The following is a 57671-nucleotide window of genomic DNA, read 5'->3' as shown; positions in this document are numbered from 1 at the left end:
TTTTATTGGCCGAGATGATTTTTGGTGGCGGTTAACCGCCGATAATTTAGTGGCTTCTCAACGGGCTATTCACGAATACATTGGCCGTTTGTGGTTATGGATAAAGGCCGTAAGTTAAAGGTGTGGTTTGCCAAGTTCAGTCTAAAGATAGTGAGTTTTAACAGGAATATGAACAATGACAATTGAGTCAGAAATAGTATCTGTGCGTCCTTTATCGAAACGAAATGGGTTAACCTTAACTTGGCTGGGAGGCTTAAGTTTGGTGCTGGGTTTGGGACTGTTTCTGACGTGGCCGGCCTTGTTTGCTGTCGGTTTGATGTTTTTTAGTTTGGGCGCGATTTCATTAATTCTCGGTTTAGCCAAGGTGTATGAGCCGGAAACGACTCTAGTATTAGATGACAAGGGGCTGACCTATTTTCATCGCCGCGGCAAAGTGGCTATCGATTGGGATAATATTCAGCGGGTCGATATTCCGCGGGTAACTAATGGTTTAGATACTATAGAGTTATCTTATTTAGGCATTAAACTGAAACATTTAAATCCCATTCTCGATAATATTTCCCTGCGTCTAGCAACAGGATTATTAACTGAACAGCGACCTTTGCTGGTGACAGCCGCCTCTCAAGATGCAGACTTAGCGACTTTAGAAACTTATCTCGGCGCTGAGTTTGGCCCTTTAGTGATAGAAGGGGATCGCTATCGTGGCGTATTAGCTATGTTTGGGCATCGCTGCGTGATGTTAGATACGCGTTTAGGGTATCACTTGTATATTCCCCATGACAGTTTAGATAGGGAACCTAAGGACTTTATCAAGTTACTTAGACAACGTATCGCGCAATGTAGCCGCTCAGCTGGTTAAGTCTACAATCTCAATTGAAGATCATCAGCAATAAAAAAGGGGACCCTAGGGTCCCCAATGAGTTGCAGAGATTAAAGTTTGGGTTGTGCAGGGGCAACCCAAAGGTACTAGTGTGCTACCTCTGCGTGTACCTTATCTACACCGTAGGTTTTACCTTCAGCATGACAAGTTGCGCAAGATTCTACTGGTAAGTTAGGATCTGTCATTGCGTCAGCTTCAACCACAGCACCGTTACTTCTAAAGTGAGCGACAGCCGCTGCATCAGAGTGAGCGTGACAGCTACGGCATGATTCAGCTACAGGGCTAATGTAGTTGCTACCCACTTTGATTGAACGTTTCTCAGAGGCTAAACCACCGTCAGTCGCAAACAGTTTTGCATCATCTTTGTGACATGCAGAACATGCAGTTTCTGGTGATGGATAACCGACTAATTCACCATTGGCATCGCGGAAGATCCCTGCGATAACATCAAAGTTACCACTGTGGAAGCGGTGGGCGACGGTGAATAAGTCTTTGTTATTGAAAGTGACTTCAGGATTAATGACTTTGCTACCGTCTTCACCTTTAGAAACCACTGTTTTATGGCCTGATGCACCCGTTGTATCGTTGTGACAGTTCATACATTGATCAAAAGTGTAAGTTCCGTGTCTGGTGCCCTTGATATAATCTAAGGTGCCGTGACAGGCGTTACATTTTGCTTCTTCTACGGTAATTCGAGCAGGATCTGTCATTCGAGCTTTAACTACTGCAGAAGCATCTAAGCTATAGAATTTAACAGGAGCAGTGTTACCAATTGGATTTGTTGGGCCAAATTCAAGTCCTGTGGCATTACAGCTACTCACTTTACCTGCTTTGATACAGACGTTGGCTTCTGAACTGGCGTAGATAGTACCTACAGCTTGGGCATCGGGAATATCTTTTACAAAGGTTAATACACCATCTGCCAGCGTACCATTTTCAAGCTTAAGAGCGATTGCTGTTGGTTTGACATCTCTCCAAGCATAAACAGTACCATCAGTAGTTACGTTACCCAGTAATAAGCCGTTAGCCACAAACATACCAGTAGGGTTAGTTGTCGCGTTATACACTTTTAAATCGGTTCCATTAGGAATTGCAGCGCCATTCATGGTCACATTGGCTTTTAATGTCAATGTTTTCATTCCAGGTGCTGCTGAAGTCACTACTGCCGCACTGGTAAAGTCAACTTTGAATAGGCTTGCATACTCAGCGCGTTTACCGACACTGTGTACAGCTTCAGGTGTTAAGCTACCGCTGCCATGGCAAGATTTACATTGAGTATCATCAGCTTGGGCTAAACCAAATTCTGAATGGTTTTCGCCAGTGGTGAAGTTCACATTGATATGACAACCCACACAAGCTTGTGCATAAATATTGGTGTTATAACTTGGTGCACCATCATGACAAGATTTACATTCTTTCAAATCAGATGGGAAACCAACTTCACCGAAATATTCTTTTGCTTCGCCACTTAAGCTGTCACTGATGTGATGACCTGCGTGGATCCTGTGGATCATGGGGGCAAAATCAAATACCCAACCTTCAGCCAGTTGTGCGTCACTTGGAACGAGATCAGGGTTATGGCAAGTTACGCAGTTTTTAACATCTTGGTAGTTATGATGGGCTTCAATCTTCGCGATATGGCCGTCTACCTCACCGTGACAGTTTTTACATGCCGCACTAGATACTGTGTCTTTACCCGATACACCTAATTCATCTGTTGCAGGGATAAAATCAACGGGTACAGACAAAATCTTGTCAGATAGGACGACACCTGTACTATCGGCGATGTTGTAAGCACGTAAAAAGACTCTGTGTACTGCGTTTGGATTATCATTTGGATTAATGATTGGCGCTGCGCCACCATAAGTCCAAGTTGCTGTGTAAGTGCCTGGCGTCGCTGTATCTTCGGTTAAAGTACAAGCGTTTTTAGTTCCGTTCAGGCCGTTTAGAGTACAAGTTAACGAAGTGCCAGCGGCATTTGCCGTGGCATTATTTTGCCACTCAATCGGCGCGCCAGTACCTGAGGTGTTTTCATTTGCTGTTAAAGAATAAATTGCAATTTTATCCAGTCCTTTGAATGGGACTACTTTGCCTGCATTTTTACCCGTAACAGTAAATTTAACACTGAAGCCTTCACTGCTGGTCACTTTAATGTCTGCAGGACTTAAAGTGAATGCCAGATCTGTAATGGATTGGGCTGTCGTTGCGAAGGAACCCGCAGGGGCTCCGGGTGTACCTGGTGTTCCGGGAGTGCCTGGTGTTCCGGGTGTACCTGGTGTGCCAGGTGCCCCATCTTGACCATCGCTTCCGTCCCCGCAGGCGGTAAGACTTAAGGTACTGACGAGAGCCAGTGCCAGTAGAGATTTATTGTAGTTTTTCATCATCGCGTCCCTTTTTCTATCTATAAGACTGCGTGTGCAGTGCCTCTAATATAGGAGGATTCATCTACTTATAAAGTGGTATTTGCAAATTTGTATCTGATATGTGAACGATGATTTAACACCTGCGAATGGTAATTCTAAACTTTGCATTTTGATATTTTAAATAGTGAAATTAAGCTGCTAGCCTATGATGTGTATCACAATTTCAATCTTTAAACTTAGGTCGAAATGATGAATTCATTTTCGGTTAAGCAAAATGAACGATGTTAAGAGAGCCTGAATCTTAAGTCGTTATCTTAAGGTTTTGAGCACAAAAGCAATGGGATAAGAGAGCGAGGATAGGGGGACGATATGGCATTTTAAAGTGATTGAATTGTGCCTTGGATAAATAGAAGCCATAGCCCAGTAAACCCACTTAACATCCATGACGTAAGCTAGGTTGATGAACTTAGTGTGTAATCTATTTTTGTATTAGTGTGCTGGTTCGAGTGCGGCAAGTAAGGAGCGCACGACGAGATCACACTGGCTTTGGCTGTAACGCCGATGAACTGCAGGTTTCTCAATCAGATAATAATGTGGCGCCATCATAGTTTCGTGGAGTCTATTAAGCTCTGTGTCGCTAAGGCGCTCGAGATGTAATCCGGGCATATGTTTAACTGTGTGCATATCAATGCTGGAACAAAAAGCCACACTCTTCATGGTTAATAGATGGGCATACCATTCTTCCCTGTCTATCACTTTCTCTACGGTAGGCAGTAAGATACCTTGGCGCTGGCAAAATAATTCTAAGGGATCGATTTTACTGTTAAAGCCCTTGAGTTCTTGAAACAGAAACGGATGGCGACAAATTTGCTCTAAGGTAATATTCGTCTCAACGTCCCAAAGTGGGTGTTGCTTGGCTGCAACGATATAAATGCCATTGATTGAGCCAAGTTTGGTGTAACTTAATTCTTTATTTTCAGCACTTTCAAACGTAATCCCAAAATCAAGCGCACCTGCGTGGATCAACTCAGCGCTATTTTCCTGCCATTTATGTAAGCGTATTTGTCCTAGCTTTTGGGCAAGTTCAGGAGTACTTAACTGAGGCGCTAAAAAGCTTAGCAGGCCATTACAAGCAGCGATATGTAGCGGTAAGTCGGTATTGATGGCCGCATTTTGTATCTGGATTGCAGATTGTTCGAGGTGATAAACCGATTCAGTAAACTGGCAAATAGCAACGTAGAGACTTTCTGCTAAAGGCGTCGGTTTAAGCCCCTGTTGACGACGATAAAATAGTTCATCGTTAAAGGTTAGGCGTAATGCATTGAGGCAGCGGCTTATTTTGGGTGCAGAAACATCTAGCGCTTTGGCCGCGCTATTTGCGTGTCCAGTGTCGAAAATACTTTTAAATACAAGCAAGGTAAAAACATCGAGTTCACAGATCTGTTTTAGTAATAAGTTGCTCATTTTGTATTTTGCCCTGTATGAGTCTTAAATGCTTTTGCGGTGCTATTAGGGGAGTTCTGTGTCCTTGCGATTACCCGAACCACCGCGATCAAATATCATAATTACTAACTGGCAAGATTAACATTCAGCATGCGGATTAACTGTGATCCCTCTCGGTAAAATAACAATTATTTAACCATTGTAAAGAGGAGCGTTGGGGAGAGTTAGATGGGTAGGCGCTATGTTTAACATCGGGCGGAAAGGAATGATTGAGCTAAAAGAGTGAGTCAAAGTCTGCTCACCTAAGGCGGCGAGCAAACGATAGTGATGCATTTCGGATTAACGAGATTCTATGACGTCGTTTTGCACGGACGGTAAGTTGAGTGAATCTGCTGTTGGTGTATGGCCTATTGCATGGGAATAAATGGTTGGTGCATCTTCTTTAATCCGCATCCCGATAAATTGGCCACCCTCAAGGATTTGCATTGAGGTACTTGCCACTTCGCCGTCGACAACACCATTACGTTGGATCACTAAACGCTCACAAATGAGTCTGCCTTTGAAGTGCCCATCGACGATAAATTCATGGCACTTTACTTCACCTTGAATTATACCGCCTTGTTCTATGGTGATATTGGCCTCAGAAAGCAGCTGACCTTGGATATCACCGCCCACAAGCACGTCGCCTGTTAATTCGATATTTCCCGTGAGTTTAGTGCCTCGAGCAATAAAGCTAAAAGAGGTACTTTTTTTAGGCGGGAAAAACAGTTTTTTTACAAACATCATCATAAATTAACTTAATTCGAGAAGGGATTCACTGAGTTCAACAGAGGCGCGATACTAGCTTAAAATCCAGGAGAAGCACAGCTCTGCATGTGTTAATACAATTACAGTGTTTCTATCAAGTTGGTCGTTTTATCTCAATGGCTTTGCTAGGGCAAGGAGCTACGCAGGCACCGCATCCAGTACAAAGGTCAAGGTCTATTTTGGGGCTCGGAGCCTGACCAATACTGAGCACAAAGCTGATGGCTCTTGGTTCGCAGGCATCCTTACAACTTTGGCACCAGATCCCTTGAAAGGTTAAGCAGCTTTCTTGAATATGGGCTTGGTATTGCCAAGGTGCTTGAGTCAAATCGAAAATATTTTCAGGGCAAGCCTTAGCACACAGAGTACAAAATGTGCACTCATTGTCCTTAAAGGAGACTTCAGGAAATCCGCCATCACCTTTGATGATAATGTGAGTTTCACAAATCTCAAGACAGGCGGAACAACGAGTACACACATCGGTGAACTCGATATCATCACGTACCCAAGGCGGCCTTATCGCATTATCTTTACGCCGGCTAAAGAGGCTGCGACGGCTGTGATTAATACTTTGAGTCATGTTGCTCCTCGGGTGGTTAATGATGTAAAGCGATGGTATTTAGAGGGATAAAGAAAAATGGCTTGGGAGATTTCCACAAGCCATTCAAGTTATTAGCCGTTATAACCATTGGGATTGGTTGATTGCCAATGCCAGCTACTGTTGGCCATATCTTCTAGGGTATGAGTCGCTTGCCAGCCAAGATCTTCCCTTGCGTGGGTTGGATCGGCGTAGCAGGCGGCAATATCCCCTGGGCGACGTGGCGCAATTTGGTAGGCAATGGTGTTACCACAGGCTTTTTCAAAGGCCTTAACCATGTCTAATACACTATATCCTTGGCCTGTGCCTAAGTTATAGGTCACTAGACCAGGTTTAGTGGCCAATTTTGCAAGCGCTTTTAAATGGCCATTGGCTAAATCCACGACATGGATATAGTCACGCACGCCGGTACCGTCGTGAGTCGGATAATCATTACCAAACACGCTCAAGGCAGTGCGTTTACCCACGGCAACCTGCGCAATAAAGGGCATTAAGTTGTTAGGGATATCGTTAGGATCTTCGCCTATTAAGCCACTGGCATGGGCGCCAACCGGATTAAAATAGCGCAGACGGGCGATATTCCAGCTAGGATCGGCATTGTGTACATCTGCCAGTATATGTTCAACCATCAACTTAGACTGACCATAAGGGTTTGTTGCCCCTGTGGGAAAGTCTTCGGTGATCGGTAAACTTGCGGGATCGCCATACACTGTTGCCGATGAGCTGAATACGAGATTTTTTACCTTAAATTCTGCCATGACTTGGCAAAGGATAAGCGTACCCGTAACGTTATTCTCATAATACTTCAGGGGTTTTGCGACGGATTCTCCCACCGCTTTTAATCCTGCAAAGTGGATAACTGAATCAATAGCATGATCGTTAAACACTTTCTGCAATAACGCTTTATTGAGAATATCGCCTTGATAGAAAGTAACCGATTTACCAGTGATCCGCTCGACTCGGTTTAAGGCTTCTATGCTTGAATTAGACAAGTTGTCCAATACAATCACATCATTACCAGCATTGAGCAGTTCTACTACTGTGTGGGTGCCAATATAGCCAGCACCACCGGTCACTAAAATCGTCATTACTTAATTCCTTTTACAACGGTTTTTAAATAGTGCGCAAAATCTTCACCGATTTCGCTGTGGCGCAGGGCATATTCAACGTTAGCACGCATATAACCTTGCTTGTTACCACAGTCATGGCTCTTACCTTCCATGTAGTAAGCATTTACGGTTTCTTGCTTCATTAACATCGCAATCGCATCAGTTAATTGAATTTCATCGCCTGCGCCCGCAGGGGTTTTAGCCAGTAGCGGCCAAATGCTGGCTGGTAAAACATAACGGCCTACAACGGCTAAGTTAGATGGCGCTTCATCCACGGCTGGCTTCTCAACCAGCTCGACTAATGGCTCAGATTCACCCGGTTGTAAATCATGACCATTCACATCGGCAATACCGTATTGGTTGACGACGTTATGTGGCACGCCTTCCACCATGATTTGACCGACTTGGGTTTCATCAAACAGGGCAACCATAGCGGCTAAGTTATCGCTACGAAGGTCACAGCTGGCTTCATCTATGATCACATCCGGTAGCAATACGGCAAATGGTGCATCGCCGACGACAGATTTAGCACACAAAATCGCATGACCTAAGCCTTTAGCTTGAGATTGGCGCACGCTGATCACTGTTACATCTTTAGGACAAATAGATTGTACGGCTTCAAGTAACTGACGTTTAACGCGGCGTTCTAATTGGGCTTCTAATTCGAAACTGGTATCGAAATGGTTTTCGATAGAGTTTTTACTGGCGTGGGTCACGAGTACAATTTCTTTGATCCCAGCCGCGATAGCTTCACTTACTACGTATTGAATCAATGGCTTATCGACAACGGGTAACATTTCCTTTGGAATTGCTTTGGTCGCTGGAAGCATACGAGTGCCTAGGCCTGCGACAGGAATAACGGCTTTACGAATTTGATGTTGTTTCATTGCGAACCTTTTAGGTCAAGGAGATGCGGTTAATGGCCAATATTGTAAATGACCTGCACAGAAAAGCTATTTAGAAACGCTGAAAACTTAGGATATTTAAGTATTTTTGCAGCGAAGTCGACGTAAGTTTTAGCAAAGGTAGCACAGTGCATCTAATCCAGCATGGGTGATGTGCACTTGCATGGCGTTTTTAATACCCTTGTAATATTTGCTTTACGTTTACGTCACAGTAGTGGTGCAAGAATAAAGTGTGAGGGAGTTAACAAATTTAAAGGCTTAGATCACTATGGTTCCATGAGCGCTAGCCATTAAGTGAAGATTATGACGAAAGGAACAGAGTACATCGCTCACAGAGCTGATGACACAGGGTTTATCAACTACCCGCAAGAAGAACATGAGATTTGGAGCCAGCTTTATGCCCGTCAAGCGATAAACCTGCCTGGTCGTGCTTGTAAGGAGTATTTGCAAGGGCTAGATGCCTTGGCTATGCCAAAGAATCGTATTCCGCAACTTACTGAAATTGATACTGTATTGCAAGCGACCACCGGCTGGAAAACGGCAGCCGTACCTGCGCTGATTTCCTTCGGGCGTTTTTTTGAGCTGCTTGCTAACAAAGAGTTTCCAGTGGCGACCTTTATTCGCCGTAAGGAAGAGTTTGATTACCTGCAAGAACCTGATATTTTTCATGAAATATTTGGCCATTGCCCTTTGCTCACCAACCCTTCATTTGCTAATTTTTCACATATGTATGGCCAATTAGGTTTAAATGCCAGCAAAGAAGAAAGGGTATTTTTAGCGCGTTTATACTGGTTTACGGTTGAGTTTGGCTTGCTACAGCCTAAAGATGGCCCCTTGTGTATCTATGGTGGCGGTATTTTAAGCTCACCTGGTGAAACTTTATATGCAATGGAAAGTGACGTGCCAGAACGTCAACCCTTTGATTTATTGAATGTGCTACGAACCCCATATCGCATCGACATTATGCAGCCGATTTATTATGTGATTGAGCACATTGATATGCTTGATGAAATTGCCAAAATGGACATCATGAGTTATGTCACTAAGGCACGTCAGTTAGGTTTATTTGCTCCTAAATATCCTCCTAAAGCCAAGGCGAGCTAGTCTCGATTCGATGGATGGTTTGATGTTTTATTTGAGTCGCCATCTAATTTAGTCATGTGATTTAAGTAATTAATAAGTAATGAGTAAAGTGCAACTAAATATCCCTATTAATGTTGCCAACAGGAGTATGTATGACTGCGTTATCGAATATGAAATGTGAAGCGTGCCAAGCCGATGCACCAAAAGTGACCGATGAAGAGTTGGCAGAACTTATTCGTATGATCCCTGACTGGGGCGTGCAAGTGCGTGACGGCGTAATGCAGCTTGAGCGCGTCTACAAGTTTAAAAACTTTAAACTGGCGATGGTATTCACGAATAAGCTGGCGGATTTAGCGGAAGAAGAATTCCACCATCCAGGCATTTTCACTGAATGGGGCAAAGTGACTGTCACTTGGTGGTCGCACTCCATTAAGGGGCTACATAAGAATGACTTCATCATGGCCGCCAAGACAGACCAGTTACTAGGTTAATTATTTAATCAATTTAATCAGTATCTTAATGTGTTTTATGATGCTGATTTTTTCTTCCTGTTACAATTCAACTGTAAACTAGGCTTGCCACTTTCAGTTTAACCTTCTAACGTATACGGGCTCTGCTATTTCCCCTCATCGCTGACGTTTTCGTCAAAGGTAACGATTTGCCTAGCAAGCGTTATTTTTGTTGTAAAGCCTAAGGCGAAAAATAGCTCTGCACGGTTTATCCCCAAAATTCAAATCAAAAAAGGGAATATCAGTCATTATGCGCTTGGAAGTCAGCTGTCAGGATCGTGTTGGTTTAGCCAAAGATATCTTAGTCGTGTTAGAGCGTTATGGTATTAATTTAATTGCTATTGATGCCAGTAACCAAGGATTCCTGTACTTACAATTTGCCGAAATCAGTTTTGAAACCTTGAGTGCCTTGATGCCGCAGATCCGCAAAGTGGAAAGTGTCCACGATGTGCGTACGGTGTCATTTATGCCCTCAGAGCAAGAACATTACGCCCTTAAAACCCTGCTCAAAACCTTACCCGACTCCGTTTTTTCTATCGATGCCAAGGCACGTATCCGTATCGTTAATGAGTCCGCCTTGCTCAATATCGGCATGGGTGAGCACGAAGTGCTCGAAGAGTCGCTTAATCATTGGGTGCAAGGTTTTAACTTCAGCCGTTGGTTGAGTGAAGCACAAGTATTGCCACAAGCGGCGCGAGTTCAAATCGGTCCAAACGAATATTTAGCGGAAATGCTGCCGATTTACCTACCCGATGAGGATGAAAAAACCATCTTGGTTGGTGCTGTGGTGTCGCTGAAATCCCCTGCGCGCGTTGGAAAACAGTTTAACGCGCTGCAGAACCAAACCACTGGCTTTGAAAATGTATTAGCCAGTAGTGACAAGATGAAGGAAGTGCTTAAGCAAGCGCGGCGTATGGCCCAGCTCGATGCACCTTTGTTGATCACGGGTGAAACGGGTACTGGCAAAGAATTAATGGCCAGAGCTAGCCATGATGCGGGGATGCGCCGTGAAAAACCTTTTATCGCCATCAACTGCGCCGCTCTGCCCGACAGCGCTGCCGAAGAAGAATTATTCGGTTACGTCAGTCAGGGTAAAGTCGTCAAACGAGGCTTTTTTGAAGAAGCTAAGGGGGGCACAGTATTTCTCGATGAAGTGGCGGAAATGTCTAGGGCGGCTCAAGTTAAGCTGCTACGGCTATTGCAAGATGGCACTTTTAGACGCATAGGGGGCGATGAAGAAGTGCGTGCTGATGTGCGAATTATCTGCTCGACTCAGAAAAATTTAGCTGAACTATGCCAAACCGGCGAGTTTAGGGAAGATTTGTACTATCGCATCCATGTGCTGAGTTATCACATCCCGTCATTACGTGAGCGTAAAGTCGATATCATTCCACTGACGGAAATGTTCCTCGAACATTACAGTCAACAGTTGTCTAGCCCAGTGCGGCGGATTTCGGCCCAGTGCCGCGATCATTTGCTCACCTACGCTTGGCCAGGTAACGTACGCCAATTAAAAAACGCGGTATTTAGAGCCGTGTCTATGTGGGATGGCTCGGCCGAGTTGACGGTAGAACAGCTGAAATTGCCGTCATATGCTGAAGGTTTTGGTTACTTTGATAATGAGTTTGAGGGCAATCTGGACGATGCAATGAAGCAGTTTGAAGCGAGTTTGTTGCGTCGATTATATCCGGCCTACCCGAGCACTCGCCAGTTGGCGAAAAAGCTAGGTGTATCACACACAGCTATTGCTAATAAACTGCGTGAATACAAGATAGCCAAGCGCCGTTAGTCAGAGTCTCGTTGGGTTGACACAGTCAATGTAACAGTATCGTTCCACTTAGTTGCCGACTTTTCAGGCATATTGCTTACCGAGATATTGATAAGCGGTAACTAGGTTATAAACGTAATGATTAGTTTACAAAATGTGAAATAATTGACCTAAATGTGATTTTGGTCACGCTATAGGAATCTTGAGCTGCATCGGGTATTTCTACGCGCAACAAATACGTTAAAGCAAGTAACAGAGCATGCCTCGTTGGCGCGGACTGCGTAACGTGTATGCCCTTAATGAGTCAAAAAGTCCGATTTAAATCGCCGAATATAAGCTGGGTGACGTCGCGCGTTTTCCAGCACAATAAAATTGTACACCTAGCCGAAGAGCACTGGAGCCAATATGAAACTTGCAAGTTATAACAATGGTCGTCGTGATGGTCAGTTGATGTTAGTCAGCCGCGATCTCACTAAAACGGTTGCCGTTCCTGCCATTGCCCACACTATGCAGCAATTACTCGATGGTTGGGATTTACTGAGACCGCAATTGCAAGAATTGTACGATGCGTTAAATGAAGGCATGTTAGATAACGCGCAAGCGTTCGACGAAGCTAAGTGTTTGTCGCCATTACCGCGTGCTTACCAATGGGCCGATGGTAGCGCTTATGTGAATCACGTTGAGTTAGTCCGTAAAGCCCGTGGCGCAGAAATGCCAGAAACCTTTTGGACAGATCCGTTGTTTTATCAAGGTGGCTCAGACAGCTTTATTGCCCCTAAAGCGGATATCCCATTGGCGAGTGAAGACTGGGGTATCGATTTCGAATCTGAAATTGCGGTTATTACCGATGATGTGCCTATGGGCGTGAGCACTGACAATGCAGCTAAGCACATTAAATTGTTGATGCTAGTTAACGATGTGTCACTGCGTAACTTGATCCCTGGTGAGTTGGCGAAAGGCTTTGGTTTTTTCCAATCTAAACCATCGAGCAGTTTTTCGCCTGTGGCTGTGACACCGGATGAATTGGGTGTCCGTTGGGAAGATTCGAAAGTGCATTTACCGCTGATCACCTATTTAAATGGTGAATTATTTGGTCGTCCGAATGCAGGCGTTGATATGACCTTCAATTTCAGTCAGTTAGTTTCGCATGTTGCAAAAACCCGTCCATTGGGCGCAGGCGCGATTATTGGCTCTGGTACTATTTCTAACTATGACCGTAGCGCAGGTTCGAGCTGTTTAGCGGAAAAACGTATGTTAGAAGTGATTGCCGAAGGCAAAGCCACTACGCCATTTATGCGTTTTGGTGACACAGTGCGTATCGAAATGCTCGATGATAATGATGTAACCATTTTTGGTTCTATCGATCAAAAAGTGGTTGAATACAAAGCCTAAGGCTTTCCCTTAAAGGGCGACACCGACTCAAACTAACGGGGCTTAATTGCCCCGTTTTTATACTGACTTTTATAAGGACATGAAAATATGAAACTTTACGGTTATTGGCGTTCCAGTGCAGCCTATCGGGTTCGTATTGCCCTTAATCTCAAGGGGATTTCAGCCGAACAGTTTTCAGTGCATCTCGTACGTGATGGCGGCGAGCAACATAAAGCGGCCTACATTGCGCTTAATCCTTTAGAGTTAGTGCCAACCTTAGTGGTGGATGATGAGCTGGATGTGGATGCCTTGTCGCAATCTTTAGCGATTATCGAATATCTTGATGAGATACATCCACAGTCGCCATTATTGCCTGCATCGGCTCTTGAACGTGCCCACGTGCGCGCTATGGCACTTACGGTCGCCTGTGAAATTCACCCATTAAACAACTTGCGGGTATTGCAGTATTTAACGCAAACCTTAGGTGCTGATGACACCGCCAAAAATACTTGGTATCACCATTGGGTCGCAAGTGGTTTTACGGCCTTAGAAACCTTGTTAACACGGCATAGCGGTCGTTATTGCTTTGGGAATGCCGTGACATTAGCCGATCTGTGTTTAGTACCGCAGGTGTATAACGCCCAGCGTTTTAATGTGAATTTAACGGCTTATCCCAATATCATGCGCGTGTGGGCCGAGTGTAATCAGCTTGAAGCCTTTGCCAATGCTGCACCAGAGCGCCAAGCGGATGCGGTGTAACGAATTGCGCGGATACGGTTTTTACGAATAGAAAGAATGGATGATGAGGCTTGCTTTAAAAGTCTAATCTCAGCGATGGAGTTTAAATGCTTTTCAGTAAAAAATGTCCGTATTGCAAAGGTAAACTCGGCGCTAAGGATGTGCCGATTAAGGAAGGACGCTGCTGCCATTGTGATAAGCCGATACTGTACAAACTCAATGTAATAAAATGGATGCTACTGTTCATGCCCATCTTTACTGTTAGCGTTAATCTGCTAGACAAAGATGTCTATGGGTTTTGGATTTGTTTTGCGGTAATGGCACCGATTTATAGTCTCGTTTATTTACTCTGTCATGAGGTCGTAAAGTGCTCAGAAACCGATGGCGAAGTGGAGTAAGCCTAATGTCTTTCCCGTGTTTTTATCTGATATTGAAGCGGGCGATACTGTTATGAGTGGTGCTAGGGGTAATGTCATGAGTGTTGCTACGAATAATGTTATGAATGATGCAATGAGTGAAGCAGCGCTAGAGCATCAATTACTCGAATGGATAGCTCAAGACTGTGAGCGGGTGAGGGCGCTTGAACTCGTGCTTCAATGCGCCAAAGTACACTCAATGCCGCAGTGGTGTCTGGCGGCAGGATTTGTCCGTAATTTAGTCTGGGATCGCTTGCACGAATTTGAGTTGAGTCCACTGAACGATATCGATCTGATCTATTTTTGCCCTTTAGATATTAGCCCTGAGCGGGATCTGGCGATTGAAACCTATCTTCATCAGCTTGCCCCTGAGTTACCATGGTCGGTTAAGAATCAGGCGCGCATGCATAGTCGCAATCAAGACATGGCTTACACATCTTGTATTGATGCTATGGCCCATTGGCCAGAGTTAGAAACCGCGGTTGGGGTGGGTTTAAAATCTCATGTTGAGACAGATACTCAGGTAGATGCAGAGACTGCTCATCATTCCATGCATTACGGTATTGAGCTGGTGGTTCCCTTTGGGCTGAACTCCCTGTTTGCCCTCAAATTGAGCGCCAATCCAAAGCGATCATTACCAGTTTTTAAGCACAGAGTTGCGACTAAGGGCTGGCTAACTCGCTATCCTTTGCTTACGTGTTGCTACTCAAGCTAATCTTCTCACTTTCTTATTCGTTCAGTCTAAAACTGACTTAACCGTCTCACACTGTCATTCCATGCAATCTAGTTATCTAACATGATAGGTATCATCCTCAAGCCGTTTTTATTTGTCCATTTTTTGTTTTTATCCTCATTTAACTCGTCTCAATAATTTGAACTTAATGTTCAAATAACCTCTTAGTTAAGTGCTTTTCATTGTTACTAAAATGTTTATGGTGTTATTGATCACTACCTCTTGCGGTAGTCATTAGTGATGGCTAATACAACACTTAGCTCACAGAAAACAAAGGGGTATTATCAATAAATGTTTGAATTTCGTGATTCAGCTCCCATGTGTAGTACCTATAAGTGAGTATTGCTCACTCACTTTGATTTGGATCAATAAATCAGCCGCATATCTCTGGCAGTGTAGGCGTTAATTGTTAAGGATGTAATACAAAACAAAAACCTATGTTGTACATATGGAGTATGATGATGAATAAAAACACTGTTTCTACACTGGTCGCTGCCACCCTTTTAGCCGCTGGTTTTTCTGCCTCTGTATCGGCTCACCAAGCGGGTGACATTATCGTTCGTGCGGGTGCTGTGGTTGTTGCGCCAAATGAATCAAGTGATGATGTTGCGGGTAACGGCGAGTTCCAAATCAGTAATAACACTCAAGTGGGTTTAAACTTTGGCTACATGCTGACAGATAACTTTGGGGTTGAGTTATTAGCTGCCACACCTTTTAGCCACGATGTTTCTTTAAAAGGTGTAGGTAAGATTGCAGAAACTAAACATTTACCACCCACTTTAGTGGCACAGTACTACTTTGGTGATGCGCAATCTAAATTACGTCCATACGTGGGTGTTGGTGTTAACTATACTAATTTCTTCGACAATGAGTTCACCAACGATTTAAATGGTGCGTTAACTGACTTGAGCATGAGCACTTCGTGGGGCTTAGCGGCACAAGCAGGTGTTGATTATCAAGTAAACAAAAACTGGTTAGTGAACGCTTCAGTGTGGTACGCGCAAATTAGCAGTGACGTGAAGTTTAAATTAGCGGGCGACACTGTAGTTATCGACACTGATATCAACCCATGGGTTTATATGGTCAGCGTGGGTTACACTTTCTAATCCACTGATTAGATAAGCGTAAAAAGGAGCCTTAGGCTCCTTTTTCGTTTCTGCACTTTTTATCGCGCCATGTTCTGTTCCACTTAGGCTAAGCCGATTTAGCGCTTTGGCTTTTTAGCTTTCCAGTGGCGAGTGTTATAGATAAATTCGGGTAATAACACAGTAAGCCAAGCGACGAGGCGCCAGCGTTTGGTCACATAGACGCGGCGTTTGCCTTGTTTCATTGCCTTGATGATTTGCGCTGCGACTTGTGGCAATGGTGCAAGCCACATTGCACTTTGCTGCATAGCGGCTTTATCGAGCAAACCAAGTTGGATATCGGTAATCGTAATCGGTAACTTAAGGCGCTGAGCATGCATACTTAAGCCCTCAAGGTAATTCTGGCCAAAGGCTTTTGAGGCGTGATAGGCCACACTCGGCCCGCCGCGCAGGCCCGCAATCGAGTTGATTGCCGCCAGTTGTCCATAACCTTGCTCGCGAAATAGTCTAAATGCCGTATTGCAGATGGCAGCAAAACCTCGCACATTGACATCGATAATGTCTTGCTCCGGTAGCCAAGGCAACTCGGGGTCATAGCTATTGAGGCCTGTATTAACTAAGACTAAGTGCGCGCCGCCAAGAGTTTGCCAGACTGATTCAAGTTGGTTGATGATGGCTTGAGGTTGTTCAATTTGAAGTGCAAAAACTTGTACTTTTGTTGGCAAGGATAAGGCAAAATCGCGCAGTGATTCTGGATCTTGGGCGAATAAGACTAATTCAACCTGCTGATCTGCCAATTGCTTTGCAAGTTCACGACTTAATTGTGAGCTAGCTCCCACAATGATTGCAGTTGCTTGGGTCATAGATTTTTCGGCAACGAAATGGTGGCTTATGATAGAAAGTTATGTTCACCAAGACAAGATTTATAGCTTGGGCGTATGGACATCTAGAAGTCTTTATGTATGATTAGGAGAAACAAAATGAACAAATGGTTGCGTTTAAGCGCGTTGAGATTAACAGCCTTAGCATTAATGGCCATCATGGGGGTGTTATCCGGTTGTGCGACACCTAATGCTATCGTTGAGATAAAAGGCGAGACCTTATATCGCGAACGGATAGCCTTACCTGCCGATGCTAAGGTCATAGTGCAACTGCTTGATGTCTCAAAAATGGATGTGCCAGCCATAGTGATGGCGGAGCGCGTGCAACAAGGTGCTGCGACACCCGCGCCATTCAGTTTTGCGATTGGTAGCGATCAGTTCCAACCCGGTCACACTTATGCCATAGGGGCCCGGATTATGTTGGGTGATAAGTTATTGTTTATTAATACTCAAGCCTATCACATTGATCTCAATTCCACTGAGCCAATGACGATACTGCTAGAGAAAGTCGGTGGCTAGTTAGCCCGCTCAGAAGTGAGCTGACATACGCGCCGAATCCGTTAGTATTTACGAACAGAAGAGGCGCGGTATGCCGGTTAGAATTCCAGATCATCTGCCCGCAGCAGGGGTGTTAGAGTCAGAAAATATTTTCGTTATGTCCGAGACGCGGGCGGCGAATCAAGATATCAGGCCGATGAAGGTGCTGATTTTGAACTTGATGCCGAACAAAATCGAGACTGAAACCCAGTTATTGCGCTTACTGGGCAACACGCCTTTACAAGTCGATGTGGATTTACTGCGCATTCACGACAAAGAATCCAAGCATACTTCCATCGACCACATGAATACTTTTTACCGTGACTTTGAAGCCGTGCGCCATAAAAATTACGACGGTCTTATCATCACAGGCGCGCCGCTTGGGCAAATCGATTTCGAAGATGTGGTTTATTGGGATCATATCCGTGAAATCATCGACTGGTCCCAAGAGCATGTCACCTCAGTGTTGTTTTTATGCTGGGCAGCCCATGCGGGCTTGTATCATCTCTATGGTTTAAATCGAAAAATATTGCAACAGAAGCGTTCTGGCGTATTTTTACATAGGCGCACTTGTCAGCATTTCCCACTGTTACGTGGTTTTGATGATGAGTTCTTTGCACCCCATTCGCGTTTTGCCGAGATGGATGTGGAAGAAATTAGACAACACCCGCAGTTGCAAGTGTTAGCGCAGTCCGATGAGGCCGGGGCCTATTTAGTATTAAGTCGCAATAACCGTAACTTGTTTGTAATGGGGCACCCTGAATATCAAAAATCGACCTTAAACGATGAATACCATAGGGATTTAGCCCAAGGCTTAACGCCAAATGTGCCACAAAACTATTATCGAAATAATAATCCAGAAGCCGAAGCCATTGCCCGCTGGCACAGCCACGGTAGTTTGTTGGTCAGTAATTGGCTCAATTATTACGTTTACCAGTTAACGCCTTATGACTTAAGTGATATGACGGCGATGACACCGTGGGAATCGCGCTAAAGTTTTGTTTAGCCTTTTATGGTGATGTGGTCACATGGATGTGACCTAAGCTGATACCCAAAAGCCCTTAATTTATCTCTCCCTTAGATGCTGTTGTCCACGCTTGACTGTGCTTAATCCCTGCCTCGCTGTAAATCCTTACTGACAATTTTTACCCGATAAAATCGACACATTAGACCAAGGAATACTTGCTTTACGTTCGCGTAAACGTCAGAGTGGTTTTATTGTCGATTTTATTAAACGTCCCAAGGCTAGCACTAGGCCTTGTGGTCAATTTGGGTTGGAGCCTGCATGAGTACTGAACCGTTAAATCAAGATATTGTTATTGTTGCCGCTAAACGCACCCCTATGGGTGGTTTTCAAGGCAGTTTGTCATCTGTTGCATCACCGACTTTAGCCGCGACAGCCATTAAGGGCTTGTTGGCGGAGACTCAATTAGCGGGTGAGCATGTCGATGAAGTCTTGATGGGCTGCGTATTACCCGCTGGTTTAGGTCAAGCGCCTGCGCGTCAGGCCACTTTGGGTGCGGGATTACCCTTATCCGTTGGTGCGACCACAGTGAACAAAGTCTGTGGCTCAGGCATGAAGACGGTAATGTTAGCCCACGATTTGATTAAAGCGGGCAGTGCAAAAGTGGTGATCGCTGGCGGTATGGAAAGCATGAGCCAAGCGCCGTATCTATTAGATAAAGCCCGAAGCGGCATGCGTATGGGCCACGGCAAAGTGTTAGATCACATGTTTTTAGATGGTCTTGAGGATGCTTATACTGGCGGCGCCATGGGAACATTTGCCCAGAAAACCGCCGATGAATTTGGGATCACCCGCGAGCAGATGGACGCCTTTGCGCTAAGTTCGCTCGAAAAAGCCAATGCCGCGATTAACTCGGGTGCCTTTAAAGCTGAAATTACGCCAGTTACTGTCAGCGATCGTCGTGGTGATGTGACTATCGATACCGACGAGCAACCCGGTAATGCCCGCCCTGAAAAAATTCCTACGCTGCGCCCAGCTTTTACCAAAGATGGCACTATCACAGCGGCTAACTCTAGCTCTATTTCCGATGGCGCAGCGGCATTGATGCTGACCTCTCGCGGCGAAGCTGAGCGTTTAGGCTTAACGGTATTAGCCACCATTAAAGGCCACACGACCCACGCCCAAGAGCCTTCACTCTTTACCACTGCACCGGTTGGCGCTATGGCGAAATTGCTGGCTAATGTGGGTTGGTCAACGGATGACGTCGATTTATTTGAAATCAACGAAGCCTTCGCCATGGTGACTATGCTTGCCGTGTCTGAGCTCGGTTTAGATGTGGCTAAAGTTAACGTCAATGGCGGCGCCTGCGCTTTAGGTCATCCTATTGGTTGCTCGGGTTCTCGTTTGCTGGTGACCTTAATCCATGCATTAAAAGCCCGCGGCCTTAAACGCGGTGTTGCCTCGCTGTGTATCGGCGGTGGTGAAGCAACAGCGATGGCGATTGAGGTCTAATCGCAAAGGTTTTTGTCAAATCAGGTTTTAGTTAAATCAACAAGACGGGGCTGGCAAGGGCAATCACTTCCCTTGAGGATAATCATAATATCGCACCGCCAGCCCATCACTCTACAAGGAAAGGATTGCAACATGACCACACAAGTAAAGCATTACATTGACGGCGAGTTTATCCAAGGTACGGGCACATCACAGATTATTGTCACCAATCCCGCGAATAACTCGCCGATTGCTGTGATTAATGCTGCCACTAGCGAAGAAGTTCACGCTGCGATTGCCAGCGCCAAAGTGGCCTTTAAAACCTGGAAAGAAGTGCCAGTGTCTGAACGTGCACGCGTTATGTTGCGTTATCAACATCTGCTAAAAGAACATCACGACGAACTGGCGACCATTCTTGCCAAGGAAACCGGTAAAACCTTCGAAGATGCCAAGGGCGATGTATGGCGCGGTATCGAAGTCGCTGAACATGCTTGTAATGTGGCGTCATTATTGATGGGCGAAACCGTCGAGAACGTCGCGCGTTCAATCGATACTTACAGCTACACTCAACCGCTCGGAGTGTGTGCCGGTATTACGCCATTTAACTTCCCTGCGATGATCCCGTTATGGATGTTCCCACTGTCGATTGCCTGCGGTAACACTTTCATTTTAAAGCCTTCAGAACAAGATCCTATGACGCCGCAGCGCCTAGTTGAGTTGTTTGTGGAGGCGGGCGCACCTAAGGGCGTATTGCAATTAGTGCATGGCGATAAAGCTGCCGTAGATATCCTGCTGGCAGACCCTGCGATTAAAGCCATTTCCTTTGTCGGTTCTGTGGCTGTGGGCCAATATATTTATAAAACGGGTACCGATAACTTAAAACGCGTGCAAGCCTTTGCGGGTGCGAAAAACCACTGCGTTATCATGCCAGATGCAAACAAACAGCAAGTGATCAACAACTTAGTCGGCGCTTCTGTGGGCGCGGCGGGTCAGCGTTGTATGGCGATTTCGGTTGCCGTGTTTGTTGGTGCCGCTAAAGAGTGGATCCCAGAATTAAAAGAAGCCTTAGCCAAAGTTCGCCCAGGTTTATGGGACGATAAAGAAGCGGGTTATGGTCCGGTTATCAGCCCAGCCGCTAAGGCGCGAGTGCTTAAACTTATCGCCCAAGGTAAAGCCGAAGGCGCCGAGTGTTTACTCGATGGCAGCGATTTTACCGTAGAAGGTTATGAATCCGGTAATTGGATTGGCCCAACCATGTTCGATAAAGTCACTACTGATATGAGCATTTACAAGGAAGAAATCTTTGGCCCTGTACTCTGTTGTATGGAATCAGACTCCTTAGAAGCCGCTATCGAATTAGTCAACGCCAGCCCTTATGGCAACGGCACGTCTATCTTTACCGCTAGCGGTGCAGCTGCCCGTAAATATCAACACGAAATCGAAGTCGGCCAAGTGGGGATTAACGTGCCGATTCCTGTGCCATTACCTTTCTTCTCATTTACCGGTTGGAAGGGCAGTTTCTACGGCGATCAACATGCTTATGGCAAGCAAGCGGTGCGTTTCTATACCGAGACCAAGACCATCACTTCCCGCTGGTTTGAGTCCGATATTGCCGTAGCTTCAACGCCAAATATGAGCATTAACCTACGCTAAGCTCGGTTATAAACCACGGCGTCTTTATGGCGCCCAATTTATTCAATAAAAAAGTGACCATAGAGTCATAGGAGAGCCCAATGGATTTTAATTTCAACGATGACCAACGCCAGTTTGCCGATCTTGCGCGCCAGTTTGCCGCGGAAGAATTAACCCCGTTCGCTGCCAAGTGGGATGAAGAACATCATTTCCCCAAAGACGTGATCCAAAAAGCCGGTGAGCTGGGTTTTTGCTCTCTGTATTCGGCAGAATCCGAAGGTGGCATGGGTTTATCGCGCCTCGATGCCTCGATTATTTTTGAAGAACTTGCCAAGGGCTGCACCGCGACCACGGCCATGCTGACCATTCATAATATGGCGACTTGGATGGTGACGACTTGGGGCACTGAAACGCTGCGTCAGACTTGGTCTGAGCCGTTAACCACAGGGCAGATGTTAGCGTCATACTGTTTGACTGAGCCGGGCGCGGGTTCGGACGCTGCATCTTTGCAAACCAAAGCGGTGCGCGACGGCGATGAATATGTGATTTCAGGCTCGAAAATGTTTATCTCAGGTGCGGGCGCCACTGAGCTTTTAGTCGTGATGTGCCGTACGGGTCAAGCTGGGCCTAAGGGGATTTCGGCGATTGCCATTCCGGCGGATGCCGCTGGCGTTATTTATGGTAAAGCCGAAGATAAAATGGGCTGGAATGCACAGCCGACCCGTCAAATCACCTTTGAAAACGTGCGCGTGCCAGTAGCGAATTTGCTCGGTGAAGAAGGCCAAGGTTTTGCGTTCGCGATGAAAGGCTTAGATGGCGGTCGCATCAATATCGCTACCTGTTCTGTGGGTACGGCGCAGTCGGCTTTAGAGCGCGCAACTCAATATATGAATGAGCGTCAGCAATTTGGTAAACCTTTAGCGGCTTTCCAAGCGCTGCAATTTAAACTTGCCGATATGGCGACAGAATTAGTCGCAGCCCGCCAAATGGTGCGTCTTGCGGCATTTAAACTCGATAGTGGTGATCCTGAAGCCACGGCTTATTGCGCTATGGCGAAACGCTTTGCCACTGATGTGGGTTTTCAAGTCTGCGATGCGGCGCTGCAAATTCATGGTGGATATGGTTATATAAGGGAGTACCCGCTGGAACGTCATTTCCGTGATGTGCGTGTACACCAGATTTTAGAAGGCACTAACGAAATTATGCGCTTAATTATCGCCCGTCGTTTACTCGATGAAAATGCAGGACAAATCCTGTAATTCAACTCGCAATATGCGTGACTTACAGGTCGGCGATAACTGAAAAGGAGTCTATAAAGATGGAATATTTAGTTGAACGTATCGAAGACCACACGGCGATTCTGACCATGAACAATCCGCCAGCCAACACTTGGACCGCCGAGAGTTTGCAGGCGCTTAAAGCCAAAGTGCTTGAGCTGAATGCCAATAAAGAGATTTACGCCTTAGTGTTAACTGGCCAAGGGCAAAAGTTCTTCTCCGCTGGCGCCGATTTAAAACTGTTTAGCGATGGTGACAAAGGTAATGCGGCAACGATGGCAAAGCATTTTGGTGAAGCCTTTGAAACCTTAAGCCAATTCCGCGGTGTGTCGATTGCCGCGATTAACGGCTATGCCATGGGCGGCGGCTTAGAAGTCGCGTTGGCCTGCGATATTCGTATCGCCGAAATTCAAGCTGTGATGGCATTACCCGAAGCGACGGTCGGTTTATTACCCTGTGCGGGTGGCACTCAAAATCTGACCGCACTCGTCGGTGAAGGTTGGGCTAAGCGGATGATTTTATGCGGCGAGCGTATCGATGCGACTCAGGCATTGAATCTACGTTTAGTGGAAGAAGTGGTCGACACTGGCGAAGCGCTTAATGCGGCAATTGCCTTAGCCGTCAAAGTGGCGAATCAAAGCCCAAGCAGCGTGACTGCGTGTAAGACGCTTATTCAAGCGGGGCGCACTATGGCGCGTAGCCAAGCGCTACCGATTGAGCGTGAGTTATTTGTCGGATTATTTGATACTGAAGATCAGGCCGAAGGCGTGAATGCGTTTTTAGGGAAACGTAAAGCTGAGTGGAGAAACCGCTAATGACGAATGTAGTAGATAATGACGTGGTCGAGCATGTCGCAAATCAGGTCAAGACCACACAAAATGTGGTTTTTCAAACCTTAGCCACTGCTTCTGGCAAATTGGTTGGGGTGGTCACACTCAATGTGGAAAAAGCCCTCAATGCCTTAGATTTAGGCATGGTGCGCGCTATGACGGCGCAGCTTAATCTGTGGAAGAAAGATCCCCTTATCGCTTGCATCGTATTAGATGGCAGCGGTGAGAAGGCATTTTGTGCCGGGGGTGATGTGCGCGCTTTATACCATGCTTCCATTGCCGCTAATGGGCAAGTGACTGAGGAAGCAAAGGTTTTCTTCGAAGAGGAATATCGCCTCGATTATCTACTGCATACCTTTGGCAAACCTGTGTTGGTGTGGGGCGATGGCATAGTCATGGGCGGCGGCCTCGGTTTGATGGCGGGCGCGAGCCACAGAGTCGTTACCGAAACCTCGCGTATCGCTATGCCAGAGGTGACTATCGGCCTGTATCCCGATGTGGGCGGCAGTTATTTCCTTAATCGTATGCAGGGCAAGATGGGATTGTTTTTGGGATTGACCGCCTATCAACTCAATGCCGCCGATGCCTGTTATGTGGGCCTTGCGGATCATTACCTGAACCGTGACGACAAAGAGCTGATGTTTGATGCCATGGCAACCTTAGATTGGAGTGATACGCCAGCACTTAATCATCAACGTTTAGATAGCATGATCAACGAGCTGTCTAATCAAGTGGATATTCCGAAGGGCGACAGTGTATTAGCCGAAAGCCAAGACATAATTGATAGGCTTATGGCGGGCAGTCTGCAGGATATTGCAGCACGCATGTCAACTTTGGTATCGGAAGAAAAGTGGTTAATGAAAGCGCGGGACACCTTCCTTGCGGGTAGCCCTATCAGCTGGCACTTGGTTTATATCCAAGGGCAGTTAGGGACTAAGCTAAGCTTAGCTCAATGTTTCAAATGGGAGTTAACCGCGAGTGTTAACGTGTGTGCCCACGGTGATTTCTGCGAAGGCGTTCGTGCACTCTTGATTGATAAAGACAAGAAACCGCAATGGCGTTTTAAGGATGTTAACTCAGTACCCACAGCGGTACTTGAGCAAATATTGGCTTCCCCATGGGGCGAGGCGCATCCCTTTAACCAACTGAGTTAAGCGTTTAAGGGCCGAGTTGGCTAAGCGCTGTGTTTATCTGCTTAGCCAAGCTCGCTTTACTCTGTGATAAAGTCAGCATAATCAATTTGATAGTATTATCACAACACTAAAAAGAACAACACAGGAGTGATGGCATGAGTACAGTAGCCTTTATCGGTTTAGGTAATATGGGCGGCCCAATGGCGGCCAATTTATTAAAAGCAGGCATGACGGTTCGCGTCTTTGATTTAGTCCCAGAAGCTATGCAGCAATTGGCTGAAAAAGGCGCCTTAGTATCAAGTACAGCCTGCGGCGCTGCAGCGGGCGCAACAGTGGTGATTACTATGCTGCCTGCGGGCAAGCATGTGAAAAGTTTATATTTAGGCAATGGAACAGACAAAGGTCTGCTTGAAGTGGTTGCGGGTGATACCTTGCTCATCGATTGTTCAACCATCGATGCGCAAAGCGCACAATTAGTGGCGGCCGAAGCGGCTAAAAGCGGCATCGAATTTATGGATGCACCAGTTTCTGGCGGCACGGCAGGCGCGGCGGCGGGTACTTTAACTTTTATTTGTGGTGGCTCGGATAACGCTTTTGAACGTGCGCAGCCCGTACTTAAGGCTATGGGTGTGAATATCTTCCACGCAGGCGGTCCAGGGGCGGGGCAAGTCGCTAAAATCTGCAATAACATGCTGTTATCTGTGTTGATGGTCGGTACTTCCGAAGCCCTGCAAATGGGCGTCGATCATGGTCTCGATCCCAAAGTGTTATCCGATATTATGAAGGTCAGCAGTGGCGGAAACTGGACGCTAGAGAAGTACAATCCCTGCCCAGGCGTGATGGAAACAGTGCCTTCTTCTAAGGGCTATCAGGGTGGCTTTATGGTAGATTTGATGGTCAAAGATCTCGGTCTGTCACAAGAAGCTGCATTATTGAGCAACTCTAGCACGCCAATGGGCGCTTTAGCCCGCAGCTTGTATGTTAATCATGCAAGACAAGGCAATGGTCGCCGAGATTTTTCCAGTATATTTGAACAATTTGCACCACTTAAAAAATAGACACAGATAACAAGGGATCACCAGATGGATTTAAAAGATAAGGTTGTCGTCATTACTGGCGGCGCGGGTGGCTTAGGCTTAGCAATGGCGCAAAATTTTGCGCAGGCGGGTGCTAAGATAGCGCTTATCGATGTGGACCAAGAAAAACTCGAGCGAGCCTGCGCTGAGCTTGGATCGGACACTGAAGTTCAAGGTTATGCCTTAGACATTACCGACGAAGAAGATGTCGTCGCGGGTTTTGCCTATATTCTCGAAGATTTTGGTCAAGTGAACGTGTTAGTGAACAACGCCGGTATTCTGCGTGATGGCATGTTAGTCAAAGCCAAAGACGGCAAAGTCACTGATCGTATGTCTTACGAGCAATTCCAATCGGTGATCAATGTGAACCTGACCGGCAGTTTCCTTTGTGGCCGTGAGGCCGCAGCGGCCATGATTGAATCGGGTCAAGCGGGGGTGATTGTTAACATCTCTAGCCTTGCTAAGGCGGGTAATATGGGCCAATCAAATTACGCGGCCTCAAAAGCGGGTGTTGCGGCTATGTCTGTTGGCTGGGCGAAGGAGTTAGCGCGCTACAATATCCGTAGTGCAGCCGTAGCACCAGGTGTGATTGCGACCGAGATGACGGCGGCAATGAAGCCAGAAGCGTTGGAGCGTTTAGAGAAACTCGTGCCTGTTGGCCGCTTAGGTCATGCCGACGAGATAGCTTCTACCGTACGTTTTATTATTGAAAACGATTATGTTAACGGTCGTGTGTTTGAAATCGATGGTGGTATCCGTCTTTAGAGCGATATCTTATTGATTTGCATAAAAACCGAGCTTAGGCTCGGTTTTTTTATAGGGTAAATAAAGATAATGGTTCTTATACCCTAGCTTTCGGATTTATTTAGATTTCACTGTTGGAGTTGACATTTAGTTGTTAACCTTCAACAATCGCTCTCCCGTTTTTTTACATAACTTTACAAACATGTTGATCACATGTAATGGAGCTTGAAATCCGGATGTCTTGGCAGGAAAAAGCCCACTGGCTTGAGAAAATCACTAAGCGCATGATGTTGATCGTGGGTATCTTAGGGTTGGTTGTGATTTATTGCGGTTTCTTTTTTCTGCTCTTTAGTGGCCGCTCTGTGGCCGTGATCCCATGGTTTTTTCTTATCTCACCTTGGGTGTGTATTTATTTTGGTTTAACGCAAGTACAACAAGTGCAAGTGGTAAATTGGTTCTTAAAAAAATTTAAAAAATAACTAATTTACACATAACTCATTTCTGCAAGTTCATATTTTGTTTCGGTTTGTGCAGTTGGCAAACATTGGGGAGAAACAATGAAGCTACATGGATATTTATGGATGCTGGGGGGCTTATTTTGTTTAGGTGCTTGCGAGCGCTCGAACAAAGAGACGCCGCATCTTAGTGATAATGGCGCGCGCATAGTTGCGCCCTATGGTAGTTGGCAGTCTCCGCTATCGGCGACTGAAGTTTTTGAGCAGGCCGATAATGTGGCTGAGTTACAAAGCGTTGATGGTGCTATTTATTTCTCTGAATCTGATGGTGAAAAACAAGGCCAAGTCGGGATCAAACGCCTCGACCAACGTGGAAAAATTACCGACATAGTGCCGCCTGCGTTTAATGTTAAATCCGCCGTTCATGAATACGGTGGTGCCGCCTTTTTGGGGATTGGTCAGAGTCTGTTTGCCACTAAGGCACAGGACCAACTGTTTTATCGTTTTGCCCCTAATCAACCCCCTTTGCCTTTAACGCCAAATGGTACTCGCCATGCAGATTGTATTGCTTACCCCAAAGGGTCGAGGATTATCTGTGTGCGCGAAGATCATCGTCAAGCGGGTGAGCCTAAGGCGAGTCTTGTTACCATTAATCTTAATTTTGCCGGTGAAGGCGATACCTTTGTTTCGGGCCATGACTTTATTTCTTCGCCAGCCATCTCGCCCGATAACAGCCAACTGGCGTGGATCACGTGGGAACATCCCTATATGCCATGGGATAATAGCGTGCTCTGGCTTGGGGATCTGGACCGTAAAGGGCAATTACACAATATTCGTAAGGTAAACACGCCTGCGGACTCTTCTGTGTCGCAGCCGTTATTTAGCCCCGATGGGCAATTGTATGTCGTATCGGATATCAGTAACTGGTGGAATATCTATCGAGTCACGGCACTAAATACCTTAGACCCAGTACTAAAGAAAAAGGCCGAGTTTGCGGTGGCTGATTGGTATTTAGGCAATCATAACTATGCCTTTGAATCCGAAAAAACGATTATTGCCAGTTATATGCTTGGTAGTCAGGCCGTTTTAATTCGACTGCATCTAGATTCAGGCCTGACCGAATCTTTGGCCGTCGACTTTGGTGAAATCACCCAAGTGATCCGAGGGGAAGATGCTGTTTATTTTGTCGGCGCTAAGGCGACGCCAGAGAAGGGCATTTATAAAGTGATCGGTCGTGGTACTGAGTTGGTGTATACCCCTAACTTACCAAAACTTAATCCCAACTATATCTCCCGTGCTAAAAATATTACTTTTAAAACAGGTGCTAACCAGCAAGCTTACGGTTATTTTTATGGTCCGGTTAACCCCAACTATACTGCGCCTAATGATACCCGTCCGCCCTTGATTGTAATGTTGCACGGCGGCCCAACGGCGCGGGCGAGTCTGGCTTATCGCAGTGACATTCAATTTTGGACCAGCCGAGGCTTTGCGGTTCTCGATGTTAATTTCCGTGGCAGCAGTGGTTTTGGCCGTGCTTACCGTCAAAGTATCTACGGAAAATGGGGTCAAGTTGATGTGGAAGATGCGGTCAATGCGGCCCGATATTTAGTTGATAAAGGTTGGGTTGATGGACAAAAGCTGGCGATTCGAGGTGTTAGCGCTGGTGGGTTAACTGTGATGTCGTCCTTGGCATTTTATGATGTATTTCAAGCGGGGGTGAGCTATGCGGGGATCAGTGACTTTGAACAGCTCGCCAAGAGTACCCATAAATTCGAGACTGGCTACTTAGATCTGCTTATCGGCCCCTATGGTGAAAATCAAGCACGCTATAGGGAACTGTCGCCCCTGCATCACCTTGAAGGATTGAATGAGCCTTTATTAATTTTTCAAGGATTACGTGACCAAATCGTGCCACCACAGCAGTCGCGGCAGATTTATGAGGCGTTGAAAGTGAGAGGCGTACCCACGGCTTATATCGCTTATCAGGATGAACCCCACGGCGGTTGGAAACCTGAGCACAAGGCCGCAGGATTAGAAACTGAGCTGGCATTTTATGGGCAAGTGTTTAACTTTACCCCAGCGGGTAAGCTTGCAACACTGGTATTGGATAACGCCGCGGCGCTAAAGCCAACTATAGTGAGAAGTCAATAACGCGGTATTGACCGTTATTGAACTTGGCCATCACTATTGCGATTGGCTTTTACTGCAACACTCAGAGCCAGCATTTTGCTGGCTCTTGTGATTTTCATGGCTGCCATGAGTCTCGTGACTTAGGCTGTCGATAATGGCGCAGTGGGGCTGATCGCCGCCTTGGCATTGGGTCACCATGTGCTGTAATTGCGCCCTAAGCTGCTGTAGCTTATTGATTTGCTGCTCGACATAGGCAAGGTGCGTTTGGGTAAGCTGCTTAACGTCCTCGGCATTACGGCTTTCATTGCCCTTAAGATCAAGCAAGGATTTGCAATCCTCTAGTCTAAAACCTAAGTCGCGACATTGATGCACAAACTTAAGTGCTTCAATATCTTGATGGCGATAAACTCGATAACCCGCCTCATTGCGCTCGCCGCACACTAAACCAATATCATGGTAATAACGGATACTCTTAACACTTAAGCCCGTTTGTTTCGCGACTTCACCTATCTTCATTTTGACCTCTATTTTTCTAACTGAATGGTATCACCCACTTCGCCCAACAATTAATTGTCGATGTGATCACATTGAGCAAATTCATCCTTGACTCTCCAGTGATGGGAGACTTTATCTTAGACCTATAGTGTGAAACATCAAGTGAGGGATCTCCCATGTCTATGACCAGACTCTATGTCGCCAATATGAATTGTGCTGGCTGCGTCGCAAAAATTGAAAAGGCGTTTGCCGCCCAAGAGGGCGTCGAAGCGCGTGTGAATCTCGCCGATAAGCAAGTGACGGTAGAAGGCAAGATGAGCGCAGATACCGCCTTGACTGTGATGGCGAATGCGGGTTATCCGGCGCAGGTCGTTATTGATGCTAAAGTCGCCGCCGAAGAAAAACGCCTTGAAGATGCCGCCGAGTATCGACTGCGGATGCGCCAAGCTATAGCCGCGCTCGTTGTGGGTGTGCCCATGATGCTGTGGGGATTACTGGGCGGTGAAATGATGATCAACAGCCCAAATCTGCAGCTAGGCTGGGGCATCATGGGACTGGTCACTTTGGCTTTACTCATCACCACAGGCGGACATTTTTATCAAGGTATGTGGCGGGCGCTCAAAGCCAAAACCACCAACATGGATACGCTGATTGTGCTGGGCACCAGTACCGCATGGGCTTATTCCATGTTGGTGGTCATTATGCCCAGCGCATTCCCTATGGATACCCGCCATGTGTACTTTGAGGCGAGTGTGATGATCTTAGGTTTGATTAACTTAGGTCATGGACTCGAGCTTAAAGCGCGGGGCAAAACCAGCGAAGCGGTGCAGCGACTGCTCGGGTTGCAATCCACTACTGCGATTCGTATCACGGATAAGGGTGATGAAAAGGTTGAGATAAGTCAGTTGAAACTGGGCGATAAGCTGCGTTTGCGCCCCGGTGACCGAGTTGCCCTTGATGGTGAGGTCGAAACGGGACAATCCCTACTCGATGAAGCCATGCTCACAGGTGAGCCTATTCCTGTACTTAAAAATCGGGGAGACAGTGTGAGCGCGGGCACAGTCAACGGCAATGGCAGCCTAGTTTACCGAGTGACGGCGGGACAACAAGATACCAAACTCGCCAAAATCATTGCACTGGTGCAACAGGCACAAACGTCAAAATTACCCATAGGTCGATTGGCCGATAAGATCTCAGCGGTATTTGTCCCGACTGTGGTGGCGATAGCGCTGCTGGCGGCGGCTATTTGGTATTTTGCAGGTCCAGCGCCCGCCTTAAGCCATGCGTTAGTGGTGCTGACGAGTGTGCTTATCATAGCTTGTCCCTGTGCGTTGGGGCTGGCGACACCTATGTCTATCATGGTGGCTGTGGGCCGCGCCGCCCAAATGGGCGTGTTAGTTAAAAATGGCGAAGCGTTGCAAACCGCCAGTAAAGTCGATTGTGTGGTACTGGATAAAACCGGCACTGTCACTTTAGGCAAGCCGCAAGTCACTGACTTTGTATTAGTGCAAACGCTGAGTGATGCAGATAAAGAAACCTTGCTGGGCGAAATTGCGAGTCTTGAGCAGCACTCTGAGCATCCGTTAGCGGGGGCGATTGTCAGTTATGCCAAGGAATCACTGACGCAATTGCCCGACACACAGGCATTTACGAACCATCAAGGTAAGGGGATTGAGGGCAAGGTCGATGACGTATCGCTGGCGATTGGTAATCTCGCCTTGATGACGGCATTGGAGATTGTCAATTCCGATGGCAGTGCCTTAGATCCTAAGGCGACATTAAGTTTTGCAAATCAAGGTAAAACCCCGATTTATGTCGCTAAAGCGGGCAAGTTAGTGGCCACTATCGCGCTGGCAGATCCGATTAAACCCGATGCCAAAGAAGCCATTGCGGCCATGCTGCAAAGGGGCATTCGCGTGGTGCTGTTAACGGGGGATAACCCACAAACGGCGCAGGCGGTGGCCGACCAAGTGGGCATCACCGAAGTGATTGCCGGCGTACTGCCCGAGCAAAAACAACAACATGTGCTGGATTTACAAAAGCAAGGGCATGTGGTGGCTATGGTTGGGGATGGCATTAATGATGCGCCAGCTCTAATGAGCGCCGATGTGGGGATCGCGATGGGATCGGGCACTGAGGTGGCGATTGAAAGTGCGGACATCACCTTGTTGTCGCAGCAATTGATAGTGATTGCTAACTTATTGGCATTGTCGCGGGCGACGATTACCAATATTAAGCAGAATCTGTTCGGCGCCTTTGTGTATAACAGTTTGGGTATTCCGGTTGCGGCGGGCGTGCTTTATCCACTTACGGGCATGTTATTAAGCCCTGTGATCGCTGGCGCCGCCATGGCCTTATCTTCACTGACTGTCGTCACGAACGCCAACCGCTTAAGACGACAGAAGTTATAAGTTGTCGATACCTAAGCTAACTTAAAATGTTGAAACGGGTATCTTGAGTTAGCTTAGGGCTATGTCCACATTAGCACTTACCACATAAGTCCTTAGCGTCGGCAAGCTTTACGACGCTAAGGGTCATCAGATTGTCATTCTGCTCGAATACATTGAAAGCTAAGTCAATAGGGTAAAATTAATTACGCTTCTCATACAGGCATAGTGCGGCGATTTCGGCATTCCCTCTGGCTTTCTAGCCGCCTTTTTAGTTGATAATTTAGCCCAAACTGCTATAGTGCCACGTTTATTTTTACCCCTTCGGCATAGCGTTATTTGGTTTATGCTTATTTAAAGCGGCGCCAGCGGGCTCGGCCAACATTACTCGATTTGGAAGTTCATTTTGATCACAACAGCAAATATCACCATGCAGTTCGGCGCTAAGCCGCTGTTTGAAAACATCTCAGTTAAATTTGGCGGTGGTAACCGTTACGGTCTTATCGGCGCGAATGGCTGTGGTAAATCGACCTTCATGAAGATCCTGTGTGGTGATCTAGACCCTAGCAGCGGTAACGTCTCGTTAGATGTGAATGAGCGTCTGGGTAAATTAAGCCAGAACCAGTTCGGTTATGAGGAATTCAACCTGATCGATACCGTGATCATGGGCCACCGCGAACTGTGGAAGGTAAAGCAAGAACGTGACCGTATTTATTCTTTACCCGAAATGAGTGAAGAAGATGGCATTACCGTCGCCAACCTAGAGATGGATTTTGCTGAGATGGACGGTTATACCGCCGAATCCCGTGCAGGCGAATTACTGTTAGGTGTAGGTATCGGTATTGAAAGCCATTTTGGTTTGATGTCTGAAATCGCACCGGGTTTAAAACTGCGTGTATTGTTAGCACAAGCCCTGTTCTCTGATCCAGACGTGCTGCTGCTCGACGAACCGACCAACAACTTGGACATCGACACTATCCGTTGGTTACAAGACATGTTGAACCAACGTAGCAGTACTATGGTGATTATTTCCCATGATAGATATTTCTTAAACTCAGTCTGTACGCACATGGCTGACTTAGACTACGGCGAACTGCGTGTTTACCCTGGTAACTACGACGAATACATGCAAGCAGCGACTCAAGCTCGCGAGCGTTTATTGTCTGATAATGCGAAGAAAAAAGCCCAAATCTCTGAACTGCAAACCTTCGTAGCACGCTTCTCGGCTAACGCTTCTAAAGCGAAACAAGCCACATCTCGTGCCCGTCAAATCGACAAGATTAAGTTAGATGAAGTAAAAGCCTCTAGCCGTGTGAACCCCTTCATTCGTTTCGAGCAAGAGAAGAAATTGTTCCGTAATGCCTTAGTGATTGAAAACCTAACTAAAGGCTACGACACTCCGTTATTCAAAGACTTAAACTTAATTGTTGAAGTGGGCGAGCGCATTGCGGTATTGGGTGAAAACGGCGTCGGTAAAACAACCCTGTTACGTACCCTGATCCATGACATCCCGCAGGATGCAGGTACTATCCAATGGTCTGAAAACGCTAATATTGGTTATTATGCACAGGATCATGAGTCTGATTTCGCTAACGAAATGACCTTGTTCGAGTGGATGAGCCAATGGCGCAAGCCAGAAGATGACGACCAATCGGTACGTGGCATCTTAGGCCGTATGTTATTTGGCTCTGACGACATTAAAAAGTCAGTCAAAGTGCTGTCTGGTGGTGAGAAAGGTCGTATGTTATTCGGCAAGCTCATCATGCAAAAAGCCAACATTTTAGTGCTCGACGAACCGACCAACCACATGGATATGGAATCGATTGAATCACTAAACAACGCGCTGGAAATGTACGAAGGGACCTTGATTTTCGTGAGTCATGACCGTGCATTCGTATCGTCTCTGGCAAACCGTATCCTTGAAGTCACTCACTCAGGCGTGAATGATTTCAGAGGCACTTATGATGAGTTCCTTGCCAGCAAAGGCATCGAAGTCTAACGCTATTTGTTATTTAGCTGCATGTGTAAATACATGCATTTAAATACATGCATTTAAATACAGTGCAGCTAAATGCAGCATCAATAAAAACGCCGCAATGTATTGCGGCGTTTTTGTATCCATTGGTTGTCTTTTATCTAGCGATTAGCTTTTCGCGCACTCGATTTTAGCGCATTGGCGGCACTCGTTAGGGCGCTGACTCTTGCTGCACATAAATCAAATTGTCGGTATCAAAGCCGCGGGCTTTAGACATTTCAACAAACTTTTGCAGCACCTCGGGTGGCACAGTCGGGGTTTTAGCCAATAGCCACAAATAACCCGTGTCGGGTCCCGATATAAAAGCGTATTGATAGTTTTCATGATCTAATTCGAAGACCACATACGATCCATAAAATGGCCCAAAGAAGGAGACTTTCAAATAGCCTTCTGAGTCCCCATTCACAAAATAGGCCTTTCCTTCGGCTTCTTTCCATTCATTTTTAGCCGCTGAAAATCCACGGTTAATGACCCTAACACCACCATCCTCTTTCAGGCTGTATTCTGCGCTAACTTGGCTTAACCCTCTTTCAAATGAATGATCTAATCGTGCAATCTCGTACCATTTACCTAAGTATTTATTCAGCTCAAAATCATTCACGGGTTGAACAAGTTTAGGCATGCCTAAGCAACCGCTGAGCAAAAATATACAGATGACTAACAGTAGCTTTCTCAATTTGACCTCCTGATCTTAAGTCTTAGTCGCACGTCTTCGGTGCAATGTTCAATCAATCCTCTGTCGAGCTTACACTATTTTCTTCACATTATTTCAGCAACTTGGCAAAGTGTTGTTGGTTAGCCGCTCGTAATCAATACGTTGCGCTGACTGATAAAGCCTTGGCTAATGCCGGCCAGAAGAATTAAGCCGACACCGATTAATTGCATTGGGTTTAAGGTTTCACCAAATATCCACCATGCTAACGTCACTACGATAACAGGTTCCACATAGGCGAGGGTGCCAAAAGTGACTGCAGGCAATTGCCGCAGGGCTTTTACCGCCAGCAAAATGGCTAAAAATCCGGGGAAGAATCCAATCGCAATTAACCAACCCATTTGCGGCAAACTTGGCGTCAGCGGTGCATTTATCACTAAGGGCAGTAGGCACAAAGCGCCGACACTAAGCTGTACTAAAGTGCTTTGATAGGGCGAACTCAGGCTAGGTTTTCGATTGATTAACATAAAACCGCAGTAGGTTAATAAGGCGAGTAGGGCATAAAAATAACCTAATAATTCAGTGTGATTACTCGCTTGCTGCGGCCCTGTTGGGTTCATTAACATAAAGCCCACCAGCGCGACGACCACGCTTGCCATGCTTAAGCGGGTGAGTTTCTCGGCAAAGAAATAATGGGCGAAAATAGCCGACACCACAGGGGCTAAGTAAATAATCATGATTACTTTGGCCATTTGGGTGTACTGAATGGCTTCAATATAAAACGCCATAAAACCCGCGAGCATAGCGCCATTCACTAAGGTTCGTTTGCTGGGTTTATGGCGAATCTGATGGCCTTTACCTGTGAGCAGCATATAAGCCAATAGAAATAGGGCACCGAGCAGTAAGCGGTAGAAGGTAATGTGTTCGGCGGGCAGGGCGGCAAAGCGCGCTAATACACCGATAGTGCCCATAAGAATGGCCGCCAATAGGGCAAAAATGATAGCTAAAGCTGAGCTTGGCATAGGCAACCTGTAACTGAAGAATTTAAGGGCGACACCGTCCTGTGGACGGCGTCGATTTTGCCTTAAAAACTCACCCTAGGCTATGCCGATGTATTAACTTAGATAATGCTTTTACGTGAACGGAAATGGTTAAAGCTATCTTGGCTGTAGGCCGCCTTAATCCGTTTTAACGCGGCGTAGTTATGGTCGAAGTACACATCTGTAGGAATGGCCTTATCTTTGAAACTGATAAAAGCGCCTGAGGTGTTGGGGATGTCATAATTTCGGCTGGCATCAATCCAATCGAGCGCACGATTGATGCGAGTAAACACTTGGCTATCCTGCAATTGTTGTTTCTCTTGCAGCGCGTTATTCCACCAAGTTTGATATTGAATCGTGTATTGTCTGTCCTTGTAGGGGAAGGCGCTGCGGCTCTTTTGCTCTTCGCCCATAGTGCGATAATAATCACCCGCTATAGCGCCAAGGGTAACATAGGTAAATAGCCCCAGTTGGCGATTACCTTCAAGCACATAGCGAGAAGTTAAGCTTTCGAGTAGTGGCTTATAACCGTCCCTCAGGCCCGTTTGATTCACTAAGCGTGAGGTGACTTTATGGGGCGCGGGTTCATCCACATCGGTTGGATTAGGTGAGCGGCTTATGCCTTGTAAGTCAGCTTGCAGATGATGAAAAGATTCCCTTTCCCAACTGGGCATTAAGTTTTCACCATAGGCTTTGGTGAGTCCGCCCATACCCTCGATGTGAATATCATTGGGGACTAGGCCAAATTCATTAAATTGTGTCTGGATAAAGTGATTCAGACTGGCGGAATTGCCTTCCCAAAAGCCATACATCAAGCAGTTATGCTTAATCGACTCAGTGTCTATGTCAGGCGTTTTGTGTTGTTCTGCGGGTAAATGTTTGGCATTAATCTTGAGATTAGTGCCAATCAAACAGCCAGTGCTGTCGGCATTAATGATGGCTTCCCAGCGCTGTAAAATGTCTTTGGTTGGGGTGTGCTCAATGAGTTCTTGGGTTTGTTTATCATAGCAATTCCACTCTAATTCAAACTTGAGCAGGCAAGGCGGTAGTGGAAAGGTTTGCACAAAAAAGCGGGTCACAATGCCGTAACTTAACCCACCGCCACCCTTGAGCGCCCAGAGTAACTCTGGTTTATTGGCAACCGAGACGACTTGGGTTTCACCAATGCCGAGGACAATTTCTGCCTGTAATAGGGATTCGCAGCACATGCCGTATTTGCGGGTCCAAGGTCCTGAGCCGCCGCCCATAATAAATCCCGCTAAGGCAATACTGCCACTGGAGCTATGGGGGATCATCACGCCTTGTTTGGCAAGGGCAGTGGTGAGATTGATAAAGCGATTGCCTGGGCTAATGGCCGCAATACCTGTGATGGGATCTAAAGTGAGGCTATCCATCTTCAGCAGATCTAACACTACGGTATTCGTTTCAGTGCTTTCACCTTCGTGATCATTCCCACTCGAGCGCACGCTGATCGGCAAGTTATAATCGATGGCCGCCTTATAGGCGATTTTGACTTCTTCAGTTGATGTGCATTTGATGATCGCCAGTGGCTTTTTTTGTAATCTGCGGTTGAACAGCTGGCAAGCCTGTTGGTAGGCGATCATTTGCTTACCCGTGCTGACCGAGAGTTGCTGCTCACTATAATAATGGCCACCGGTAATAATATTATCGGCCGGAATGTGTGCGCGAACTTCATTGATGAAATTAACAAAGTTTTTGGCTTGAGTGATCACTAAGTTTTCACTAATACGCACTTCAGCACTTAATTCTTCTTCGGTCGATTGAATAATCAGACAATCCCGTTCGAGTTCATTTGCGACGGTGACTTTAATGTTAGAGCGATAGGCTGTCAGCGATTTAAACACTTCAATATTGAGTGTAATATCCGCTTGATTACTCGCCGTGTAATTAACTAAATAACTAAAATTAGGCCAAGTGTTATAGTTACATTCAATAATATAGGCTCGGCGTTCGTGGGGCAGAATAATCTTAGGCAGTTGTTGATTATAGGTGTTGCTATCCGTAGTGGTTTTTATGAATTGATGTTCAGTATCATTAAATATGACCAGTAGCACTTTTTGCCTTTTAAGTGGGATAACGTTTTCATCACGAAAATTATATACATCTTGATGCTGGTAAATGTAAAGGTTATTTTCGGTAATCGATTTTTGTTGTGCCGGATTACGATAATAGTCGACGATTTCGGTTCGGGTTAATAATCGATTAAGTAAAGTGATGCCAAATATTTCACCATCGAAATGAGTGTCGCGGTGATTGGGTAATGACACGTTTTCAATTAAAAACTCATTGTCAGCAACCAGTGAAAGGTTATTGAGTTGTGTATGGATAATTTCACCATCCACATAACAACTGATTTCATGGTATTCATGGCAGATGGACAATAAGTGCCACTGACCGTCGTTGAGTCCACCTAAGGTTGATATTGCCTCAACCCGCAGTAAGGTGGTATTAATCACGCATTCAATATGCCCCAGTGAATTAATATCCACCGCAAAATAGGTATCTTCCCTATCAGTTTTATAATGGAACACACGCCCACCTGCGCTGGTTTTCAACCAACACTGGTAAGTGAATATGGCAAGGGGTGACGTGCTCACGGGTAAGCTTTTTTCAATCACTGCCCGTATATTTCTTGATGCCTCAAGCTTGTCCATATTCATGAGTCCTTTCGTGTGCTTTATGTGTTTTCCTCAATGCGCTAAAGCGCCTACTGAGGTCATTCATCCCGTTGTTAATCAATTGCGGATAACTAAGCCGCGGGTAACTATGTTTTGAGTAAATCAGTTTTGGGTGAATCAGTTTTGGGTAAATCAGTTGCGGGCAAACAAGTCGCCAATTAATGGGTATTAAAGCGATGTATTGATCCTGTCACGGCCATCGGCTTTGGCGCGGTACAATGCGGTATCGGCGGCGCACAGCATGGCGAGTGAGGTACGGAACTGGCCATTGATTTCGCTCGCAATCCCTTGGCTCGCACTCACAGAGACATAATCGCGCAGCCCTTGCTCGGTAAAGCGCAGGTCATTAATCCCTTGCTGCACTTTTTGGGCAATCGTTAGTGCCATTTTGGCATTGTGGCTTGGCAGAATTAGCGCGAATTCTTCGCCGCCGTAACGCGCTGCCAGGCCAACTTCTATCGGCACTATGTCAGCAATCACTTTGGCAATCTTACGTAGGCATTCATCCCCTTGGATATGGCCGAATTGGTCGTTGAACACTTTGAAGTAATCCACATCGATAATCACCACGCTGATCGGGCGCAGCTTACCTGTGCATTCTTCCCAGTAGTGATGCAGCATTTCATCAAAATATCGGCGGTTCGCCAGTCCTGTCAGTGAATCTGTGGCGGCCAATTTACGTAGCTTTTGATTTTCCGCTTTGTGCTGCGTCAAATCGTGCATCATCATCACAAACAAAGGTTCATGGCTGGGGATGTAGGAAATGGAAAGCTCAACATCTTTTGCTTTGCCTGAGGCAGTAATGAGGGTGATTTCTTCGGCGCAGTGCTGCACTGGGATACCGCAATTTTTGCCTAATTTAATATCATTGCTCAGCAGATTGTCGTAGCGAGCTTGATGGTGTTCGGTCAAAAAGTTGCGCCAATCTTGTCCCTTCAAACTGGCCTGCGGGCACGTCAGTAAGTCAGCACCTTTACTATTGCTAAAGTAAATGTAACCTTGGGCATTGACGATAATCACCGGTTCAGTCAGATGCTGAATAAACTGTTGAATCGTTTCAATCGAGGCATGTTCGAAGAAGGTTAACGGCAATGCGGGCTCGACCAAGCCTTGCTGCGCAGTACACTGTGAGCCATTGCCTTCACCCACAAGTGATAATGGATGTTGTGAACGTGTCAGTTTAGGTGAGCTTGTCATTGTTATCATTCTCCGAGAACCTAATGTCATCTGCGCTAAGCGCTTTTCTGATGATGACTTTATTCTTCGCAAAGAAAAGATACCTTCTGCTTACCTTCCGATTTAATCTATTGTTTATAAAGGTTTTAAATTTACTCTTCTCGCGGTGAATTCTCAGGTTTAGCTGAAACGTACGAGGTTTTGGGGCATGGCTAAGTTAAAAGAGTGGCACTCATGAGTGGATTTTTGGGTATTAAGCGGCAAACGCAAAGGATTTTAGTGTCTAAAGATGGTGGATAATGCTTTGATTTTATCGACAATCCAGCCACGTCTATGCTCATAACTGCGGTCTGTGAGTTTATCCTCACCGCACAGAAAAGCCCTTCTGACACAGCGATTTATCACATGATAGAAGGGCGTTGTATTAGCATCGATAAGCATTCTTCTGGCCGAGGTCATCATCCGCTCCAAACAGACGCAATCAAGATAATGTAAAGGCTAGTATAAGAGGGGACAAAGCACAAAAAGACATGGCTGTCCCCGCTTTTGTTAGCCTGTATTTTACGGGATTCAGCGTTACTAGCAACCAAAGACAGTGCTGCTATGGGAAAACGGAGTATAAGCGGATGTGCTGTGAGAAATGCTCTGCCGTAGCGGCAGAGCATTTATAGCACATTTCAGGAGGCTCTTATCTCGAAAAGATATGGCTGTCCCAGCTTTTCTCCCCAAAAAGACATGGCTGTCCCCGCTTTTCATGGGAAAACGGAGGATAAGCGGATGTCTTGGGAGAAATGCTCTGCCGTAGCAGCAGAGCATTTTGAGCTCATTTCAGGAGGCGTTTATCTAGAAAATATATGGCTGTCCTGAAAGAATTGGCTGTCCTGAAAGAATTGTGAAAAAAAATTATTGGGTCAATAAAAGAAGGGACAGGGTAAGCTGTCCCCGATTTAATCTTTTAAATTAATTAGGTTTGTTAATAATCTGCGGATCAGGACTTAGTATTAGTAAGGTATTAGTTGTATTACTTAATACAAATTGGAACTTAGTGGTACCTGGAGTTCTATCGAGGTCAACAAGTTGTACTAACATACCATCGCTGCTAATGGTAACGGCATCGACTATTTCATCAAATGGAGTCACAAAGCCTACACCGACAAATTTTAAACCTTTACCTGTTTGGTCATTTAGCAGGTAGGTTACAGTACCAGCTTGAGTGACGGTGATATCACCTTGGCATTGTTGACCGTTGGCATCGGTATAGATAAATACAGGTTCACCATTTTCTAGATTAACATTGACTTTAATAAATTGAGCGGTACCTTGTGGTGTTATCATTTGATTATCCTTTTTTAAGTACAGTTATTGATTGTGTTATTTGTTCGGTTTTATTTTTTCAAGACAGTCTTCAGATTCTAAGTATGGCTTTATTATTTGAGGATTTTTATCTTTCTCTATTAAAGGTTGCAATAGTTTATTTGCTGTGTTGCATAACTCAAAGTTAGCATTTTTATTCCCCATTGCAAAATTAATTTTAGCGATTGTTAAATTAGTTTTTACAAGTCCAATGAGATAATCTTTCTCATCTGGGAATTTATTGGTTAGTTTTATAAAAATAACATTAGACTCTGCTATTTCTTCATGATTTTGGCTAATTTCATGATTGCTTATATTTTTATTTGCGATTGCTAAAAGGGCATTGGCGCGTAAATATTCTCTTTTAACTTCACTGGTTGAATTAAATTCAGTGTCCAGAGTGTCTAAAAGAGATTGAGATGTTTCTTTTACTCTAAAGTCATTAACTAAACTGTTTAAATGAAATATTTTGGTACGGACATGAAATAAGTCTCTTTTCCAAACTTCGTTTTCAGAATCCAAGGCTAGCGATTTCTCTATAATATTTTGTGCTAATAATAGCTTATCGAGCCCAGAAACAAGATCACCTTTATATTCCAGTAGCTCTGCTAATCTGCCTAAAGTGCTCGCTAGTCTATCGCGCATATAAGCGTCATTTTGATTTGGCGAGTTTAATAATTGGTCCTGTGTTTCTTCTTGAAATTTGATTGCCGTATCTATATCGCCAAGTGAGGTTAATGCACTGGCTAACCAAGAACGAGTATCCGCCACATCCGCAATCAGCTGACTATCCTCAGGTGCTTTGGCCAAGGCGAGCAATTTTAGCCTTAGCGACTCTTCAAAATCCTGCCGTGCTTGAGTAAATTCCTGCTGCTTCATTGAAACCGAGCCCAAAGTGTTATGGGCGTAAGATAGCTCCATGAGCGCATCTTTATCTTCGGGCGCAAGGGCGTACATAGATTGGCTATAGGCTAAGTATTGCTCGAAGAAGGGACGTGACGCCGCCCAATCACTGGCATCATATTTTAATTGTCCTAACCAGAACGCATTGGCACCTAGAGTTTTTAGTAGGGCTAAGTTTTCCGGCTGTACACTCAATAGTGGCAGCATTTTTTCTTGCGCTGCGAGTAATGCGCTGCGAGCTTCATCAATTTTATTGCGCGAATATGCCACTTCGCCCATGGCCTCTAAGGTTTGGCCGTGTTGGAAGCGGGCGTCGAAGCTTAAGTGTGCATCATCCTCTTTATTGGAAAAATCACTGAAATATTCCAGTGCTTTATTACTGATCCCGTCGAGTAAGTCCATACGGCCGATGCCGCGCATCTTGTCGGCGAAGTCGCCCACCATGAAACCGAGCAAATCTTCGGCGGCGAGGCGTTTTTGCAGGGCGAGTTTTTCAGCTTCTATGCTGCGCACACTCATGATAATGGAAGTGAGGGTGAGGGCGCATAATAGGGTGACGGTTAAGCGCCTCGTCCAGCGCAGCATATTGGCGCGTTTGGTGGAGGCTGTGATAAAGGCGGTTTCGGGATCGTCTAAATCGAATAACGGATTTTGGCTGAGGCTTTGGGCTTCTTTTAAAGGTTTACCTTCAGCGAGTAGATAGGCGCTGTGTTTGGCTTCGCTGAGCCAGCGTGTTGAAAGATGCTGCAGGCGACTCTTAATGCTCAAACTGTCGCTATGTTCGCTAATCCAAGCCGTCGCCCGTGGCCAACGGCGCAGCAGGGCTTCGTGGGCGATGCTAAAACAGGGTTCACCATTTTGCAGATGCGACACGAATAAGCGGCTATCGACCATGGCTTGCACTAGGGCGGTTTCGGCGGTGCTTTGCAGCTGCGACCAGCGGGCGGTGCGGCTGGTGATGGACTTTTCATCTTCGCGTAGGGTCACTAGCAGGGATAGAATCCGCGGCAGACTGGCTTTTTCGGCATCGCTTAAATGGGAAATCGCTTGCTCGGCATTTTTACCAATCGCCCCTTCAATACCGCCAAGCGCATGATAAACCGAGACTAATAACTTATCGTCGGCGCTGCGCTGTAAATACAAGGCCTGCAGCGTGTATTGCAACATGGGCAGTGCATCTGGGTTACTGGCGGCGTCGCTGCAGAGCATTTCATCGAGCGGCATCGCGGTTTCGCTGTCAACTTCCCAGCTTAAATTGGCGGCCACCGCAGGCAGGCGGATCATTTGCAACAGTTCAGTGCGTGTCGGCGGCGCTAAGTCAAAGTGGGCGCCGCGAGATTTGCCGGCCATTAAGCTTGGGTAGCCCACAAGTAAAGGATAAAAATCGTTGCGACAGGCACTGATGATAATCACGGCTTTTGAGGTGGCGAGTTGCTCCAGCAGTTCAACAAATACTGTGCGCTCGGTGTCGCTAAATAGCGGTGATGAGAGCAACACTTCTAATCGGTCGATAAACAAGGCAAAAAACGGATTGGAAAAGGGTTTAGCCTTGAGCGCTTGGGTGCACTGGTTGATTACGCCTTGGATATCATCGACGAGTTGAACTGCCAGAGTATCGGCACTCATGCCTTCGAATACTGGGGTGTCGTTGATTTCCCAGTCGAGCATAGCGCTGGCAAGATCGGTTAACAGTTGCCCTTTACTCACATCGGCAAAATCTAAGCTGCTGAATGACGCGACACCAATGCCGTTATAGCCGCCGCCCTTCATTAAATTGGGCACAACACCGGCATTTATCAGGGAGGATTTACCGCTGCCACTTGGGCCTAAAACCAGACAGAAGGCACGACCATAGATGATTTGCTGGCTGATACGGTTAAGCAAAGTGCTGATTTGTTCACTGCGGCCAAAAAACACCTCGGCATAGTTAGCGCTATAGGCTTGCAGACCCGGAAAGGGCGAGCCGCCTTGCCAACTTTGCGGCGTGGCGCTGGCCTCGTGGCCGATAGGAAAACGCACTTCGGCTAAGGTGCGATAGCCGCGTTTGCGTATGGTTTCTATATAGATGGGATCGGTGGCGCTATCGCCTAATGCTCTACGTAACTGATTGATAATTTTATGTAGTGGGTTGTCGCCAGTATCAACACCCGGCCAGCAGTGGCTGACTATTTCATCACTGCTAACGACTTCGCCCGCCCGTTGACAGAGAAACAGCAGCACATCCATCGCCTTGGGCTCAAGTTGTTTGACTTGTTTGCCAAGAAGCAGACTATTGGCGCTGGGATTGATTTGCCATTCACCAAAGAAAAATGTGCTGTCACTCATAACGATGTCCATTTATTGAGTATTGACCATGGCACGGTAAAAACTTGCGCTGTGAGTCACTCTTATTGTTATACGTATTGTTATAAAGATCTGTGCTTGTCATTCAAAGGTCTGACGTCAAGACGTTGACATTATGCCGTTGATGATTGTTATTTAAAAGGAATAACCCTTGATAATCAATGTAAATTTTATCAGGGTGTGGTGTGGTAAATAGTCTTTAGCTTGTCATTTTTCTGTCAACAGTTTGTGCTTTACGCTAGATGTTAAATAAGGTGATGGCTTTTAGGTGTCGATTGCAAAAGATCAACAATAAAAAAGTGCCCGTGATTGGGCACTTTGTATTAGAGAGGAACTTAAGGCTAACAAGCCTGACTTATCAGCGTTAGCCCCTTAACATTGGTCCCTTTGAATTAGCGCGTTAAGGTTAGTGCCTTGGCTTGATAGCTTAATCTGGCCATTTGACCTTGATCTTGCAGTTCTAATTCATTGAGTTCGAAGGGCGGCTGTAAACCCGAGGCTTGGATAAGCTTAGGATCTAACATCAGCTTTAACTTCGGCGACTCTGGGGTCAGCCAATTGGCCGCTTGGGTGCGTAGAATCGCTACCTTTTGACCTTCGGCATTGGTGCCCGTTAACGTGCCACTTAAGCCAAAACGTCCCGCCTCGGCGACAGTTAACTCAAAGTTGATTTGGTTAGGCAAGCCTTTATCCCAAACCGTGAGCACTTCGGGCTTGATGCTCGCCGAATTGACATAGGACTTAAAGACAGATTTAACCGTGCGCTGCACAGGTCGTCCATCGACTTGGGTTTGCACTGTAATCTCAACTTCACTGAAACCCGCATTACTGCTCGAAAGTGCCACGCCCGCGGGGATCACCGCTTGCCATGTCTCCCCTTGTTTTACCATCGCCAGCGGTTGCATATTGCCATCGGCTTGCTTGAGTGTTGCCTGTGGCACAAAGGTGTTATCACTTTGGCTGAGTGCGAGTTCAAGCCCAAGGGTTTGCGCATCAGCCGCGATAGCGGAGGAGGCTTTGACACTCAGTTGATAGGGCGAGCCTTTTTCCTTCACATTGACTAAGTAGCTGGCGCTCGGTGTTAACGGCTGGCTGACCTGCAGGCGATATTCGCCCGGTGTGGCCTTCGCCGACATTTGCAGCGCACTGGAATCATCGGTTAACCCTGCGCTAGCCAAAGCATCGGCGTTGACCATTGATTTGACCAGTGACTCATTGGTGTTTATTCCACTGCTGTTGGCTGCTTTGCCTTGGGGTGACTGATTAGGGGTAACGCGCTGAATTTGTACGCGCTCAGGGGCAATAGCCTCTGCATGCATTAAGGCGCCAGAGCGGGTATCGCCCCGAGGTGCAATGCGCACTAAGCTCGACGCTTGGCTCATGGTGAGGCCCACGCCCGCATTAAGCTGTGCGCCTGTTACATTGACCCAATACTCGTCACTTTGGCTGGCTTGCTCAAGCTTAAGCATACTCGCTTGATACTCACCGTACAGCGGGGTGATAAAGCTAATGTAATCCGTACTGGTGTTGATGGGCGTGAGTGTTGGGCTGGCAATATTGCTATCGACTAAATCGGTATCGCTCGGCGCGGCTAAGGTTAACCCTTTGGCGTACATTGGGCTGGCATTGGTTTTGGGATCTATGGGTGTGGCTTCATCTTGGCAGGCTGCAAGCAGTCCGCTTAGCGCCAAGACACTGGCAAGTTTGCTGAGTGTGTGCATCTTAGTGCTCCTTAAATGTGGTTGCGGATCAGCGTGTCTAAATTGAAACACGTACGACGGCTCTGCTGATGGCTTAAGGGCTCTTGGCCACGGGTCTTTTGTTTATCAGTAAACCAGACAGTGCCAGCCGCCTTTTGTGAGCTGCAATTTAAGAAGCCGTCGGAGCAGCTATCGAGCCAGTTTTGGGTGGTTTCGAGCGCGACTTGGTATTGATAACCCGCGCAGTAACTGTCGCTGTCCCAAATGGCGGAATCAACATCTGAGCCCACCACGACTTCGAAGGGTTTACCCAGCGATGGGCGACCCGCTGTGCCATTAAGCCAAGCGTTGTTGTAGTTTGCCATCCAACCGACTTGCTGTTGTTTCACCGCATTGCTGCCATAGCCTAAGAGCCAGCCTAAGCTGGTTTCGAACACATTACCTTGGTTCACCGCATCGGCCAGCGGCGTACCAGCACTGGAAGGCGCGATGGCGATAACCTTTGAGGTGGCGTTGATCACTGCAGGATAACGGCTGTCCCACGTTGGGTTAGATAAAATCCACCGCACTACGTTGCCACCATTGGAGTGGGTCAGCAGAATTAAGTCGTCGATATTTTTGGCTTGGATAAAGCTATTGAGCTGCGTGGCCAGACAACCTGCGGCGCTTTCTTCCCACATATATTGGTCAAAGTCGCAGTTGATCACTGTGTAATTGTTTGGCACTGGGATGCCTTGGCGCACTGAGTTAACAAATTCGGGCGTCCAGTAATCGGCTAAGGCATTGGTCTGGTGACCCGTACCATGGATAAAGGCGACTCCGGTTGCGGCTAACGTTACAGGGCTGACAGCGAACAGACCCAAGAGCATGAGGGCTTTTTTGATCTTCATGGCTATATCTCGTGTTGTTGGTCTTGTTGATTGTGGCCGCCAGTCCGTTGCGACAGTTCAGGGCAAGTCAGTTAATGCAGGATTTGCCGTAAATAAGCTTGAAATCGGCTGGCATGGCTCGGTTTATAGGCGCTTAAGCGCGGGTTACTCACTTTGGGTAAAACATGACTTAAGGCCTGAATACGACGGGATAGCGTGAATGCGCTAGTTTACGTTGGCATCAAATGTGATTGCCGTAACTTAGCCATTATCAACAGGACTTAACTCAAGCTTATTAACCTAGACGCAACATTTTAAGCTGGCAAGTAAAACAATCATCATAAAATGCAATCGCTGGGTCGCATTTTGAACGGTTCGTTTTAATGTCAAACTAAAGGCTGATAACCTGATGATAAGCAATACCTAATAAACTAAGTTGTGTTTTATCGTGTTTGAAATAGCGATTTGCTTACACAAAAGAATTTTCTGTGACACCCATTTAGCGTTTGAGTTAATAGGTTTATCGTTCTGTATATAAAGGTTTTTTGTGATAAATAATTCAAACTCGCCCATTTACTCTGGGATATGGGTATCACTTTAGTGCATTTAAAGACTAAACCGATTAGGCTGAGCTGAGGTAAAGTGGGATAAACGGGATAAGAACCAACATTGCCGAGATGATATTCTTCTTATCTTAATCAGTCATCTGAGCCATGGATTGACTGGGAGTAGAAAAAGTAGCGCGATATGGGCAGGTTTAATCTAAATAGACAACAAACACGGGAGAATAAGTTTGGCGATAGAACATAATAAGATGGTGAGTTGCTTAAGTGGACTGCAATGTCGCACTAATTTCACCATAAAAAACATTACTGAATACATGCTCCCAGAAACCAAAGAGGCTTTCTATTTACACCTCGACGGTAAATCACCAAACTTGATTATTCGTCCCGCATTCGAAGTCTTTTCCGGCGAACTTGCCACTATTGCAGGCGTGCATGCCAAATACGACTATTTCCACAATGCCGAGATGACACGTTTCCCCAAACGTTTACATAAGAGTTTGACCGAAACCCACTATGGCCTTGCCTTTAGTTTTGACACAGTTGAAGCCGTACAGCAATTCATTACCCGTTTGAGTGCGATAGTGAAAGGCGCATAAGCTTTTACTGTATAAATCTTTAATAGAAGGCCGCTTAATTTTTCGATTGAACGGTATCTAAATTTTAACCATGCAGTCCTAGGGTTAAATTCCTCAATATCAATGAAAATGAGGAATTTAACTGCTGCCTTTTTACGCGGCTTTTCAGTATATTCATCAATAGATGAATTTTGCTGGAGCTTGCCATGTCGCTTATTCCCGGTCGCCCAAAGGGGGTTGTGCCATTTACCGCCCAAACTGAATCACAGCCGCAGACTCCTGGTCGTCCTAAAGGGGATTCCGATGCCCGCCAACGCTTAATTATCGCAGCCCTAAATCTCTTCAGTCATCGCAGTTATCCCAGCGTTTCTACCCGTGAAATTGCCCGCGAAGCCGAGGTTGATGCCGCACTTATTCGTTATTATTTTGGTTCAAAAGCGGGCCTGTTCGAACAAATGGTGCGGGAAACCCTTGAACCCGTATTAGCGCGTTTTCGTGAAATATCCGCTGCGGATGCCCCTAATAACTTGGGTGAACTTATGCAGACATATTATCGTGTTATGGCACCTAACCTGGGATTGCCACGGTTGATTATACGGGTGTTACAGGAAGGCGATGGCTCAGAACCCTATCGCATTATGTTGTCTGTTTTTGAGCAAATTTTATCCCTCTCGCGGCAATGGCTCGAATCCACATTAGTCAATGCGGGGCTATTGAAGGAGGGATTAGATCCCGATTTAGTACGCCTCAGTTTCGTGAGTCTGATGGTTTTTCCGCTTATTGCGCCCCCGGTGTTAATGCGTCAGTTCGGCTTTTTTAGTGCCGATGCTGATGGTTTACAGCGTCTAGCGCTGCACAATATGCAGGTTTTTACCCAAGGTGTACTGCGTGAACCGAGGAAGTCGTAATGGGTGTGAATTTTAAAATTCTTACGCACGTGAGTGTGGGTTGTGTGATCTTGCTATTAGTCGGCTGCACTGAAGCGCCGCCCAGAGTGCTTGGCACTGTCGAGCGGGACAGGCTGACGCTTACCGCACCCGTAGGTGAGTTGATTACTCAAGTGAATGTGGTTGAAGGTCAACAGGTTAAGGCGGGTGAGGTGTTAATTCAGCTCGATACAACCTCAGCCAATGCGCGCCTAGCCCTGCGCCAAGCCGAGCTTGAACAGGCTAAAGCTAAACTTTCTGAGGCGGTCACAGGTGCGCGTTTAGAGGATATAGAACGCGCCAAGGCCGTGCTCGACGGGGCGAATGCCAGCGTGAAAGAGGCTCAGCGAGCCTTTGAACGAACAAACCGTTTATTTGTCACTAAAGTACTTAGCCAAGCGGATTTAGATACGGCCCGTGCGGCGCGGGATACCAGTTTCGCTAAACAAGCTGAGGCGCAGCAAAGCCTGCGACTACTAGAAAATGGCACCCGTAGTGAGCAGCTTGAACAAGCCAAAGGCGCGGTGGCAGCAGCTCGCGCCAGTGTAGCCATCGAACAAAAAGCCTTAGCAGATTTGAGCTTAGTGGCGGCGCGTGATGCCGTTGTCGATACGTTGCCTTGGCGAGTCGGCGATCGCATTGCCGCAGGCACCCAGTTGATTGGTTTGCTGGCGAGCGATAATCCCTATGTGCGGGTTTACCTGCCCGCGACTTGGTTAGACAGAGTGAAGGCGGGTGATAGCGTCAATATTCTTGTAGATGGCCGCGAGATACCGATTGCTGGCACTGTGCGCAATATTCGCAGTCAACCTGCTTACACGCCATTTTATGCGCTGAATGAACGTGATCGGGCGCGGCTGATGTATTTGACCGATATTACTATTTCTGCCACAGATCAGGACCTACCTACTGGCATGGCATTAGAAGTTGAACTCGATGTGCTGCAAGGAGTGCAGCAAAAAGTGGAGCAGCCATGAAAAGCGCTGATTTTGCTATCGAGACCCAAGGTATGACCCGCGCCTTTGGTGGTGTTAATGCGGTGGAAAACCTCGACCTCGCCATTCCCAAGGGCACTATTTATGGGTTTCTCGGCCCCAATGGCTGCGGAAAATCGACTTCAATTCGCATGTTGACTGGGTTGCTGAGTCCCACATCGGGGAATATTCGTGTTTTGGGTGAAACCTTACCCGGCGCCGAGGAAAAACTGCGTCGCCGCATTGGCTATATGACGCAAAAATTCTCCCTGTACGACAATCTTTCGGTGCGGGAAAACTTAGAGTTTGTCGCGCAAATTTATGGGCTTAACCGCCGAGCATCAAAGCTGCGAATAGCCGAGTTAGTCACGCTATACGATTTAGTCGGCCGCGAGAAACAAATGGCGGGTTCCATGAGTGGCGGCCAGAAACAGCGTTTAGCCTTAGCGGCGGCGACCTTACATCACCCTGAATTGCTGTTTCTCGATGAGCCGACATCGGCGGTCGATCCTGAAAATCGACGCGAGTTTTGGGAGCGCTTATTCGATCTCTGTGCCCAAGGCACCACGATACTGGTCTCGACTCACTATATGGATGAGGCCGAGCGTTGCCATGGTCTGGCGATTTTAGAGCGGGGGATAAAACGCGCCGACGGTTCACCCCAGCAACTGATGGCGGCTATGGGGGCTCGGGTGGTTGAGATATCAGGGGACGACTTACGCACTTTAAAACAATCACTGATCAGCGAGTCTGCGGTATTGTCGGCGGCGCAAATCGGCAGTCGTTTGCGGGTGTTAGTGCGCAGCGATATTGAAAATCCGCTCGCTTGGCTTAAACCTAGGGTTGCCAGCCGGACGATGGAAGAAGTGCGCGCTAGCTTAGAAGATGTGTTTGTCACTTGTACTGGCGAGCGCTTGGCTGGGGTTTCCAAGGGAGAGACTGACCATGTGGCGTAGGATTTTTGCTATTGTGGTCAAAGAGCTGCGGCAGTTGTCGCGGGATCGCATGACCTTTGGCATGATAGTCATGATCCCGTTAGTGCAACTGATGTTGTTTGGTTATGCCATCAATACCGATGCTCGCCATCTGCCTGCTGGGTTAGTCAATTTGAGTGATTCTGCCTACAGTCGCGCACTGGTTAAGGCGGTGGAAGCAACGCAGGTCGTAGATTTTAAACAGCGTTATTTAAGTGCAGCCGAGGCTGAGGCGGCGATCACTCGCGGCGAAGTCAAAGCTGTGCTGTATTTGCCCGCCGATCTTGATGAGCGCTTAGTGCGTCACCCAAGCTTTGTGGGTCAGCAATATTTAGCGCAGTCCTATATCGCACAACCCGCTGGCCAATGGCTGGTGGATGGTTCAGATACGGTTGTCGCTTCAACTATTCGTAGCCTAAGGCAAATGCCACTGGATGAAGTCGCAGGAAGATCACTAAAAACGGCGATACCGAGTTTTGAAGTTGTGCAATATTTCAATCCCGAGCAACGTTCTGTGGTCAACATAGTGCCCGGCCTGTTGGGGGTGATTTTGACTATGACCATGGTGATGTTTACTTCCGCCGCCATAGTGCGTGAGCGCGAGCAGGGCAATATGGAGTTTTTGATCACTACGCCTGTGCGGCCACTGGAGTTGATGCTGGGTAAAATCGTGCCCTATGTGATGGTTGGCTTTGTGCAAGTGACCATTATCCTGAGCGCAGGGCATCTGTTGTTCGATGTGCCCATTCGCGGCGGGCTTGATTCCATCGCCCTTGCCGCTATGTTGTTCATTTGCGCCAGTTTAACCTTAGGATTAGTGATTTCGACCATAGCGAAAACTCAGTTGCAATCGATGCAGATGACAGTATTTATCCTCCTGCCATCGATTCTCTTGTCGGGATTTATGTTCCCCTACGAAGCCATGCCCATCGCGGCACAGTGGATTGCCGAAGCCTTACCCGCAACCCATTTTATGCGCATGTCACGGGCCATAGTGCTGCGCGATGCCCAAGTGATGGATCTGCAATTTGATGCCCTGTGGATGATAGGTTTTACTTGTATTGGGTTATTGATTGCCAGTGTGAGATTTTCGAAGCGCTTGGATTAACCCTGTACTGAGTTTCATCATCAAGGGCAAAGTGCCGAGTTTTGATATAGCGCAAATTATCAGTAAACAGTCGCGCTAAGCCATTGAAATCGATGTTGCTTAATTAGGATATCCCTTACACTGCCGCTAGGGCGATTGCCGCCATCATGCTTAGCGAAGGGAATTCATTATGCCTCCAATCATTTGTCATAGAGCGCTCGATGCGGTTGCTTTAATTCAAAGCGGCGAGACGCTGTGGACTCATTCCATGGGCGCCACGCCGCGCATTTTATTAGATGCGTTGGCGCAGCATGCACTCACCAAAGAAAATCTCACCCTGTTACAGTTACATACTGAAGGCGCCGAATCCTTAAGCCATCCCAGTTTACAGGGGCATTTACGCCATCGATGTTTTTTCGGTGGGCTGCCAACGCGGGCATTACTGCAAAGTGGTGACGCGGATTATGTGCCGATTTTCCTGTCTGAAGTGCCTAAGTTATTTCGTTCCGGCGAGCAAAAAATTGATACCGCAATTATCCAAGTGTCGCCACCCGATAAGCATGGCATGTGTTCCTTAGGCATTTCGGTTGAAGCAACGCTCGCAGCTTGCCAAGTCGCGGGTAAGATCATCGCTCATATTAATCCACAAATGCCGCGCACCCATGGCGACAGCTTTATCCATATCGACCGTTTTGCTGCTGTGTATGAGCAGAGCGCGGCGTTGCCCATTCATTCCTTCGCGACGGGGGATGCGGTGAGCTTGGCGATCGGTAAAAATGTTGCCCAATTGGTGCGTAATGGCGATTGTTTGCAAATGGGTATAGGTGCGATCCCCGATGCCGTGCTGTCTTGCTTAACCGAACATAAAGACTTAGGCGTCCACACTGAGCTATTTTCTGACGGTATATTGCAACTGGTTGAAAAGGGTGTGATTAACAACAGCAAGAAGCGTTTTTATCCGGGAAAACTCGTCACAGGTTTCGCCCTGGGTAGCCAGAAATTATACGACTATGTTGATGATAATCCTGCGGTCATCTTTATGGACATAGAGCAAGTTAACGATACGGCCATTATCCGTAAAAATCCCAATGTGATGGCGATTAACTCGGCGCTGCAGGTCGACCTTTCAGGCCAAGTGTGTGCCGATTCCATTGGCACTAAAATCTATTCTGGTGTCGGGGGCCAGATGGATTTCATCCGCGGAGCAGGGTTATCTGAAGGTGGTCGTTCTGTTATTGCGCTGCCCAGCACTGCCGCGGGGGGAACGCTTTCTCGCATTGCAAGCGTGTTATCACCTGGCGCAGGGGTTGTCACCACTCGGGCCCATGTGCATTACATTGTGACCGAATACGGCGCCGCTAATCTACGCGGCCGTTCACTGCGCGAACGGGCACAAGCGCTGATCGCCATCGCTCACCCAGATTTTAGGGAACAATTAAGTCGTGATGCCTTTGAGGTGTGGGGATTAAGACTTCTTTGAGTGATTGCTTGAATCTGAATCGTTGCCTGTTGTAAATCGAGTGCAGTTGCTTCCGTGACACGCCGTGAAGCCATGGAAAGACTCACGCAATTTGCTTATTCGCCCTGCGGAAACTCCGAGGGGATGGTGTATTCCGTTAGTATTGGTGATTGACCATAAATACAAGACACTTTAGATAAAATTGAATCGACCTTTTAGGGACAATTAATTTTTGGATACACTTATCAGCTTTCTTCCTCAAAGACTTTATATCCTGTAAGCTATTGTAATATTTTGCAAGGATCGTATGTGGCAAGGAAGATTTGATGCTCCCAAATGTATTAAAAATTGCGGTAGTAAGTGATCTGCATTTCGTAAATACTGAGAATGTTAAAAATGGTACTCACCATTCTTGGCTTACATTTGAATCTGATGGTTCTTTCAATGATGGTTTTTGGCTGAGTTTGCTAGAAAAAATTAAAACGGACGAAATCAGGGCTGATTTACTCGTTTGTCCTGGAGATATAACAACTCATGCAGAGTCTAAAGCACTTAAGTTTGCTTGGAGTAAACTTAATGAACTAGCGGAAGCTTTAGGATGCAAGTTTCTCGCTACAGCGACAGGCAATCATGATGTAAATAGCCGGAGCAAACCAATAGATAATGTTGTTAGGGATTTAGAACGAAACAATAGCCCAGTTGAACATTTAAAACATTTAGAGCCTGCATACCCATTAGTAGATATAAATAATTCAAACTCGCAGAGGTCTCATAATGACCGTGTTCATTATTTTGGTTCAGACTTTTTACTGTATGATGATTCTGATGAGTATCGACTTGTTATTTTAAATAGCTGTGGTGCACATACGGCAGATCCCATTGATTACGAAAGAGGTACGATATCTGAGTCAACATTAAAGTGGTTAGAAAAGTCCTTGCAGAACATAAATGCAAATCACAATAAAAAATTGGGAATATTGGTTTGTCATCATCACCCTGTTTTACATTCTGACCACAAACTTGGCACTTATGATTTTATGAGGGGTGGGCAAAGTCTTCTGGAAATGCTTAATAAATATGGGAAATGGATTATAGTTCATGGACATAAGCACCATGCTAAGTTGACTTATCATTCAGTCGGAAGTGAAAAAACTATTATTTTTGCTGCTGGTACTTTATCTGCTCATAAGTTGGCTTTAGGTGATGATTTCGCTAACCAGTTTTATATTTTAAATATTGATATGAATAAAAAACGAGGAACGCCAAAAGGAACATTAGACGTTTACTCATGGCAAGCAAATTGTTGGTCTTTATCTAAGAGAACTAAAGATGGTGTATTCACTGGGGTTGGTTTTGGTGATGTAGGTTGCCTTGAAGAGCTAGCTGATAAAATCGAAGACCATTTATTATCTGTCACTAGTACTCCTTGGGATGCAATTGTTCGCCATTTTCCGGAGTTAAGTAACTGTGTCCCTCATGATTTAAAAAACTTAGAAGCATATTTACAAGAGCGGAATATAGACCTTAATCGTACACCTGATAGTGAATTTGAAAGTTTAGAAAAGTCGAGGGGCTAGTATGAAGTTCATTTTTGATTCTTTTAATGCCAAACACTTAAAAAGTGAAGATATCGCTAATAACTTTGTGTCTTCATCACTTTTCTTTGAAACTGCTAAAAATAATCATACAATTCTTGTTGGGCCTCGTGGTAGTGGAAAAACTACATTTCTTCGGATGTTGAGCAATAGTACTCTACCAAAGTGGAAAAATTATGAAAATCTTAAAAATGAAGGTGCTATTAATTATGAAGGTATTTATGTCCCAGGTGATTTAGTTTGGGGGGAAATGATTAAATCACTTTCGCACGCTGGTTTAGAGCAGTCATATGCTGAATCTTTTGCATATTCAGCTTTCTTTACGCATGTGCTTTTAAATACAATTGAAGGAATTGAAATTTCACTCAAAAGGTTGCCAAAAGAAGAAATACAATTGAAGGAAATGGCTTTGTATGAGGCTATGGAGTCTATTTGTTCTATTTTAAAAATAAATATTACAAAAATTTCATTTTCTCGTATAAGACACGAGCTTGTAATGACTTTAAACTCTTTGGGGGAGTATTCTAGATATTTAAGTATTACTGGTGCTGATAATTTTGATTTTTCAAAATTTGAAAGTAAAGTTCCATATGCATATTCAGATCTTAAATTAATATTAGAGTCCATTTTTGATGTAGTTGATAATGCACTAGAAAGACCTGAACATCGCTGGGCAATCCTTTTAGATGAATTTGAAATTGCTCCTCGTTATCTTTTAGATAAAGTTATTTCTAGTATGCGTTCTTCTGCTAAAAAAATAATTTTTAAAGTAGCACTTGTACCATGTGGTTTTCACCAAGAAATTAAAAGTGAGACAAGCTCTATTAATGACTACTCAGTGGTTGAGTTATGGTATGCAAAAAAAGGTGAAAGTAGTGAATTTTGTAGGAGTATATTAGCTTCTCGCTATGGAGTTGATGACCCATTTGATAAATTAGGATCTACAAAATTCGGCTCATCTTCGAAAGGTAGCTCTGAAAATTTATTGCATTCATTTGATGAGCTTTACAAAAAAGATGCTAGTTTTAGAAATTATATTAATTTGAAAAAAATAAGCTATAAAGAAGAGTTGATGGATAAAATAGCTACATCAGATTTAGTAAGGAAAATATCACCTGTTGTAGCATTTAGGAACGCATTTCTTAATGTTAATGGAAAAAGAAAAGGACGACGTTCTTTGTCTGAGTTTTATTCTGGCTGGGATGCTTTATCTACAATAAGTGAAGGGAATCCTCGTTGGCTTTTATCTGTTTTGAATTCACTTATTGTAGATAGTAATAAAGTAACTATTCCAGCACAAATGCAACAAATAGAACGTTCTACTAGTTCATATTGTGCAATGCTTAAAACATTACCTCTCTCAAATAATATGGGGCTTTCAACAAAAGAGCCAATATTTGAGTTGCTTGAAAAAATAGGGAACTATTTTAATTCAAGATTGATTGATGAAGATTTCAAGATCGCCTCTCCTAGCACTTTCAATGTTGATAAAAATACAACTCCTGATATTGAGTCATCTCTGATGATTGCTTGGAATTATGGTGCTATTGTATCAATTGATGCCGATAAAATTTTCGGTACTTACGACAGTTTGCAAGGGATGAGGTTTAGATTGTCTTATCTTTTAGCTCCTAAATTTGAGTTAAATCTTACTACGGGACCAGTAATAAATTTAAGTACGATACTTAACTACTCATATGAAAAGTCTCCAATACTAAAGTCGTGTGAAATACCGAACATTCAACAGGACTTATTCTCATGAATTCAGAATACTATATAAAAAATATTTTCAATTTGACTAGTTATGAGGCAATTAAAACTGTCATGCTTAATAGTCACTTTATTTTAACTATGAGAGGGAATTTTCGTGACGTTATAAGTCATCTCGGGCAAAAAGCATTTAATAACAGTCAAATTATTGATATGGCAGGTGATGTCAGTATCGTTGAAGAGGCCATTACTAACTTTAAAGTGGAAGCTGAACAAGACTTGAAAATCGCAATTGACATTTCACTTATTGATCGAAAAACTTTGGCTAGTATATTTTCTCTTATAGCTAAGCTTGCATATGATAAAAATTGTTCAATATATGTTGTGTATTCACTTGCAAAGTATGCTCCACCATCAGGGAAATTAGGTATTAATAACTTAGTAAAACCTGTATCTAGTTTTTTTTCTGGTTGGTCAAATAGGCCAGGATTGCCTGTAATGTCAATTGTGGGGTTGGGCTATGAAAGAGATAAAGCCATTGGTGCAATTGAATATCTTGAAAGCTCAAAAACGTGTTTATATATTCCTAGATCAAATGAGGAACAATATTATAATGATGTTGTGAATGAGAATAAGGGTATTTTAGAGTCTGTAATTCAAAATGACCAATTTTCATATAAAGTTGAGTCGCCAAGTGAGGCAATTTTTTCTCTTGACTCACTGCTTACGGCTAACAAAAATCGATACAAGGTAGTACTTTTCCCATTTGGGCCAAAGATCTTTTATGCATTATCTCTTGTCGCTTCGATACCACATCCTGAAGCATCAGTTTGGTATGTTAGTGGAGAAGATGGGGATAGTGATTCATCTCAAGATAGAGAAGTATCAGATTTAGTAGGTTTTCACTTCAACATTAGTCGTAAAAATTAATAATTAAGTTATATTTAGTATTGATTTAAGAGATTTTTATACTTTAAATATGACAATCAATAGTTTAAAAGCTGGTGTCTATCCTACCAATTTATTAGTTTGTGATGGAAGAATAGACATTAGCAAGGGTTAACTGAATTAAGCACTGGCATGTAAGTGACCGTTGGCGGCATGGATGCCGTCGTCGAGCCCTGAAGAATCCCCTGATGATTTACATATAAATCATTAGATTGGAGTGAACTTGCACCTTGAAGTGTGATCTGATGGA

General features: G+C 45.7%; 49 protein-coding genes (1 of these 49 running past the window's edge). 33 read left to right on the top strand and 16 right to left on the bottom strand.

Going from position 1 to position 57671, the window contains the following annotated elements; genetic code table 11:
• Together GWI56_RS17130 and GWI56_RS17125 are read left to right on the top strand one after the other, a co-directional pair.
• Window positions 1–118, top strand: partial view of an ElyC/SanA/YdcF family protein gene (locus tag GWI56_RS17130; RefSeq protein WP_198573608.1) — the end only. 584 nt of this gene lie to the left of the window's left edge; only the last 118 of its 702 coding nucleotides appear in the window; the start codon falls outside the window, past its left edge; it ends in the stop codon at window positions 116–118.
• Window positions 119–175: 57 nt separating this feature from the next.
• Complete coding sequence (locus GWI56_RS17125; RefSeq protein WP_198573595.1) at window positions 176–859, top strand: DUF2982 domain-containing protein; 684 nt, start codon at window positions 176–178, stop codon at window positions 857–859.
• Between the two features lie 107 nt (window positions 860–966).
• On the opposite strand, the gene GWI56_RS17120 is transcribed toward GWI56_RS17125, so the two are convergent.
• The 6 genes from GWI56_RS17120 to galU all read right to left on the bottom strand — a co-directional run bounded on the left by GWI56_RS17120 (window position 967) and on the right by galU (window position 8084).
• A complete protein-coding gene (locus GWI56_RS17120) occupies window positions 967–3264 on the bottom strand; it encodes an OmcA/MtrC family decaheme c-type cytochrome (RefSeq protein ID WP_198573594.1) in 2298 nt (765 codons plus the stop codon).
• Between the two features lie 468 nt (window positions 3265–3732).
• Window positions 3733–4707 (bottom strand): LysR family transcriptional regulator, encoded by a 975-nt coding sequence (locus GWI56_RS17115; RefSeq protein WP_113938944.1) that lies wholly within the window; start codon window positions 4705–4707, stop codon window positions 3733–3735.
• Window positions 4708–5025: 318 nt separating this feature from the next.
• Window positions 5026–5475, bottom strand: coding sequence for a polymer-forming cytoskeletal protein (locus GWI56_RS17110; RefSeq protein WP_173245805.1), 450 nt, complete (start codon window positions 5473–5475; stop codon window positions 5026–5028).
• Between the two features lie 112 nt (window positions 5476–5587).
• The gene (gene napF / locus GWI56_RS17105; RefSeq protein ID WP_198573593.1) at window positions 5588–6070 is read right to left on the bottom strand and encodes a ferredoxin-type protein NapF; all 483 of its coding nucleotides are present in this window, start codon (window positions 6068–6070) and stop codon (window positions 5588–5590) included.
• A 92-nt stretch (window positions 6071–6162) separates the two neighbouring features.
• The gene (galE, locus tag GWI56_RS17100; protein WP_028760579.1) at window positions 6163–7176 is read right to left on the bottom strand and encodes a UDP-glucose 4-epimerase GalE; all 1014 of its coding nucleotides are present in this window, start codon (window positions 7174–7176) and stop codon (window positions 6163–6165) included.
• On the bottom strand, window positions 7176–8084 hold the full coding sequence (galU, locus tag GWI56_RS17095; RefSeq protein WP_028760578.1) for a UTP--glucose-1-phosphate uridylyltransferase GalU: 909 nt from the start codon (window positions 8082–8084) through the stop codon (window positions 7176–7178). The genes galE and galU overlap by 1 nt, the downstream gene beginning before the upstream one ends.
• 321 nt (window positions 8085–8405) lie before the next feature.
• On the opposite strand from galU, the gene phhA reads away from it, so the two are divergent.
• The 8 genes from phhA to ompW all read left to right on the top strand — a co-directional run bounded on the left by phhA (window position 8406) and on the right by ompW (window position 15826).
• The gene (gene phhA, locus GWI56_RS17090; RefSeq protein ID WP_113938941.1) at window positions 8406–9206 is read left to right on the top strand and encodes a phenylalanine 4-monooxygenase; all 801 of its coding nucleotides are present in this window, start codon (window positions 8406–8408) and stop codon (window positions 9204–9206) included.
• A 131-nt stretch (window positions 9207–9337) separates the two neighbouring features.
• On the top strand, window positions 9338–9676 hold the full coding sequence (locus GWI56_RS17085; RefSeq protein ID WP_028760576.1) for a 4a-hydroxytetrahydrobiopterin dehydratase: 339 nt from the start codon (window positions 9338–9340) through the stop codon (window positions 9674–9676).
• Between the two features lie 268 nt (window positions 9677–9944).
• A complete protein-coding gene (gene tyrR, locus GWI56_RS17080; RefSeq protein ID WP_113938940.1) occupies window positions 9945–11483 on the top strand; it encodes a transcriptional regulator TyrR in 1539 nt (512 codons plus the stop codon).
• Window positions 11484–11867: 384 nt separating this feature from the next.
• Window positions 11868–12854 carry a fumarylacetoacetate hydrolase family protein gene (locus GWI56_RS17075; RefSeq protein WP_028760574.1) on the top strand — a complete coding sequence of 329 codons (987 nt, stop codon included), beginning with the start codon at window positions 11868–11870 and terminating at the stop codon, window positions 12852–12854.
• Between the two features lie 87 nt (window positions 12855–12941).
• The gene (gene maiA / locus GWI56_RS17070) at window positions 12942–13592 is read left to right on the top strand and encodes a maleylacetoacetate isomerase (protein ID WP_198573592.1); all 651 of its coding nucleotides are present in this window, start codon (window positions 12942–12944) and stop codon (window positions 13590–13592) included.
• Window positions 13593–13678: 86 nt separating this feature from the next.
• Window positions 13679–13969, top strand: coding sequence for a hypothetical protein (locus GWI56_RS17065; protein ID WP_028760572.1), 291 nt, complete (start codon window positions 13679–13681; stop codon window positions 13967–13969).
• A 52-nt stretch (window positions 13970–14021) separates the two neighbouring features.
• Entirely contained in the window at window positions 14022–14702 is a 681-nt protein-coding gene (locus GWI56_RS17060) for a nucleotidyltransferase family protein (RefSeq protein ID WP_242068430.1), read from the top strand.
• Window positions 14703–15178: 476 nt separating this feature from the next.
• The gene (ompW, locus tag GWI56_RS17055) at window positions 15179–15826 is read left to right on the top strand and encodes an outer membrane protein OmpW (protein ID WP_173497113.1); all 648 of its coding nucleotides are present in this window, start codon (window positions 15179–15181) and stop codon (window positions 15824–15826) included.
• A gap of 98 nt (window positions 15827–15924) precedes the next feature.
• On the opposite strand, the gene GWI56_RS17050 is transcribed toward ompW, so the two are convergent.
• The gene (locus GWI56_RS17050) at window positions 15925–16668 is read right to left on the bottom strand and encodes an SDR family NAD(P)-dependent oxidoreductase (RefSeq protein WP_028760569.1); all 744 of its coding nucleotides are present in this window, start codon (window positions 16666–16668) and stop codon (window positions 15925–15927) included.
• Window positions 16669–16785: 117 nt separating this feature from the next.
• On the opposite strand from GWI56_RS17050, the gene GWI56_RS17045 reads away from it, so the two are divergent.
• The 11 genes from GWI56_RS17045 to GWI56_RS16995 all read left to right on the top strand — a co-directional run bounded on the left by GWI56_RS17045 (window position 16786) and on the right by GWI56_RS16995 (window position 28976).
• Window positions 16786–17205, top strand: coding sequence for a YbaY family lipoprotein (locus GWI56_RS17045; protein WP_113938934.1), 420 nt, complete (start codon window positions 16786–16788; stop codon window positions 17203–17205).
• Between the two features lie 70 nt (window positions 17206–17275).
• A complete protein-coding gene (gene metA, locus GWI56_RS17040; protein ID WP_198573591.1) occupies window positions 17276–18217 on the top strand; it encodes a homoserine O-succinyltransferase in 942 nt (313 codons plus the stop codon).
• A 291-nt stretch (window positions 18218–18508) separates the two neighbouring features.
• Window positions 18509–19699 carry an acetyl-CoA C-acyltransferase gene (locus GWI56_RS17035; protein WP_198573590.1) on the top strand — a complete coding sequence of 397 codons (1191 nt, stop codon included), beginning with the start codon at window positions 18509–18511 and terminating at the stop codon, window positions 19697–19699.
• 132 nt (window positions 19700–19831) lie between these two features.
• Complete coding sequence (locus GWI56_RS17030; protein WP_198573589.1) at window positions 19832–21331, top strand: CoA-acylating methylmalonate-semialdehyde dehydrogenase; 1500 nt, start codon at window positions 19832–19834, stop codon at window positions 21329–21331.
• An 80-nt stretch (window positions 21332–21411) separates the two neighbouring features.
• Window positions 21412–22569, top strand: coding sequence for an acyl-CoA dehydrogenase family protein (locus GWI56_RS17025; protein ID WP_198573588.1), 1158 nt, complete (start codon window positions 21412–21414; stop codon window positions 22567–22569).
• Window positions 22570–22628: 59 nt separating this feature from the next.
• Window positions 22629–23402, top strand: a complete 774-nt coding sequence (locus tag GWI56_RS17020) for an enoyl-CoA hydratase (protein WP_198573587.1) — start codon at window positions 22629–22631, stop codon at window positions 23400–23402.
• Window positions 23402–24571, top strand: coding sequence for an enoyl-CoA hydratase/isomerase family protein (locus tag GWI56_RS17015; protein ID WP_198573586.1), 1170 nt, complete (start codon window positions 23402–23404; stop codon window positions 24569–24571). The genes GWI56_RS17020 and GWI56_RS17015 overlap by 1 nt, the downstream gene beginning before the upstream one ends.
• Window positions 24572–24705: 134 nt before the next feature.
• Complete coding sequence (mmsB, locus tag GWI56_RS17010) at window positions 24706–25608, top strand: 3-hydroxyisobutyrate dehydrogenase (protein ID WP_173245769.1); 903 nt, start codon at window positions 24706–24708, stop codon at window positions 25606–25608.
• Window positions 25609–25632: 24 nt separating this feature from the next.
• Window positions 25633–26391: an SDR family oxidoreductase gene (locus tag GWI56_RS17005; protein ID WP_011846385.1), complete on the top strand. Its 759-nt coding sequence runs from the start codon at window positions 25633–25635 to the stop codon at window positions 26389–26391.
• Window positions 26392–26606: 215 nt separating this feature from the next.
• Window positions 26607–26849 carry a hypothetical protein gene (locus tag GWI56_RS17000; protein ID WP_028760560.1) on the top strand — a complete coding sequence of 81 codons (243 nt, stop codon included), beginning with the start codon at window positions 26607–26609 and terminating at the stop codon, window positions 26847–26849.
• A 78-nt stretch (window positions 26850–26927) separates the two neighbouring features.
• Entirely contained in the window at window positions 26928–28976 is a 2049-nt protein-coding gene (locus GWI56_RS16995) for a prolyl oligopeptidase family serine peptidase (protein WP_198573585.1), read from the top strand.
• A 33-nt stretch (window positions 28977–29009) separates the two neighbouring features.
• On the opposite strand, the gene GWI56_RS16990 is transcribed toward GWI56_RS16995, so the two are convergent.
• Window positions 29010–29471 (bottom strand): MerR family DNA-binding protein, encoded by a 462-nt coding sequence (locus GWI56_RS16990; protein WP_242068428.1) that lies wholly within the window; start codon window positions 29469–29471, stop codon window positions 29010–29012.
• Window positions 29472–29626: 155 nt separating this feature from the next.
• Between GWI56_RS16990 and GWI56_RS16985 the strand changes: the two genes are divergently transcribed.
• Together GWI56_RS16985 and GWI56_RS16980 are read left to right on the top strand one after the other, a co-directional pair.
• On the top strand, window positions 29627–31861 hold the full coding sequence (locus tag GWI56_RS16985; RefSeq protein WP_198573584.1) for a heavy metal translocating P-type ATPase: 2235 nt from the start codon (window positions 29627–29629) through the stop codon (window positions 31859–31861).
• Between the two features lie 382 nt (window positions 31862–32243).
• A complete protein-coding gene (locus tag GWI56_RS16980) occupies window positions 32244–33836 on the top strand; it encodes an ABC-F family ATPase (RefSeq protein ID WP_081729050.1) in 1593 nt (530 codons plus the stop codon).
• 187 nt (window positions 33837–34023) lie between these two features.
• Here the strand turns inward: GWI56_RS16980 and GWI56_RS16975 are convergent, their stop codons facing one another.
• The 8 genes from GWI56_RS16975 to GWI56_RS16935 form a co-directional block, all read right to left on the bottom strand.
• Entirely contained in the window at window positions 34024–34548 is a 525-nt protein-coding gene (locus GWI56_RS16975; protein WP_198573583.1) for a lipocalin family protein, read from the bottom strand.
• Between the two features lie 119 nt (window positions 34549–34667).
• Complete coding sequence (locus tag GWI56_RS16970; protein ID WP_198573582.1) at window positions 34668–35546, bottom strand: EamA family transporter; 879 nt, start codon at window positions 35544–35546, stop codon at window positions 34668–34670.
• A 98-nt stretch (window positions 35547–35644) separates the two neighbouring features.
• On the bottom strand, window positions 35645–38239 hold the full coding sequence (locus GWI56_RS16965) for an FAD-binding protein (RefSeq protein ID WP_198573581.1): 2595 nt from the start codon (window positions 38237–38239) through the stop codon (window positions 35645–35647).
• A gap of 192 nt (window positions 38240–38431) precedes the next feature.
• Window positions 38432–39460 carry a diguanylate cyclase gene (locus tag GWI56_RS16960; RefSeq protein WP_198573606.1) on the bottom strand — a complete coding sequence of 343 codons (1029 nt, stop codon included), beginning with the start codon at window positions 39458–39460 and terminating at the stop codon, window positions 38432–38434.
• Between the two features lie 939 nt (window positions 39461–40399).
• Complete coding sequence (locus GWI56_RS16950; RefSeq protein ID WP_168823123.1) at window positions 40400–40774, bottom strand: DP-EP family protein; 375 nt, start codon at window positions 40772–40774, stop codon at window positions 40400–40402.
• A 36-nt stretch (window positions 40775–40810) separates the two neighbouring features.
• Window positions 40811–44020 carry a winged helix-turn-helix domain-containing protein gene (locus GWI56_RS16945; protein WP_198573580.1) on the bottom strand — a complete coding sequence of 1070 codons (3210 nt, stop codon included), beginning with the start codon at window positions 44018–44020 and terminating at the stop codon, window positions 40811–40813.
• A gap of 410 nt (window positions 44021–44430) precedes the next feature.
• Window positions 44431–45759, bottom strand: a complete 1329-nt coding sequence (locus GWI56_RS16940) for a DUF4785 domain-containing protein (RefSeq protein ID WP_198573579.1) — start codon at window positions 45757–45759, stop codon at window positions 44431–44433.
• Window positions 45760–45770: 11 nt separating this feature from the next.
• Window positions 45771–46628 (bottom strand): hypothetical protein, encoded by an 858-nt coding sequence (locus GWI56_RS16935; RefSeq protein WP_028760548.1) that lies wholly within the window; start codon window positions 46626–46628, stop codon window positions 45771–45773.
• Between GWI56_RS16935 and GWI56_RS16930 the strand changes: the two genes are divergently transcribed.
• The 10 genes from GWI56_RS16930 (at window position 46627) to GWI56_RS16885 (ending at window position 57403) form a co-directional block, all read left to right on the top strand.
• A complete protein-coding gene (locus GWI56_RS16930; protein WP_198573578.1) occupies window positions 46627–46827 on the top strand; it encodes a hypothetical protein in 201 nt (66 codons plus the stop codon). The two genes, GWI56_RS16935 and GWI56_RS16930, sit on opposite strands and share 2 nt — an antisense overlap.
• A gap of 594 nt (window positions 46828–47421) precedes the next feature.
• Window positions 47422–47769, top strand: a complete 348-nt coding sequence (locus GWI56_RS16925; RefSeq protein WP_113938914.1) for a hypothetical protein — start codon at window positions 47422–47424, stop codon at window positions 47767–47769.
• Between the two features lie 185 nt (window positions 47770–47954).
• Window positions 47955–48656 carry a TetR/AcrR family transcriptional regulator gene (locus GWI56_RS16920; RefSeq protein ID WP_198573577.1) on the top strand — a complete coding sequence of 234 codons (702 nt, stop codon included), beginning with the start codon at window positions 47955–47957 and terminating at the stop codon, window positions 48654–48656.
• Window positions 48656–49651, top strand: coding sequence for an HlyD family efflux transporter periplasmic adaptor subunit (locus GWI56_RS16915; RefSeq protein WP_198573576.1), 996 nt, complete (start codon window positions 48656–48658; stop codon window positions 49649–49651). The genes GWI56_RS16920 and GWI56_RS16915 overlap by 1 nt, the downstream gene beginning before the upstream one ends.
• Window positions 49648–50604 carry an ABC transporter ATP-binding protein gene (locus GWI56_RS16910; protein WP_198573575.1) on the top strand — a complete coding sequence of 319 codons (957 nt, stop codon included), beginning with the start codon at window positions 49648–49650 and terminating at the stop codon, window positions 50602–50604. Before GWI56_RS16915 ends, GWI56_RS16910 begins: the two co-directional genes overlap by 4 nt.
• Complete coding sequence (locus tag GWI56_RS16905; protein ID WP_198573574.1) at window positions 50594–51730, top strand: ABC transporter permease; 1137 nt, start codon at window positions 50594–50596, stop codon at window positions 51728–51730. Before GWI56_RS16910 ends, GWI56_RS16905 begins: the two co-directional genes overlap by 11 nt.
• Window positions 51731–51899: 169 nt before the next feature.
• Window positions 51900–53189, top strand: a complete 1290-nt coding sequence (locus GWI56_RS16900; RefSeq protein WP_198573573.1) for an acetyl-CoA hydrolase/transferase family protein — start codon at window positions 51900–51902, stop codon at window positions 53187–53189.
• Window positions 53190–53494: 305 nt separating this feature from the next.
• Window positions 53495–54745 carry a metallophosphoesterase gene (locus GWI56_RS16895; RefSeq protein ID WP_113938908.1) on the top strand — a complete coding sequence of 417 codons (1251 nt, stop codon included), beginning with the start codon at window positions 53495–53497 and terminating at the stop codon, window positions 54743–54745.
• Window position 54746: 1 nt separating this feature from the next.
• The gene (locus GWI56_RS16890; protein ID WP_198573572.1) at window positions 54747–56525 is read left to right on the top strand and encodes a hypothetical protein; all 1779 of its coding nucleotides are present in this window, start codon (window positions 54747–54749) and stop codon (window positions 56523–56525) included.
• Window positions 56522–57403: a hypothetical protein gene (locus GWI56_RS16885; RefSeq protein ID WP_198573571.1), complete on the top strand. Its 882-nt coding sequence runs from the start codon at window positions 56522–56524 to the stop codon at window positions 57401–57403. Before GWI56_RS16890 ends, GWI56_RS16885 begins: the two co-directional genes overlap by 4 nt.
• Window positions 57404–57671: the final 268 nt, after the last annotated feature.

The organism is Shewanella sp. DW31, assembly GCF_015767295.1.
In the GTDB taxonomy this organism is placed as follows: Bacteria; Pseudomonadota; Gammaproteobacteria; order Enterobacterales; family Shewanellaceae; genus Shewanella; species Shewanella oncorhynchi.
The sequence above is the reverse complement of the archived record's forward strand: the minus strand, read 5'-3'. Positions and strand labels throughout refer to the sequence as shown.

Bases quoted from the DNA above. Each gene is read 5' to 3' on its own strand.
- mmsB (WP_173245769.1), top strand. From the start codon at position 24,706: ATGAGTACAGTAGCCTTTATCGGTTTAGGTAATATGGGCGGCCCAATG.
- GWI56_RS17060 (WP_242068430.1), top strand. From the start codon at position 14,022: ATGAGTGGTGCTAGGGGTAATGTCATGAGTGTTGCTACGAATAATGTT.
- GWI56_RS16915 (WP_198573576.1), top strand. From the start codon at position 48,656: ATGGGTGTGAATTTTAAAATTCTTACGCACGTGAGTGTGGGTTGTGTG.
- GWI56_RS16965 (WP_198573581.1), bottom strand. From the start codon at position 38,239: ATGGACAAGCTTGAGGCATCAAGAAATATACGGGCAGTGATTGAAAAA.
- GWI56_RS16910 (WP_198573575.1), top strand. From the start codon at position 49,648: ATGAAAAGCGCTGATTTTGCTATCGAGACCCAAGGTATGACCCGCGCC.
- GWI56_RS17085 (WP_028760576.1), top strand. From the start codon at position 9,338: ATGACTGCGTTATCGAATATGAAATGTGAAGCGTGCCAAGCCGATGCA.
- phhA (WP_113938941.1), top strand. From the start codon at position 8,406: ATGACGAAAGGAACAGAGTACATCGCTCACAGAGCTGATGACACAGGG.
- GWI56_RS17045 (WP_113938934.1), top strand. From the start codon at position 16,786: ATGAACAAATGGTTGCGTTTAAGCGCGTTGAGATTAACAGCCTTAGCA.
- tyrR (WP_113938940.1), top strand. From the start codon at position 9,945: ATGCGCTTGGAAGTCAGCTGTCAGGATCGTGTTGGTTTAGCCAAAGAT.
- metA (WP_198573591.1), top strand. From the start codon at position 17,276: ATGCCGGTTAGAATTCCAGATCATCTGCCCGCAGCAGGGGTGTTAGAG.
- GWI56_RS17035 (WP_198573590.1), top strand. From the start codon at position 18,509: ATGAGTACTGAACCGTTAAATCAAGATATTGTTATTGTTGCCGCTAAA.
- GWI56_RS17120 (WP_198573594.1), bottom strand. From the start codon at position 3,264: ATGATGAAAAACTACAATAAATCTCTACTGGCACTGGCTCTCGTCAGT.
- GWI56_RS16970 (WP_198573582.1), bottom strand. From the start codon at position 35,546: ATGCCAAGCTCAGCTTTAGCTATCATTTTTGCCCTATTGGCGGCCATT.
- GWI56_RS17110 (WP_173245805.1), bottom strand. From the start codon at position 5,475: ATGATGATGTTTGTAAAAAAACTGTTTTTCCCGCCTAAAAAAAGTACC.
- galU (WP_028760578.1), bottom strand. From the start codon at position 8,084: ATGAAACAACATCAAATTCGTAAAGCCGTTATTCCTGTCGCAGGCCTA.
- GWI56_RS17115 (WP_113938944.1), bottom strand. From the start codon at position 4,707: ATGAGCAACTTATTACTAAAACAGATCTGTGAACTCGATGTTTTTACC.
- GWI56_RS16940 (WP_198573579.1), bottom strand. From the start codon at position 45,759: ATGCACACACTCAGCAAACTTGCCAGTGTCTTGGCGCTAAGCGGACTG.
- GWI56_RS17025 (WP_198573588.1), top strand. From the start codon at position 21,412: ATGGATTTTAATTTCAACGATGACCAACGCCAGTTTGCCGATCTTGCG.
- GWI56_RS17075 (WP_028760574.1), top strand. From the start codon at position 11,868: ATGAAACTTGCAAGTTATAACAATGGTCGTCGTGATGGTCAGTTGATG.
- GWI56_RS16905 (WP_198573574.1), top strand. From the start codon at position 50,594: ATGTGGCGTAGGATTTTTGCTATTGTGGTCAAAGAGCTGCGGCAGTTG.
- GWI56_RS16945 (WP_198573580.1), bottom strand. From the start codon at position 44,020: ATGAGTGACAGCACATTTTTCTTTGGTGAATGGCAAATCAATCCCAGC.
- GWI56_RS16890 (WP_198573572.1), top strand. From the start codon at position 54,747: ATGAAGTTCATTTTTGATTCTTTTAATGCCAAACACTTAAAAAGTGAA.
- GWI56_RS17125 (WP_198573595.1), top strand. From the start codon at position 176: ATGACAATTGAGTCAGAAATAGTATCTGTGCGTCCTTTATCGAAACGA.
- maiA (WP_198573592.1), top strand. From the start codon at position 12,942: ATGAAACTTTACGGTTATTGGCGTTCCAGTGCAGCCTATCGGGTTCGT.
- GWI56_RS16985 (WP_198573584.1), top strand. From the start codon at position 29,627: ATGTCTATGACCAGACTCTATGTCGCCAATATGAATTGTGCTGGCTGC.
- napF (WP_198573593.1), bottom strand. From the start codon at position 6,070: ATGACTCAAAGTATTAATCACAGCCGTCGCAGCCTCTTTAGCCGGCGT.
- GWI56_RS17000 (WP_028760560.1), top strand. From the start codon at position 26,607: ATGTCTTGGCAGGAAAAAGCCCACTGGCTTGAGAAAATCACTAAGCGC.
- GWI56_RS17030 (WP_198573589.1), top strand. From the start codon at position 19,832: ATGACCACACAAGTAAAGCATTACATTGACGGCGAGTTTATCCAAGGT.
- GWI56_RS16960 (WP_198573606.1), bottom strand. From the start codon at position 39,460: ATGACAAGCTCACCTAAACTGACACGTTCACAACATCCATTATCACTT.
- ompW (WP_173497113.1), top strand. From the start codon at position 15,179: ATGATGAATAAAAACACTGTTTCTACACTGGTCGCTGCCACCCTTTTA.
- GWI56_RS16895 (WP_113938908.1), top strand. From the start codon at position 53,495: ATGCTCCCAAATGTATTAAAAATTGCGGTAGTAAGTGATCTGCATTTC.
- GWI56_RS17005 (WP_011846385.1), top strand. From the start codon at position 25,633: ATGGATTTAAAAGATAAGGTTGTCGTCATTACTGGCGGCGCGGGTGGC.
- GWI56_RS16990 (WP_242068428.1), bottom strand. From the start codon at position 29,471: ATGAAGATAGGTGAAGTCGCGAAACAAACGGGCTTAAGTGTTAAGAGT.
- GWI56_RS16885 (WP_198573571.1), top strand. From the start codon at position 56,522: ATGAATTCAGAATACTATATAAAAAATATTTTCAATTTGACTAGTTAT.
- GWI56_RS16920 (WP_198573577.1), top strand. From the start codon at position 47,955: ATGTCGCTTATTCCCGGTCGCCCAAAGGGGGTTGTGCCATTTACCGCC.
- GWI56_RS17015 (WP_198573586.1), top strand. From the start codon at position 23,402: ATGACGAATGTAGTAGATAATGACGTGGTCGAGCATGTCGCAAATCAG.
- GWI56_RS16935 (WP_028760548.1), bottom strand. From the start codon at position 46,628: ATGAAGATCAAAAAAGCCCTCATGCTCTTGGGTCTGTTCGCTGTCAGC.
- GWI56_RS17065 (WP_028760572.1), top strand. From the start codon at position 13,679: ATGCTTTTCAGTAAAAAATGTCCGTATTGCAAAGGTAAACTCGGCGCT.
- GWI56_RS17050 (WP_028760569.1), bottom strand. From the start codon at position 16,668: ATGACCCAAGCAACTGCAATCATTGTGGGAGCTAGCTCACAATTAAGT.
- GWI56_RS16925 (WP_113938914.1), top strand. From the start codon at position 47,422: ATGGTGAGTTGCTTAAGTGGACTGCAATGTCGCACTAATTTCACCATA.
- GWI56_RS17020 (WP_198573587.1), top strand. From the start codon at position 22,629: ATGGAATATTTAGTTGAACGTATCGAAGACCACACGGCGATTCTGACC.
- GWI56_RS16900 (WP_198573573.1), top strand. From the start codon at position 51,900: ATGCCTCCAATCATTTGTCATAGAGCGCTCGATGCGGTTGCTTTAATT.
- galE (WP_028760579.1), bottom strand. From the start codon at position 7,176: ATGACGATTTTAGTGACCGGTGGTGCTGGCTATATTGGCACCCACACA.
- GWI56_RS16930 (WP_198573578.1), top strand. From the start codon at position 46,627: ATGGCTATATCTCGTGTTGTTGGTCTTGTTGATTGTGGCCGCCAGTCC.
- GWI56_RS16995 (WP_198573585.1), top strand. From the start codon at position 26,928: ATGAAGCTACATGGATATTTATGGATGCTGGGGGGCTTATTTTGTTTA.
- GWI56_RS16950 (WP_168823123.1), bottom strand. From the start codon at position 40,774: ATGATAACACCACAAGGTACCGCTCAATTTATTAAAGTCAATGTTAAT.